Source organism: Fibrobacter sp., from assembly GCF_017551775.1.
GTDB lineage: Bacteria > Fibrobacterota > Fibrobacteria > Fibrobacterales > Fibrobacteraceae > Fibrobacter.
Window position 1 is genome coordinate 1 of sequence record NZ_JAFZKX010000091.1, and the last position, 57671, is coordinate 57671.

At 55.9% G+C, this 57671-nt stretch carries 43 protein-coding genes, 1 tRNA gene and 2 pseudogenes (1 of these 46 running past the window's edge); 22 read left to right on the plus strand and 24 right to left on the minus strand.

Translation table 11 applies throughout. From position 1 onward, the window contains the following. The 5 genes and pseudogenes from IK012_RS10740 to IK012_RS10760 form a co-directional block, all read left to right on the plus strand. A pseudogene (locus IK012_RS10740) lies at positions 1 to 184 on the plus strand (radical SAM/SPASM domain-containing protein); the annotation flags it as partial. 6 nt (positions 185 to 190) lie between these two features. Beyond that, the gene (locus IK012_RS10745; protein ID WP_290954254.1) at positions 191 to 331 is read left to right on the plus strand and encodes a hypothetical protein; all 141 of its coding nucleotides are present in this window, start codon (positions 191 to 193) and stop codon (positions 329 to 331) included. 17 nt (positions 332 to 348) lie between these two features. After that, entirely contained in the window at positions 349 to 1314 is a 966-nt protein-coding gene (locus IK012_RS10750) for a hypothetical protein (protein WP_290954257.1), read from the plus strand. A gap of 27 nt (positions 1315 to 1341) precedes the next feature. Then, complete coding sequence (locus tag IK012_RS10755) at positions 1342 to 3570, plus strand: NADP-dependent isocitrate dehydrogenase (protein ID WP_290954260.1); 2229 nt, start codon at positions 1342 to 1344, stop codon at positions 3568 to 3570. Positions 3571 to 3739: 169 nt separating this feature from the next. Beyond that, on the plus strand, positions 3740 to 4495 hold the full coding sequence (locus IK012_RS10760) for a hypothetical protein (protein WP_290954263.1): 756 nt from the start codon (positions 3740 to 3742) through the stop codon (positions 4493 to 4495). Here IK012_RS10760 and IK012_RS10765 read toward each other — a convergent pair whose 3' ends face one another. Beyond that, complete coding sequence (locus IK012_RS10765) at positions 4496 to 5062, minus strand: NUDIX hydrolase (RefSeq protein ID WP_290954265.1); 567 nt, start codon at positions 5060 to 5062, stop codon at positions 4496 to 4498. A 242-nt stretch (positions 5063 to 5304) separates the two neighbouring features. Here IK012_RS10765 and IK012_RS10770 point away from each other — a divergent pair, with 242 nt between their 5' ends. Continuing rightward, positions 5305 to 6303, plus strand: a complete 999-nt coding sequence (locus tag IK012_RS10770; RefSeq protein WP_290954268.1) for a GGDEF domain-containing protein — start codon at positions 5305 to 5307, stop codon at positions 6301 to 6303. Positions 6304 to 6312: 9 nt separating this feature from the next. On the opposite strand, the gene IK012_RS10775 is transcribed toward IK012_RS10770, so the two are convergent. Both IK012_RS10775 and IK012_RS10780 read right to left on the minus strand, forming a co-directional pair. Beyond that, positions 6313 to 7506 carry an MFS transporter gene (locus IK012_RS10775; protein ID WP_290954271.1) on the minus strand — a complete coding sequence of 398 codons (1194 nt, stop codon included), beginning with the start codon at positions 7504 to 7506 and terminating at the stop codon, positions 6313 to 6315. Positions 7507 to 7557: 51 nt separating this feature from the next. After that, entirely contained in the window at positions 7558 to 8718 is a 1161-nt protein-coding gene (locus tag IK012_RS10780; RefSeq protein ID WP_290954274.1) for a class I SAM-dependent RNA methyltransferase, read from the minus strand. Between the two features lie 147 nt (positions 8719 to 8865). Between IK012_RS10780 and IK012_RS10785 the strand changes: the two genes are divergently transcribed. The 7 genes from IK012_RS10785 (at position 8866) to IK012_RS10815 (ending at position 26668) form a co-directional block, all read left to right on the plus strand. Continuing rightward, complete coding sequence (locus tag IK012_RS10785; protein WP_290954277.1) at positions 8866 to 10077, plus strand: alpha/beta hydrolase; 1212 nt, start codon at positions 8866 to 8868, stop codon at positions 10075 to 10077. A 160-nt stretch (positions 10078 to 10237) separates the two neighbouring features. Then, on the plus strand, positions 10238 to 13693 hold the full coding sequence (locus IK012_RS10790) for a glycoside hydrolase family 2 TIM barrel-domain containing protein (protein ID WP_290954279.1): 3456 nt from the start codon (positions 10238 to 10240) through the stop codon (positions 13691 to 13693). Positions 13694 to 13864: 171 nt separating this feature from the next. Next, positions 13865 to 16534: a beta-L-arabinofuranosidase domain-containing protein gene (locus IK012_RS10795; RefSeq protein WP_290954281.1), complete on the plus strand. Its 2670-nt coding sequence runs from the start codon at positions 13865 to 13867 to the stop codon at positions 16532 to 16534. Positions 16535 to 16724: 190 nt separating this feature from the next. Next, positions 16725 to 19304 carry a carbohydrate-binding protein gene (locus tag IK012_RS10800; protein ID WP_290954284.1) on the plus strand — a complete coding sequence of 860 codons (2580 nt, stop codon included), beginning with the start codon at positions 16725 to 16727 and terminating at the stop codon, positions 19302 to 19304. 16 nt (positions 19305 to 19320) lie between these two features. Beyond that, complete coding sequence (locus IK012_RS10805; RefSeq protein WP_290954287.1) at positions 19321 to 22290, plus strand: glycoside hydrolase N-terminal domain-containing protein; 2970 nt, start codon at positions 19321 to 19323, stop codon at positions 22288 to 22290. A 167-nt stretch (positions 22291 to 22457) separates the two neighbouring features. Beyond that, a complete protein-coding gene (locus tag IK012_RS10810) occupies positions 22458 to 24560 on the plus strand; it encodes a family 43 glycosylhydrolase (RefSeq protein ID WP_290954290.1) in 2103 nt (700 codons plus the stop codon). Between the two features lie 236 nt (positions 24561 to 24796). After that, positions 24797 to 26668, plus strand: coding sequence for a glycoside hydrolase family 9 protein (locus IK012_RS10815; protein ID WP_290954292.1), 1872 nt, complete (start codon positions 24797 to 24799; stop codon positions 26666 to 26668). A 1-nt stretch (position 26669) separates the two neighbouring features. On the opposite strand, the gene coaE is transcribed toward IK012_RS10815, so the two are convergent. Then, positions 26670 to 27275 (minus strand): dephospho-CoA kinase, encoded by a 606-nt coding sequence (coaE, locus tag IK012_RS10820; protein WP_290954295.1) that lies wholly within the window; start codon positions 27273 to 27275, stop codon positions 26670 to 26672. 39 nt (positions 27276 to 27314) lie between these two features. After that, complete coding sequence (locus tag IK012_RS10825; RefSeq protein WP_290954298.1) at positions 27315 to 28187, minus strand: EamA family transporter; 873 nt, start codon at positions 28185 to 28187, stop codon at positions 27315 to 27317. 84 nt (positions 28188 to 28271) lie between these two features. Here IK012_RS10825 and mscL point away from each other — a divergent pair, with 84 nt between their 5' ends. Beyond that, positions 28272 to 28712, plus strand: coding sequence for a large-conductance mechanosensitive channel protein MscL (mscL, locus tag IK012_RS10830; protein WP_290954301.1), 441 nt, complete (start codon positions 28272 to 28274; stop codon positions 28710 to 28712). Between the two features lie 112 nt (positions 28713 to 28824). On the opposite strand, the gene IK012_RS10835 is transcribed toward mscL, so the two are convergent. Genes IK012_RS10835 through IK012_RS10850 form a run of 4 tightly spaced genes read right to left on the minus strand, consistent with a single transcriptional unit; the run spans position 28825 to position 33345 of the window. Further along, a complete protein-coding gene (locus IK012_RS10835) occupies positions 28825 to 30003 on the minus strand; it encodes a DNA replication/repair protein RecF (RefSeq protein WP_290954304.1) in 1179 nt (392 codons plus the stop codon). Then, complete coding sequence (locus IK012_RS10840; protein ID WP_290954307.1) at positions 30000 to 31076, minus strand: hypothetical protein; 1077 nt, start codon at positions 31074 to 31076, stop codon at positions 30000 to 30002. The genes IK012_RS10835 and IK012_RS10840 overlap by 4 nt, the downstream gene beginning before the upstream one ends. After that, positions 31076 to 32707, minus strand: coding sequence for a hypothetical protein (locus IK012_RS10845; protein WP_290954309.1), 1632 nt, complete (start codon positions 32705 to 32707; stop codon positions 31076 to 31078). The genes IK012_RS10840 and IK012_RS10845 overlap by 1 nt, the downstream gene beginning before the upstream one ends. A 2-nt stretch (positions 32708 to 32709) precedes the next feature. Then, entirely contained in the window at positions 32710 to 33345 is a 636-nt protein-coding gene (locus tag IK012_RS10850) for an outer membrane lipoprotein carrier protein LolA (RefSeq protein ID WP_290954312.1), read from the minus strand. Positions 33346 to 33452: 107 nt separating this feature from the next. On the opposite strand from IK012_RS10850, the gene IK012_RS10855 reads away from it, so the two are divergent. Next, positions 33453 to 34574: a hypothetical protein gene (locus IK012_RS10855; protein WP_290954314.1), complete on the plus strand. Its 1122-nt coding sequence runs from the start codon at positions 33453 to 33455 to the stop codon at positions 34572 to 34574. A gap of 32 nt (positions 34575 to 34606) precedes the next feature. Next, complete coding sequence (opgC, locus tag IK012_RS10860; protein WP_290954316.1) at positions 34607 to 35671, plus strand: OpgC domain-containing protein; 1065 nt, start codon at positions 34607 to 34609, stop codon at positions 35669 to 35671. 191 nt (positions 35672 to 35862) lie between these two features. Here opgC and IK012_RS10865 read toward each other — a convergent pair whose 3' ends face one another. Continuing rightward, entirely contained in the window at positions 35863 to 36924 is a 1062-nt protein-coding gene (locus IK012_RS10865) for a hypothetical protein (RefSeq protein ID WP_290954318.1), read from the minus strand. 145 nt (positions 36925 to 37069) lie between these two features. On the opposite strand from IK012_RS10865, the gene IK012_RS10870 reads away from it, so the two are divergent. Together IK012_RS10870 and IK012_RS10875 are read left to right on the plus strand one after the other, a co-directional pair. After that, positions 37070 to 38500, plus strand: a complete 1431-nt coding sequence (locus IK012_RS10870) for a glycogen synthase (RefSeq protein ID WP_290954321.1) — start codon at positions 37070 to 37072, stop codon at positions 38498 to 38500. Continuing rightward, positions 38491 to 38564: transfer RNA gene (locus IK012_RS10875), tRNA-Ile, on the plus strand. Before IK012_RS10870 ends, IK012_RS10875 begins: the two co-directional genes overlap by 10 nt. A gap of 89 nt (positions 38565 to 38653) precedes the next feature. Here the strand turns inward: IK012_RS10875 and IK012_RS10880 are convergent. Next, the gene (locus IK012_RS10880) at positions 38654 to 39583 is read right to left on the minus strand and encodes a cation diffusion facilitator family transporter (RefSeq protein WP_173378669.1); all 930 of its coding nucleotides are present in this window, start codon (positions 39581 to 39583) and stop codon (positions 38654 to 38656) included. A gap of 107 nt (positions 39584 to 39690) precedes the next feature. On the opposite strand from IK012_RS10880, the gene IK012_RS10885 reads away from it, so the two are divergent. After that, positions 39691 to 41034, plus strand: coding sequence for an efflux RND transporter periplasmic adaptor subunit (locus IK012_RS10885; RefSeq protein ID WP_290954323.1), 1344 nt, complete (start codon positions 39691 to 39693; stop codon positions 41032 to 41034). A gap of 30 nt (positions 41035 to 41064) precedes the next feature. Here the strand turns inward: IK012_RS10885 and IK012_RS13630 are convergent, their stop codons facing one another. Both IK012_RS13630 and IK012_RS13635 read right to left on the minus strand, forming a co-directional pair. Further along, complete coding sequence (locus IK012_RS13630) at positions 41065 to 41934, minus strand: TolB family protein (RefSeq protein ID WP_367273789.1); 870 nt, start codon at positions 41932 to 41934, stop codon at positions 41065 to 41067. Between the two features lie 669 nt (positions 41935 to 42603). Further along, positions 42604 to 42960 (minus strand): annotated as a pseudogene (locus IK012_RS13635) (Gfo/Idh/MocA family protein); the annotation flags it as partial. A gap of 109 nt (positions 42961 to 43069) precedes the next feature. On the opposite strand from IK012_RS13635, the gene IK012_RS10895 reads away from it, so the two are divergent. Further along, positions 43070 to 44536 carry a segregation/condensation protein A gene (locus IK012_RS10895; RefSeq protein WP_290954328.1) on the plus strand — a complete coding sequence of 489 codons (1467 nt, stop codon included), beginning with the start codon at positions 43070 to 43072 and terminating at the stop codon, positions 44534 to 44536. Between the two features lie 15 nt (positions 44537 to 44551). On the opposite strand, the gene IK012_RS10900 is transcribed toward IK012_RS10895, so the two are convergent. The 11 genes from IK012_RS10900 to IK012_RS10950 form a co-directional block, all read right to left on the minus strand. After that, positions 44552 to 44836: a hypothetical protein gene (locus IK012_RS10900; RefSeq protein WP_290954330.1), complete on the minus strand. Its 285-nt coding sequence runs from the start codon at positions 44834 to 44836 to the stop codon at positions 44552 to 44554. A 9-nt stretch (positions 44837 to 44845) separates the two neighbouring features. After that, positions 44846 to 45538: a zinc metallopeptidase gene (locus tag IK012_RS10905; RefSeq protein WP_290954332.1), complete on the minus strand. Its 693-nt coding sequence runs from the start codon at positions 45536 to 45538 to the stop codon at positions 44846 to 44848. A 126-nt stretch (positions 45539 to 45664) separates the two neighbouring features. Further along, positions 45665 to 46846 carry an ABC transporter permease gene (locus tag IK012_RS10910; RefSeq protein ID WP_290954335.1) on the minus strand — a complete coding sequence of 394 codons (1182 nt, stop codon included), beginning with the start codon at positions 46844 to 46846 and terminating at the stop codon, positions 45665 to 45667. Continuing rightward, complete coding sequence (locus IK012_RS10915) at positions 46843 to 48006, minus strand: ABC transporter permease (protein WP_290954338.1); 1164 nt, start codon at positions 48004 to 48006, stop codon at positions 46843 to 46845. Before IK012_RS10915 ends, IK012_RS10910 begins: the two co-directional genes overlap by 4 nt. 12 nt (positions 48007 to 48018) lie before the next feature. Further along, positions 48019 to 49017, minus strand: coding sequence for an HlyD family secretion protein (locus IK012_RS10920; RefSeq protein ID WP_173378885.1), 999 nt, complete (start codon positions 49015 to 49017; stop codon positions 48019 to 48021). After that, positions 49017 to 50798 (minus strand): TolC family protein, encoded by a 1782-nt coding sequence (locus IK012_RS10925; protein WP_290954343.1) that lies wholly within the window; start codon positions 50796 to 50798, stop codon positions 49017 to 49019. Before IK012_RS10925 ends, IK012_RS10920 begins: the two co-directional genes overlap by 1 nt. Before the next feature lie 205 nt (positions 50799 to 51003). Continuing rightward, positions 51004 to 52662: a lamin tail domain-containing protein gene (locus tag IK012_RS10930; RefSeq protein WP_290954346.1), complete on the minus strand. Its 1659-nt coding sequence runs from the start codon at positions 52660 to 52662 to the stop codon at positions 51004 to 51006. Between the two features lie 43 nt (positions 52663 to 52705). Then, positions 52706 to 53524, minus strand: coding sequence for a polyphosphate polymerase domain-containing protein (locus tag IK012_RS10935; protein ID WP_290954349.1), 819 nt, complete (start codon positions 53522 to 53524; stop codon positions 52706 to 52708). 1 nt (position 53525) lies between these two features. After that, complete coding sequence (locus tag IK012_RS10940) at positions 53526 to 54905, minus strand: hypothetical protein (protein WP_290954353.1); 1380 nt, start codon at positions 54903 to 54905, stop codon at positions 53526 to 53528. Next, positions 54905 to 56005, minus strand: coding sequence for an HlyD family secretion protein (locus IK012_RS10945; RefSeq protein WP_290954356.1), 1101 nt, complete (start codon positions 56003 to 56005; stop codon positions 54905 to 54907). The genes IK012_RS10940 and IK012_RS10945 overlap by 1 nt, the downstream gene beginning before the upstream one ends. A gap of 9 nt (positions 56006 to 56014) precedes the next feature. Next, on the minus strand, positions 56015 to 56698 hold the full coding sequence (locus IK012_RS10950; protein WP_173378879.1) for a DUF4956 domain-containing protein: 684 nt from the start codon (positions 56696 to 56698) through the stop codon (positions 56015 to 56017). 250 nt (positions 56699 to 56948) lie between these two features. Between IK012_RS10950 and IK012_RS10955 the strand changes: the two genes are divergently transcribed. Both IK012_RS10955 and IK012_RS10960 read left to right on the plus strand, forming a co-directional pair. Beyond that, entirely contained in the window at positions 56949 to 57389 is a 441-nt protein-coding gene (locus tag IK012_RS10955) for a very short patch repair endonuclease (RefSeq protein WP_290954361.1), read from the plus strand. A gap of 42 nt (positions 57390 to 57431) precedes the next feature. Next, positions 57432 to 57671 carry the 5' portion of a porin family protein gene (locus IK012_RS10960; RefSeq protein WP_290954364.1) on the plus strand. The gene runs 474 nt beyond the window's last position, so 240 of the gene's 714 nt are visible here — the first part of the coding sequence; the start codon lies at positions 57432 to 57434; its stop codon lies beyond the right edge, outside the window.

The window sequence follows — 57671 nt, forward strand, 5'->3', positions numbered from 1 at the left end:
CCTGTGGGATGTATGGCAGAACCGCTACCAGGTGATGCGCGACCGCAGCTGGGCAAAAATTGGCGACTGCAAGACTTGCAAGTACTGGCGCTACTGCGAAGGCTCCAGTCTTCATTTACGTGACGAGAAAACCAAGGAACTAGCCTATTGTCATGTAGCGAGATTAGAGGACGCTGGAGCGTGATGACAAATGCGTAAGGCGAGCGTCGCGACCAAGTCTCGCTTGGGCATGACCGAGCCTAGCATTTGGTACTTGAGCGAAGCGAAAGTACAAAAGACCAAGGAATTGGCCTACTGCCACGTAAAGCGTTTGGAAGACGCGGGGGCATAATAAAAAGGAGGGTTGGTTTGAATATTCGTAAGCATTGGAAAAAGATATTGCTGTCTTCGGCGGCTCTCTTCTGGGCTAGTTGTGGCGGAGACAGCGAAAGTACACCGATTGCCGGCCCTTGTGGCGATTGCGGTGAATTCCCGTCAAGCAGTTCCGAGGCTCTTCCCGAAAGTAGTTCGGACGACGCTGTGTCTAGTAGTTCCGAAGAGGCGTCGAGCAGCTCGGAGGCAATATCTTCGTCTTCCATGAACATGCCTTACAGGCTGGCAAGCGATACCACCATTGCATGTTCCGCAGCTATGCTTTCGGCCGGAAACGGGTGTCTTGATCCCGTGGAAGTTGCAAAAGTAGATTCTCCGGAAGAAATCATGCGCAAGTTGCAGGAGAACCGGAGCCTTACGCTGGAAGAACTTTCCCAGTTGGAAGACGACCTTTTGGGCGAACGGTTAGATGTTCCCCTCTATGGTGTGAGCCCCTATACTTGCGTCCATCATGCGATGACTTTTACTTATACATGTTCCGATGGGAAAAAGTATATCGCTCAGGAAGGGAGTCCGGCCTACATCGTGAAAGATAGCTTGCTTTACACTATGGAGGAATACGAGGCAAAATTCCCCGAATCAAGTAGCTCCAGCGAAGCCGTGTCCAGCAGCAGCGAGGAAGTTGGCGAACCTCCGTCTCCCTTGTGCCAGAAGAGCGATTTTATTGACCGCTCCGAATTAGAGGAAAAGTTTACGGCTGACAAGGATGCCATCATCGATAGCGTGAAGACTGCCGAAGGGGATCCCCAGCTTGAAGAAAAGCTAGAATGCTTGAAATATATTTACGAGGATTCTTCGGCACTCAATTTTAGCGGATATGTCGCCAAGACGCAGACCTGCGACGGCGAATCCGTGGTAAATCCGCGCTATCAGACGAAACTCGATAACAATCGGGACTATGTCGTGAGACAGATTAACCGGTGCCTGAACCCGCCGGAGTAAATTCCGTTTTTCTATCTTTGTATTCGTATGAGTACAAAGATTTTTTATACCCTGACCGACGAGTCGCCGTTCTTGGCGACGCAATCCCTCCTCCCGATCGTAACCGCTTTCGCGAAGACTGCGGACATTGACGTGGAGACAAAGAACATTTCGCTCCCGGCGCGCATTCTGGCGGCATTTGCCGACACGCTCCCGGCTGGCACTACGTTTGCGGGGAGTCCCGTGAGCGACGACCTCGCTTTTTTGGGCGCGCTTACGCTCAAGCCTGAGGCGAACATCATCAAGCTCCCGAACATCTCGGCATCCGTGCCGCAGCTCAAGGCCGCCATTGCTGAACTCCAGCAGAACGGCTACGCGCTCCCGGATTACCCGGATGCGCCCGCGACCGACGAGGAGAAGGCCATCCGCGCCCGCTACGACAAGGTGAAGGGTTCCGCGGTGAACCCGGTGCTCCGTCAGGGCAACTCCGACCGTCGCGCCCCGAATGCGGTGAAGAACTTTGCCCGCAACAACCCGCACAGCAACGGCACGTGGAATACTTCCGTGAAGACCCGCGTGGCGAGCATGGATGCGGATGACTTCTACGGGAACGAAAAGTCCATCACGCTTGCCGATGCCGACACGTTCAAGATTGAATTCGTGGATGCAAGCGGCGCCGTTACCGAACTGCGTGCCGCAAAGCCGCTCCTGAAGGGCGAAATCCTCGACGCGACGGTGCTCCGCATGGCGTCTCTCGAAAAGTTTATCGCCGCCCAGATGGCCGAAGCGAAGGCTCAGGGCCTGCTGTTCTCGGTGCACCTGAAGGCGACCATGATGAAGGTCTCTGACCCGGTGCTGTTTGGTGCTTTTGTGCGCGTGTTCTTCAAGGACGTGTTCACCAAGTATGCCGACCTGTTCAAGGAACTCGGTATCGATGCGAACAACGGCCTAGGCGATTTGTACAAGCGCCTTGAAGGCAATGCCAAGGAAGCCGAAGTGAAGGCCGCGATTGACGCCGCGCTTGCTGCCGGTCCGGATTTGGCGATGGTCGATTCCGCGAAGGGTATTACCAACCTGCATGTGCCCAGCGACGTGATTATCGATGCCTCGATGCCTGCGATGATTCGCAATTCCGGTTGCATGTGGAACAAGGAAGGCAAGCTGCAAGAAGTTGTCGCTTGCATTCCGGACCGCTGCTACGCCGGCATCTACGACGAGACGGTCAAGTTCTGCAAGGAAAACGGTGCGTTCGACCCGAAGACGATGGGAACCGTTCCGAACGTGGGCCTCATGGCCCAGGGCGCCGAAGAATACGGCAGCCACGACAAGACTTTTGTTGCCAAGGGCAAGGGCGTTATCCGTGCCGTGAATGGCAAGGGCGAAGTGCTCTTGCAGCAGGACGTGGAAGTGGGTGACATTTTCCGCATGTGCCAGGCCAAGGACGCTCCGGTACGCGACTGGGTGAAGCTCGCCGTGACCCGCGCCCGCGCCTCCAGCACGCCGGCTATTTTCTGGCTCGACCCGGAACGCGCGCATGACCGCGAAATCCAGAAGAAGGTCGAGGCCTACCTGCCGGAACACGACCTGAACGGCCTCGATATCAAGATCATGAGTCCGCGCAAGGCTATCGTCGAGACGATGAAGCGCGCGAAGGCCGGCCTCGATACCATCGGCGTTACGGGCAACGTGATGCGCGATTATCTCACCGACCTGTTCCCGATTCTTGAGGTTGGAACTTCGGCGAAGATGCTCTCCATCGTGCCTTTGATGGCCGGTGGTGGCCTCTTCGAGACCGGCGCGGGCGGCTCTGCCCCCAAGCAGGTGCAGCAGTTCCTCGCCGAAAACTACCTGCGTTGGGATTCCCTCGGTGAATACTTCGCGCTGGTGCCGTCGTTCGAGCAGGTCGCTACGCAGACCGGCAACAAGAAGGCCCAGGTTCTGGCCGATACTCTCGATGCCGCGAACGGAAAGATTTTGCAGTTCAACCGCACGCCTGCCCGCAAGATTGGCGAACTCGATAACCGCGGTTCTCATTTCTACCTCGCGATGTACTGGGCCCGCGCCCTTGCCGACCAGAAGGCCGATGCGGAACTCGCCGCGAAGTTTGCCCCGGTGGCTGCCGCCCTCGAAGCGAAGGAAAGCGAGATTGTCGCTGCCCTCGCCGCAGAACAGGGCAAGCCGGCAGACATCGGCGGTTACTACATCCCGAAGGCGGATCTGTTGAAGAAGTGGATGCGCCCGGTGGAGGCGTTCAACGCCGTCATCGACGCGATTTAGTTGTAATATTCCAATTTGGAATGAAATTAGGGGCCTTTTAGGCCCCTTTTTGTGTGCATAGGAACACAAATGAAAGAAGTTGCGCCGCAATCCGTGTTGCTTTTTATATGAAAATAATTATTTTCGTGTAGACGATCCAAATTTCGTAACAAACGAAAGGAGTGCCGTTATGACATGGATGATGAAAAAGTTCTGTTTTTTCGCGATGGCTTTGCCCATGGTGTTTTTTGCTGCATGTACGACGGATGGCCCGACGCAAATCATTATGTCGAATGGCGATATCTATAGCGAAGAGGAATATAACGATCTTGTCAAGAAGGGCGAAATTGACGAAAACGGAAATTATGTCGTGAAGGAATCTGAAGCCAAGTCCTCGAGCTCATCGAATGTGTCTTCCAGCTCGGCGAAATCGAGTTCCAGTTCCGAAAAGGTCAGCTCCAGCTCCGAGAAAAAATCTTCTTCTTCGGACAAAGTTGAGTCCAGCTCCAGCGAAGAAAAGTCCTCCAGCTCAGAAAAAGTGGAATCGAGTTCGTCTGCACCTGAGTCGAGCGCGGTTGCTGGCAAGGAAACTATTGTGGATGAAGATGAGGGCGAGTTCTCTATCGGTACGGACGATATGGAGGAACTGCCCGAGAACGAACAGTCTGAACTCGACAGCCTGAAGGAACTTCTGGATAACGGGGAAACCGTAGATGGGTTCGAAAAAACTGATTCGTCATTTGACGAGGAATCTTTGCTGTACGAGGATTTTGACGAGAATGATTTCTTCTGCTTCACTGACGAAGGCCAGTGGCTGCAGATTACTAGGGAAAAACTTGGCGAATACATTCCGCACTACAAGAACGGACAGGCTTGGGGCAATTTCCGACAATTTGACGTGAAATTTATGGACGCCTGCGAATCTGTCTATATCAAACGCAAATGATTAACGGGTAGCCAGCTTCCACTTGTAATATCCGGCGATTTGCAGTGGATGGCAGAATGTTCCGTTAGCCATTTTGGTTTGCAGTTCTTCATCGGAAAGTTCGCTGGACTCGATATCTTCGGTGCTGTCGAAATGCGTTCCACCCGCTTTTGAGACACCATCGATGAAGACGATGTGAAATTTGCCGCGGTGCCGGTCCGGATTTACCGGAAGGGACCCGAGATACTTTGTGTGTAGCGCGTGGCAATCGCTGGATGGCGCCTCGCAGGGTCTGTACCCGCATTCTTCTTGCAGTTCGCGGAGTGCAGCTTGTTTTGGCGTTTCGTCCTTGTTGATTATGCCCGCGGGAAACTCAAGTTCGATGGTCTGGCTGCCGTGGCGGTACTGTTCTGTCATGACCCAGCGGCCTGTAGCCGTGCGGGCGAGAATCAGTACCCAGTCGGGTTGCCATAGCGTGTAGAAGTCGTCGATGACCTTGCCGTTCGGAAGTTCGCATTTTTCCTTTGCGACTTTGAGCCAAGGCGCATCGACCAGGTATTTTGTTTCGAGTAGTTTCCAGGGTTTCATATATTGTAATTTAGAAATTTTTGCCAAAAAGTGACCTTGCACACATTGAAAGATACGGATTGTTGTTTTTTTGAACATTTGTACTAAATGAAAGTATTTTTTTCAGCATGAGCGTTTTTGTCTTTTATACATATGTCAGCCTTGGATGCGCATGCGTCCTGTTGCTCCTCCTGTATAGCATAAAAAGGCTTCCGACCCCACAACTCAAGTTTACGTTGTTCCATAAACTTGTGTTTTGGCATATGGCCTACTTCGTAAGCGATGCCGCCTGGGCGTTGGTGAACGACAACATCATCCCGAAAAACATGTTCACCGTTTTGGCCGTGAACTATTCCAATGCGGTTATTGCGGCGATACTTTTCTACAGCTGCTTTATTTATGCGGAAATGAGCACCCGCCCAGAGATGACGCGTGCGCAGATTGAAAACCTCCAGGTGAAATTGCGTATACCGGTTCTTGTGGAAATGGCGCTGCTGCTCATTTCGTTTGCGATGAGTCCCGATTTCTGGCTCGATAAGGACCTTGAGCCCTGTCCTCTCTATTACTTTATTCTTTCTTTTATCCCGTGTATCTATATCATGACGGTGACGATCCGCTGCTTGTATCGCGGGCTAAAACCTCATAACCGAATGCATTTGAAGACGTACCTGATTGTGATGAGTTATACCCCGGGTTGCTTGGTTGCGGCTGGCGCCCAGATTTTCTTCTCGCTGACGACGCCGATATTCTGCTTCTGGTGCACCCTGATTATCCTCTTTGTCTACCTGAATTCGCAGAATCGCCTGATTTCGACGGACCCGCTGACCGGTCTCAATAACAGGAACCAGTTGCGCCGCTTCTTGCAGCTTAAGCGCGATTTTGAGAATATGTATATAATCATGGTGGATGTGGACCATTTCAAGAAAATCAACGATACCTATGGGCATATCGAAGGCGATAGGGCGCTGATGCTTGTTTCGAGTGCGCTAAAGAAGGCGTGCAGCTTCTTTGATATTTCGATATTCTTGTGCCGCTACGGTGGTGACGAGTTCATGCTGATTGTCCAGACGGAAACTCCGCAGGATGTTATCAAGCAGGTGCGGGAGTGCCTGAAGGAAGAAATCGCGAACCGCGAAGGATCGATGAACTATACGATTGCGGCGAGCATGGGCTATGCGCATTGGGATGGTGACATCACGACCTTCAGGGATTGCGTTGCCATAGCCGACAAGAAAATGTACGAAGCCAAGCACTTGAATTAAGTGCTCGTGCTATCCTTCCAGCTTGTTCTTTAGATAGTGTCGCGCCGTCCAGGTGAAATACAGGATGTCGGCGATTACTAGTGCGATGGCGCAGGTGAAGAATACCTGCTGGTGCATTCCGAAATGTTCCGCCATGGAGCCGCCCGCAAGGATGCCGGCGCCGATGCCGATATCCCAGCCGGAAAGGTAAGTGCTGTTCGCGGTGCCGCGCTGGTCGTGGCGGGCGAGGTTCACGCACATGGTCTGGTAACCCGGGAAGATGAGCCCGAGGCTCGTGCCAATGAGGAATGCTGCACCAAAGAACGTAATGGGCGAATGGCTGAACGCGAGCATGAAATACGCGATGATGTTGAGCGTCATGCCGGTGCCTACGAGGTGGATGAGGTAGCCCCTGTCGATAAGGCGCCCTGTGGTGAGGCGGTTCAGTATGAGCCCTGCCGCGATGAGCGCGTAGAACCAGCCGGAGCCTCCGATGCCGAGTTCTTTTGCGTACAGTGCGATGTAGTTGGTCACGGGCCCGTAGGCGAATCCCACGAAGATGAAGTTCACGAACTGCGGGATGGCGCGCGTGAGGAAGAACCGGTCGAGCGAAAGCGGGGCGTGGGGCTTTTTCTCCTTGGGGGCGACCTTTAGGGTCTGTACCAAGATGAGGCCGATGACGCACAGGATGATGGAAATCGCGAATACGATGGTGTCGCCGAAGGCCTCGTACAGGAACATGCCTGTCATGGGGCCGGTGGCGAACGCGAGGTTCACGCTGACCCCGAAATAGCCGATGCCTTCACCGCGGCGGCTCGAAGGGAGCGCGTCGATGGCGACGGTGTTGCTCGCCGTGGTCGAAATCCCGAAGCATAGCCCGTGCAAAAAGCGGATGACGGCAAGGAGCGGGATGAGCTCGAGCGCCTTGTAGCCGATGAAGCACAGGGTGAACGCGAAAAATGTCCAGAAGTACAGGGGCTTGCGGCTGAGGGTGTCGACCAGGAATCCGGCGAAGGGCCTGCAGGCGAGCGCGCCGATGGTATAGAGCGAAATGATGATGCCCGCGGTCGCGTTGTCGGTCTGGAACTTCTCGATGATGAACATCGGGAGGATTGGCAGCAACTGGTAGAAACTGAAGAACAGCAAAAAGTTCGCCGCCGCGCATGTGGTGAAGTTGCGCGTCCAGAGGGCTGGCTTTTGTGCAGTTGTAACTTCTGCTGGCATTAAACTACCTCAATGGGGAATGTGAGATGGTTTCATCCCGCATTTCGCATTTTATTTTCTTTCTAATGCAACGATGGTTTCCAAGTGCGGGGTGCCGGGGAACAGGTCGAGCGGCTGCACTTCCTTGACGCGGTAGCCGTAGCGTTCCCATTCCTTGATGGAAGCGGGAATCTCGTCGGTGCCGCAGAACACGTGGCATACGCGCACGGGCTTGCGCATGGCGAGTGCGTGGATGACTCCGGGTTCACAGCCCTTGCGGGGCGGGTCAAGCAGGATTTTTTCGGGTTCGCCGGGAACGGGGCGCGGGAGCCTCGTCTGTACGAAGTTCTCGTCGATCTTGCCCGCGACAAAGCGGTAATCCTTTTTGAGGTAGCGTGCGGAAGCCTTCGCGCAGTCGATGGAAGGGCCTTCCATTTCGACACCGAGCACGGATTTCGCGGCTTCGCCCAGCGCGAAGCTGAACAGCCCGTAACCGCAGTACAGGTCGAGGAAGTGGTCTTCGCGGGTGAGCGAAAGCATGCGGCTTGCCGCCTTGATGAGGTTGTGGATCTGGCTCTCGTTCACCTGGCTGAAGCCGGTGGCGGGGTACTTGAGGCTGAAATGCCCGAGGTTCAGGCTCAGTTCGCGCGGTCCAAAAAGCTGTTTGAAGCCGAGAGTATCGGTCGGCCGCTTGGCCTCGAGGTAGTAATCGGACTCCGTCGTATCGATGTAGGCGTGCGCTGCCGTCACGTGATATGGCGATTTTTGCAGAATTTCGGCAATTTGCTTCAATTTGCGGACAATGGCGGCATCAATCTTCTTGATGTTGAATATGACGACCCGGTACTTGTACGTGCCGCGGATGATAATCCAGTTGAGCGCGTAGGCGAGGGGCTTGTACGGGGGCGTGATGAGTTTTTCGAACAGCAGGCGGTATATGGCGTTGTGCTCTTCGGGCTCCAGGATGCTGTCGTATTCGTTGAAACGCAGGTCGCCGGGCTGCATGTCGACGCGCCTTTTGCTGGTGGTGCGGTAATTGCGGGGCATGGGGCTCGCGGTTACCGGCTGCGGGTTGCGGGGGAGGCGGTTTACGTCCCAGAATTCGCGAATGGCCTCGTTTTTGACCTTGAGTTCCTCCTTATAATCAAGAGGGGCAAGGGTTTCGCCGTAGGCGGAATCGGATTCTTTCGTGTAATTGGGGAGCTGGTGGGCTATGGCTTGTTCGAATAGCATGCCCAAAATGTAGAAATTTGTGCGGTTTCTTTGTAGGGGGGTGTCTGCCTATGGATTTTTTGTCCAAGAAATCTGTTTTTGGGCGTGTAATGAAAAGGGGGCCAATATGTAGTTTAAAAGCACAATCATCTAGGAAAAGGAGTACACATGAAATCCATGGTGTTTAAGGGTTTGGTTCTGGTGAGTGCTCTTGCGCTCGTAAACTGCGATGACAGTAGCGTTTCCGCTCCAGGATCAGAAGGTGGTGCTGAAGGTCCAGTTCCGACTAGCAGCGCGGTTGCCAATCCAGAATCCGATTCGGGTATTGCCCCGCAGTCCAGCACATCCGTCAATCCGGGATCTAGTACGGTTGCAGGTGGCGACGATGCCTGTTTGTCGTCCAGTTTGCCAGATGCTTGCGGTCCTGGGACCAATCCGGCAGTAAATCCGACGAGCAGCACGACTGTCAATCCGGAATCTAGCGCTGTCGTTCCGACCTCGAGTTCTAGCGACGTGACTAAGCCGCAGTCCTCTTCCAGCGAGCAGCAGGTCGAATCCAGCTCCAGCGAAGAAGTCAAGCCGACCGGCATCTTCCTGACCGAAGGTACCGACGAAGACAAGGACTACTTGGAAGTCGAATATTTCAAAAATTCTGCCGATAACGGTGGCGGCGTGCTCTGCTACCCGAAGAAGCTTTCTGATACTCAGAAGCACGGCGTTATCTTGTGGGGCCCGGGCGGCGATACCGACCCCAATAGCTACAGTGGCATTATCAAGCGTCTCGCTTCGCACGGCTTCGTGGTGGTCGCTACAAGCGTCTCTCCCGACGGCACGGACCGCGGCATTCCCGCCCTCAACTGGCTTGATAACAAGAATAAGACTCCGGGCGATCCGCTGTATGGCAAGCTTGACATGACCAAGGTCGGCGCTTCTGGCCACTCTATGGGCGGCCTCCAGTCCGAAAAGATGCTTATCAAGGACAATCGCGTGATTACCGCCGTTCTCAACAACAGTGGCGCATTCAACCATGCGGAACTGGCTAATGCCCCTGCCGGCAAGACAGCAGCAATCGTTTACGGTGAAGGCGGTATGGAACGCCCGAACGCCGAAGGCGACTACAACAACAATAACGTCAAGATTCCGGCTTGCCTCATCAAGATGACGGGTGGCCAGGGTAACGAATGTCAGAACGGCGAATGCGGCTGGGGCCACGGTTCCGGACCTTGGGGCGGCATGGCTGCCACGGTCGCCTGGATGCGTTGGCACCTCGGTGGCGAAGACTGGCGCAAGAAGGACTTCGTCGGTACCAGCGGCAAGTACATCGATGGCGCTATTGTCGGTCAGCCTGGCAAGTGGAAAGGCCAGTGCAAGAACTTCTAAACATCACAATCCCACACACCCAAAAAAATGTCTCGGAAATTCCGGGGCATTTTTTTTGTTCCCCTTTGACAAAACATCCATGATAATTGTATACGGATTGTTGAATCTCCCCCGAAAAGGGGGTATTTTTATACCAGGTGTTTAAAATAAAGAGGATGTTATGAACAAAGTTGTTACTACGGTGGGCCTTGTTGGCCTTTTCGCCTGTGCACTTTCATTTGCGCAGAGCGGCCCAAACGACGAATGGAATGGCAAGCCGCGTGTTTTCGGGGTGAACGTGCTTACTCCGCACGTGACTTCGATGCCTTACACGACTGTTGAAGAGGCGGTGAAGGGAGACCGCCATGCGTCTGAATGGTACCAGACACTTTCGGGCAAGTGGAAATTCTTCCATGTCGAAAAGCCGGGCCAGCGCAACAACGATTTCTACAAAGACAACTACGACGTTTCCGGCTGGGACGAAATCCCGGTGCCGTCTTCTTGGCAGTTGCTCGGTTACGACCATCCGATTTACACGAACGTTGTTTACCCGTGGGCGCAGAACAACAGGGTTTCTGCTCCGGGCGCTCCGACTGATTTTAACCCGGTGGGCCATTACCGCCGCACGTTTACCGTTCCCGAAAAGTGGGCCGGCAAGCGCATCCGCCTGCATTTCGAAGGCGTTGAATCCGCTTACTACGTCTGGGTGAACGGCAACTACGTGGGATATTCCGAAGACTCCTTCACGGGTCACGAGTTCGACATCAACAAGTACCTGCGCAAGGGCGAGAACAACATCTCCGTGCAGGTGTTCCGCTGGTGTGACGGTTCTTGGCTCGAAGACCAGGACTTCATCCGCCTTTCGGGCATTATGCGTGACGTGTACATTTACGCTGTCCCCGAAGTCCACATTCAGGATTTCCAGATTGACGCGACGCTCACGAATAACTATACCGACGGTCTCCTGAAGACTACCGCGTGGATATACAACTCTACCTCGAGTGCTTCCGGCGACTACACTGTGGAACTCTCGCTCTACAACGACAAGGGGACTGAAGTGATTGCCCCGAGCGCGCAGAGGGTTTCGGGCATCAGCGCGGGTGGCGAGAAAAGCGTGCATTTTGAACTCCCGCTTACCAAACCGGATCGCTGGTCTGCCGAAACGCCGAACCTCTACTCCGCAGTGCTTGTTATCAAGGACGGCAGCGGCAAGGTAATCCAGGTCGAAAGCAACAAGATCGGTTTCCGCAAGGTTGAAATCAAGAAGGAAAACGGTGCGCCGCGCCTGCTGGTGAATGGCATGCCGGTCAAATTCCACGGCGTGAACCGTCACGAGCTCGACCCGGATAACGGTCGTGCGGTGAACTATGACCGCATGGAACAGGACATCATCCTGATGAAGAAGTTCAATATCAATGCGCTCCGTACGTCGCACTACCCGAATAATCCGTATATGTACGAACTTTGCGACAAGTACGGCATTTACGTGATTGACGAGGCGAATGTGGAAAGCCACGGTGCCAATAATGAACTTCCGAAGAATAGCGATGACTGGCGCGCTCCGGCGGTGGATCGCCTGACCACCATGGTGCAGCGCGACAAGAACCACCCCTCCATTATCCTTTGGTCGCTCGGCAACGAAGCCGGTAACGGAAACGTCTTTGCTTCCGAACGCGAACGCGCCCACCAGATTGACTCCACCCGCTACGTGCATTACGAAGGCGACAACAACAACGCCGACGTGATGAGCCAGATGTACTGGGGCTACGACTACATCAACGGTTACAACGATGCCAACAAGCCCGTGATGCTCTGCGAATATGAACACGCCATGGGTAACTCCGTGGGCGACCTGCAGGAATACATGGACGCCTTCTACCGTAACCCGCGCGCCTTCGGCGGCTTCATCTGGGACTTCATCGACCAGGGCCTGCACCACAAGGGTACTCCGTACTGGGAATTCGGTGGCATGTGGGGCGACTGGCAGAACGATGACAACTTCTGCGCGAACGGCCTCGTGTTCCCCGACCGAGCCATCCAGCCGGAAATGTGGGAAGTCAAGTATCAGTATAGCCAGCTGCGCGTGAAGAATGTAGATGCGGCAAAGGGCAAGATTGAAATCGAGAGCCGTTATCTGTTCAAGAATCTCGGCGACTTCCTCGATGCCTTCTGGGAAATCCGCGAAAACGGCAAGGTAATCAAGAGCGGCAAGCTGGATGGTTCGCAGATGAATATCGGCCCCCTCCAGAAAAAGGAAGTTACCATCGACATGCCGAAAATCGAGACGACGATTGGTGCCGAATACCACTTGGATATCGATTTCCGCCTGAAGAAGGATGAACTTTGGGCGAAGGCGGGCCACAGCGTGGGTCACGAACAGTTCGGTATCGATTTGGGCCAGCTCTGGTCTACCGAAGTGGATGTCAGCACCATGGAAGGTGCCAGGGTTTCCCGTGTCAGCGGCGTTGTCATCGAAGGTACAGACTTCAAGATTACTTTCGACGAAAGGAACGGTACGCTTGCGAGCTACGTGCTTGATGGTGATACCATCATCAAGAACGGTGGTATTCCGAACTTCTGGCGCGCTCCGACCGATAACGACAAGGGCTTCAACATGGAACGCGGTCACGGCGAATGGCGCAGTGCGAGCAAGAAGCGCAACGTGACTTCCGAAGTCAAGGAAGTTTCTGCCCAGGAAACGCAGGTGACCTTCAACTTCAGCTTCCCGGATGTGGGCAGCTCCAAGATGAAATTGACCTACTATGTGTACGGCAGTGGCGATATCGTTGTGGATTACACGTTCAATCCGGATGGCTCCAAGAGCTATGTCCCGAATGTGGGTACGCTCTTCACGGTTCCTGAAGGTTACGAAAAGGTCCGCTGGTTTGGCCGCGGCCCCGACGAGAACTACATGGGCCGCAATCGCGGAAGTTTCATGGGCCTCTATTCTACGCTTGCCGACTCCATGACGGTCAAGTACATGGAAATTGGCGAAACGGGCCAGCGCACCGACGTGAAGTGGGCAACGCTTACGAATAAGGATGGCAAGGGCCTCATGATCGTGGGTAACCCGCGCATGGAATTCAGCGCACAGCACTACACTCCGGAACAACTTACCGATGTGAAGCTTCCGTGGGAACTCAAGCGCGACAAGGATATCACGCTCCGCGTGGACTTGCACCAGATGGGTCTCGGCGGTATCAACTCTTGGGGTGCTGAACCGCTCGACGCCTACCTCCTGAAGGCGAACCGCGAATACTCTCATAAGTTCCGCATCGCTCCGGTGCGCAAGCAACTGAACGACCCGACGGAATACTCGCTTCTCGGTTTCAAGAACTTCGGCTGGAACGATTTGCCGCCTGCACCGTATGGCCAGAAGGAAATCAATGAAATTTACGAGAACCAGCCCGATACCGATGTAACTCTTCCGGTAAAGGAAACCCTGCCTCTCGTGTTCAGGATTCCTGAAATGGGAAGCGACTACAGCGTGTTCGACATGCAGGGACGCTTTGTGGCGAAGTTTATTACGCAGGGCGTAGAAGACCTGCATATGCTCACCAAGCGCAACGTGAAGCATGCGGGCACTTACCTGGTGCGCTCCAAGGCCGGGCGGACGTTCCGCATAAGCGTCAAGTAAAAAATTTCCACACATCCAACATCGGACGTTCCGGGTACCCTCCCGGAGCGTCTTTTTATTTATGGACAACCTGTCCAAAGGAATGCGTGTCGGTGGTGTTCTTGTTTGCCATGAGGAAGGGTATATTTATCGGTGGGCCTCGTGGTGGTTGTTTGGGAAATCGAGGTGCATATGAAAAAATTGGTGTATGCTTTGGTGTGCGGGGCTATTGCCGTAGCTTCCGCGCAGGATGTTCTATACCCGGACATGTTCGCTCTGAGTGACGTGCAATTGCTTGGCGGGCCCCTGAAGGAACGTCAGGACTTGAACGTAGAAACGCTTCTCTCCTACGATACGGATAAATTAATAGCGCCGTTCTACGAAGAAGCGGGAATGAGGCCGAAGGCCGCGAAGTTCTCGAACTGGGCAGGCCTTGACGGACACGTGCTGGGCCATTACCTGAGTGCCTTGGCCATGCATTACGCGGCCAGCGGCGATGAACTCATCAAGGAACGCCTGGAATACGTGTTGAGCGAACTCAAGACGATTCAGGACCAGAATTCCAAGGACGCGAATTTCAAGGGCTATATCAGCGGCGTGCCCAACGGCAAGTCGATGTGGCTCAAGTTCAAGAACGGCGATGCGGGTGCGCAGAACGGCTATTGGGTGCCGTGGTACAACATCCACAAACTTTATGCGGGCCTGCGCGATGCCTACATCTATGCGGGTTACGATCAGGCGAAGACGATGTTCTTGGCGCTTTGCGATTGGGGACTCACGATTACGGGCGGGCTGAACGACTCCAAGATGGAATCGATGCTCGGCACGGAACACGGCGGCATGGCGGAAGTCTATGCCGATGCCTATGCGATGACCAAGGAAAAGAAGTACCTGGACGAGGCCAAGCGTTGGTCGCACAAGTGGCTTTTGAATGCGATGGCGGCGAGCAACGACAACCTCACGAACGTGCACGCGAATACGCAGGTCCCGAAGGTGGTGGGCTTCGCGCGCATTGCGGAACTCACCGGCGACCAGACTTACGTGAAGGGCTCCGAGTACTTCTGGGACCGTGTCGTGAACAAGCGTAGCATTGCGATTGGCGGCAACAGCATCTCGGAACATTTCCCGTCTTTCGATAACCACAAGAAGTACGTGGAAGAACGCGAAGGACCGGAATCGTGCAATACTTACAACATGCTCAAGCTTACGGAGCGCCTGTTCAATATGGATCATAGCGCCAAGCAGGCGGATTTTTACGAGCGCGCCCTCTTTAACCACATCCTTTCGACAATACACCCGGAACACGGCGGCTATGTGTATTTTACGCCCGCGAGGCCGCGCCATTACCGCGTCTACTCGAAGGTGAATGCCGCCATGTGGTGCTGCGTGGGCTCGGGCATGGAAAACCCCGCGAAGTACTCGCAGTTCATCTACACGAAGGACGGGGACAATCTCTATGTGAACCTGTTTGCGGCATCGAACCTGAATTGGAAAGGCAAGGGCGTGAAAATCAAACAGGAAACGGCCTTCCCGAAGGGCGAAAGCGCGAAGTTCACCGTTACGGGAAGCGGCAGTTTCGATATGAAAATCCGCCATCCTTACTGGGTGAAGGAATCGGATTTCAAGGTCATCGTGAACGGCGATACCATCGTGAAAAAATCGGACCCGTCGAGCTATGTGTCTGCGGGTAAGTCCTGGAAATCCGGCGACGTGATTGAGGTGCTGTTCCCGATGTACACGCATGTGGAAGAACTCCCGAACGTTTCGGATTACGTGGCGCTTCTGCATGGCCCTATCGTGCTTTCCGCGAAGACGGGTACGGATGGCCTGACCGGCCTTGTCGCCGATGACGGACGCTGGAGCCATATCGCTTCGGGAGCGCTACAGTCTCTGGATCAGGCCCCGATGCTTGCGAGCAAGAAGGAAGATATTCCCTCGAAGGTCACACCCGTGAAGGGCGAGCCGATGCATTTCAAGGCTCCTTACCTGTTTGCAAACCAGAGGGATGCGAACTTGTTGCTGGAGCCCTTCTACGAGGTGCATGATGCGCGCTACATGATGTACTGGATGGTGCTTACCGACCCCTCTGTTCTGGAACGCTTGCAGAAGGAACAGGAAGAGGCTCTGGCGCTCGACAACAAGACTGTAGATAAAGTAGCGCCCGGCGAGCAGCAGCCCGAAGCGGATCACCAGATGAAAGTTGAAAATTCTAGTACGGGGACGCATCAGGGTGAATTCTATCGCGATGCGGGCCAGTGTTCCGGCGGGGATGGCGGCTCCATCAGCTACCTGCTCGAAACCAACAGCGAGGATTCCCTGAGCCTCATGGTGCGCTACTGGGGCAACGAGGGCTGTACCCGCGAATTCGACATCATGATTGATGATGCCAAGCTCGTAACTGAAAACATCTCCAACAAGTGGAAAAAGGACGAGTTCGTGAATGTGGTTTATCCGATTGACGACAAGATGGTGAAGGGCAAAAAAGAAATCCGCGTGACGTTCAAGGCCTCGAGCGGCATGGTCGGCGGTATATTTGGGGTGCGCCTGTTGCGCAACAAGCCCAAGCCTGAGACGCCTCCGGATGCGATAGCCTCGAAGCCTGCGGTCGCGATTCCGGATTTGCGCATACGTGCGCAGTACGATGTATTGCATATTGAATCGGGCCTGCCGCTCACTGGCAACCTGACCGTCAAAATCTACTCCCTGAATGGTCGCCTGCAGAAGTCCCAGTTGCTCCCTTCGGGCCGGAGCTCCTTCGAAATAGGCATTGCCGACTTGAAGAAGGGCAATTACATCCTCAGCGTGCAAAAAGATGGCGTAAAATGGATAAATACGCTCTTCTCGAGGACCGGTGGGTTGTGATTTTCTGAATAATTTCGTAAGAAAAACAGCACTTCGACATTGACAACTTATCCATGAGGATTTATGCGCTCCCCGTGCATTTTAGATGCATGGGGAGTATTTTTTATGGTGGGAAAACTCCCTTTGGTGTAAAAATAATGGGAACGAGGATCATATGAGAACGAAGCCGTTACTCTCCTTATGTTTGGTTATGTCTGGCATGGCTCTTGCCGCGACTCAAGCTACCTTCTATGTCGCCCCCTCGGGCAACGATTCGAACAAGGGAACCGAACAGGAACCCTTCAAGACGATTACGCAGGCACAGAAGGCCGTACGTGCAATCAACGGCTCCATGACGGGCGATATCGAAGTCATTCTCCGCGAGGGTACCTACGCTCTGCCCGGAACTATCGGGTTCGATGAACGCGATGGCGGTAAGGATGGCCATTACGTGCGTTACAAAGCCTACGATGGCGAAAAGCCGCTTATTACCGGCGGTATGGCGATTACCGGTTGGACCATTCACGATGAGGCGAATGGTATCTGGAAGGCCGAAGGCGTCGAAGGCCGTTTCCGCCAGTTGTACGTGAACGGGAAGAAGGCCGTTCGCGCTTGCTTCCCCAACGCAATAGCTGCAGATGAGAAGGGTGCTGGCAGCTTTGATCACGATTTCGTGCGCCTTACGAAGGTAGACTCTTCGGGCCGCGCCTTTGACGTTTCTGCGGACTACGTCAAGAATATCAAGAATATCGAGGATGTTGAAATCCACCTGATGATCGCTTGGTCCGAAAACATCTTGCGATTGGAAAAGGTTCAGGTGAACGGTGGTACTGCAAAACTCATCCCCAAGGATCCTGAACGTACCAAGCTGTTCCATCGCGCATACCCGATGCTCGGCACGGCTTTCCAGAGCAACCCGCCCAAGCAGCAGGTTTTCTACTTGGAAAACTCCTACGATTTGCTAGACGCTGCGGGTGAATGGTACCTGGACGAAAAGGAACATGTGCTTTACTACAAGCCCCGTTCCGGCGAAAACATGGCTACGGCCAATGTGGTTGCCCCCCGCTTCAATACGTTGTTTAGCGTCTTAGGCAAGGATACCAAGAATAAAGTGGGCTACATGTCTTTTGAAGGCCTGACCTTTGCCCATTCCAACTATACCCGCCCCAGCGAAGAAGGTTTCTTGGATTTGCAGGCAGGTAACTTCAATGTGGACGTTCTTGCAGATCCGAGCCGTGGAAACTGGGAAAAGTTGAACAGTAACAAGTTCTTGCTGTGGCGCCCCGATGCCGGCTTCCGCGTCGAAAATGCGCACCACATGCTGGTCAAAAATTGCACCTTCACGCAGATGGCGGCAACTGGCCTTGACTTTGTGTCGGGCACCAACGACGACGTGATTGAAGGCAACGTGTTCTACGAAATTGGTGCTGCCGGCATTATGCTCGGCAAGTTCTATCAGGACTCTACGACTGAAATCCATATTCCGTATAACCCGAGCGACAAGGACGAAATCAGCACGCGCGATACCATTCGTAACAACCTCGTGACTAACGTGACAAACGAACACCAGGGTGCCGTGGGCATTGGCGCTGGCTACCCGCGCTATGTCGTCATCGAAAACAACGAAATATCTTACACGTACTATTCCGGCATTTCGGTGGGCTTTGGCTGGACCAAGAGCGAAACCGCCATGACCAACAACCATATCAACAAGAACAACATTCACCACATTTCTCGTTTGCTTTGCGACTCTGGCCCGATTTATACGCTTTCGAATCAGGGAACCGGCAGTGAAATCAAGGAAAACTACCTCCATGATTACGGTGCCTCCAAGTGGTCTGATTACTGGGTGTTGCCGATTTACCTCGATGAAGGTTCTAGCGGCTTTACCGTCGAAAACAACTCCTACAGGAATTCTCCGAGTGGCGTTGGCCAGAACCAGCCGGGTCAATTTACCCAGAGGAATAATGGTGGCTATATCGAATCCGTTGCGCAGGCTGCCGGTCTCCAGGGTGAATACAAGAACATCGCGGACCGCATCAATAACATCCCGCTTCCCGACTTCAGCAATACTGTCACGCAGGCCGCTTTCAAGGTCGTAGCGACCCTTCCGGGTATCATCCAGGCCGAAGACTACGATGTGGGCGGGCAGAGCGTTTCGTTCAGCGATAAGGATTTCGTGAATGAAGGCAATGTTTACCGCGAAGATGGCGTGGACGTGGTTGGCCTCGGCTGCTCCGATTCCGCCATGACAAAGGATTGCAATGGTTATGCTATCGGTTACACGCAGAGCGGTGAATGGCTCGAATACTCTGTGAACGTGATTGTCGCAAGCAAGTTCGTGTTCCGCGCCAACGTGGCAAGCGGTCTCGACGTCGGTAGTTTTAGACTCTTTATCGATGGCAAGGCCGTTACCGATACCATCGCGGTGCCGCAGGGCGAAGACTGGAATACCTACGGCTATGTGGAAGGCGAAACCGCCGAAATCGCAAAGGGCGAACACGTGCTGCGCATTCAGTTCACGGGCACCTACGTGAACCTTGACTGGATCCAGTTCGCGCTCACTCCCGAAGAACTTCCCATCCCTCAAAAGAGAGGCGTGCAGCTCAATCTCGGTGAACGCGGTTATGACGTGTTCGGAATGGATGGCCGCTTTGTATGCCGCATTGAGGGCATGTCTGCCATGGGTGGCTTCAAGGCAGCCTTGATGGCGAAGGGCGTGAAGCCCGGCATGTATGTGGTTCGTGGTCTTGAAAGCCGCAAGAGCATCAGGATCAATACGGTCAAGTAAGTATAGGGGGTGCTTTATGAAATCGCTTGGTGTAATGTTTGGAACACTGGCCTGCGCTGCGGTTCTCTCCTTCGCGGCTGCGGATAATCCGCTTACCCTCTGGTACAACAGTGACGCGGGTACGGAATTTACGGCTGCGCTCCCCATCGGGAACGGCTACATGGGCGGCATCATTTATGGTGGCGTCACGAAGGATGTCATCGGGCTCAACGAGAGCACGGTTTGGTCGGGCGGCCCGGGCGATAACAACAAGCAGGGTGCGGCGAACTACCTGAAAGATGCCCGCGATGCGCTTTTCCGCGGGGACTACCGTTCGGCGGAATCCATCGTGAGCGACCGCATGATTGGCCCCGGCCCGGCGAGTTTCCAGCCGGTGGGCGACCTCGTGATTACAACCTCCCATTCGGGTGCCACGAACTACCGTCGTGAACTGGACCTCAAGACGGCTATGGCCAAGACGACCTATTCCGCGGGTGGCGTGAACTACACGCGCGAATATTTCGCGAGTTATCCGGACCATGTGATTGTCATCCGTCTGTCGGCAAGCGAGAAGGGGAAGGTCTCCTTCGGGGCGACGATGACGACTCCGCACCGCAACAACAGCATGTCCAGTAGCGGGAATACGCTCATTTACGACGTGACGGTGAACTCCATCAAGTTCCAGAATCGCCTGAACGTAGTCGCCGACGGGGGCACGGTTTCTGTCGCGAACGGGAACATCTCGGTGAACGGCGCGAACGAGGCGATGCTCGTGCTCACGATTGCGACGAACTTCAAGTCGGCTTCCGACGTTTCGGGGAATCCGGGTTCGCTCGCTTCCGCCGTGATGGAAGCGGTGAAGGGTAAGAGCTTCGACGATTTGAAGGCGGCACACCTGAAGGATTACCAGGCGATTTTCAACCGCGTGAAACTGGACTTGGGTGCAGCGCATTCGAGCGCCGGTGATGTTACCGCGACACGAGTGAAGAACTTCAATTCTACGAACGACCCCTCCTTCGTGGAACTCTACTACCAGTTTGGTCGCTACCTGCTCATCTCGAGTTCCCGCAAGGGCGGGCAGCCCGCGAACCTGCAGGGCATCTGGAACAAGGATACGAGCCCGATGTGGGGGAGCAAGTACACCACCAACATCAACCTGGAAATGAACTACTGGCCGGTCGAGACGGCGAACCTCGCGGAATGCGCGTGGCCGCTCATCGACAAGATCAAGGGCATGGTGCCGCAGGGCGAAAAGACTGCGAAGGTGCACTGGGGCGTTGACGAAGGCTGGGTGGAACACCACAATACCGACCTCTGGAACCGTTCCGCTCCGATTGATGGTGCCTGGGGCCTGTGGCCGACGGGTTCCGGCTGGCTTTCTACGCACCTGTGGGAACACTTCCTGTTCAACCCGACGGACAAGGCCTTCCTCGAAGATGTCTATCCGACTATGAAGGGTGCCGCGGTGTTCTACCTGAACAGCATGGTGGAAGAACCGGTGAGCGGCAACAAGTATCTGGTGACTGCCCCGAGCGCATCGCCCGAGAACGCGCATGGCGGCTACAACGTGTGCTTTGGCCCCACGATGGATAACCAGATTATTCGCGACGTATTCAACTATACGATTGAAGCTTCCAAGGTCTTGGGCAAGGACGAAGATTTCCGTGCCCGCATGGAGGCCGCTGTCAAGCGCCTGCCGCCCACGAGGACGGGCAAGTACGGCCAGATTATGGAATGGTTCGAGGACTGGGACAATCCCAACGACAAGCACCGTCATGTGTCGCACCTGTACGGGCTTTTCCCGAGCCACCAGATTACGCCGGAAGAGACTCCCGACTTGGTGAAGGGCGCGAAGACGACTCTCGAACAGCGCGGTGACGATGCGACGGGCTGGTCGCTCGCATGGAAAATCAACTTCTGGGCCCGCCTGCACGATGGCGACCATGCGTACAAGCTTGTGCGTATGCTGCTCACTCCGGATCGCACGTACAACAACCTTTTCGATGCGCATCCGCCGTTCCAGATTGATGGAAACTTCGGTGCGGTTTCGGGCATCAACGAGATGCTCATCCAGAGCCATGGCGGAAAGATTCAGGTTCTGCCCGCGCTTCCCTCGCAGTGGAAAGACGGCAGTGTGAAGGGCATCCGTGCCCGCGGTGGTTTCGAGATTGATTCCATGGCATGGAAGGGCGGCAAGCTCACCTATATCGCCATCAAGTCCGATGTGGGGCAGAAACTCGATGTGGTTTATGGCGGTAACGAGCAGACCTACAATACGGTCCCTGGTTCCGTGTATGAATTCGACGGCAATCTCAAGCTGACGAACCAGCCGTTCGAACCGGTGACGATTCCGGGCAAGATTCAGGCCGAAAGCTATGTGGCGATGGATGGCGTGCAGATTGAACCCGACGAATCGGGAGAGCCGAATCTCGGATGGATCAACGATGGCGATTACAGCTCGTACTTGATAAACGTGCCGGCTGCGGGAACCTACACGCTTACGGCCCGCGTGGCGTCTGCTGCGGAGGATGCTTCTACCGTTACGGTGGTGAATGGCCAAGGCAAAGCGGTGGCGCAGTTCACGGTTGATCCTGCGAAAACGAAAGGCTGGAATGACTGGTACGAGACTTCGACTACGATAGAACTGGACAAGGGCGAACAGACCATCAAGTTCGACTACTCCGGAACGAGCGACTTCCTGTTGAATTTCGACTGGTTCAGCATAGGGAAGGGAACGGATGCAGTTCCTGAGGCATCTAGAGTGGCGGTGAATTTGAGTGTCCGCGCCGTGCCCATGGCGAGCGCCCCTGTCGCCTTGATGGTGGAGTCTTCGGGCGATTTCGAGGTGCGCCTCTATACCCTAAACGGGAACATGGTGGGTTTCCGCCGCGGTGCGGGCAGCACGCTTGTGGAATTCGGCCTGGACGGAAGCGTTGCTCGGGGGAACTATGTCGCGGTCGTCACGAGCGGAAGCTTGAAAAAAACGCTCAAAATCAGTGCTTTTTGATGCCGGTGATGGCTTCCCCGCATAAGCGGGGAACTCATTTTTTACTTGCTTCTTATTGACAACTTATCCATGCGAATGAGCCTTTCGCATGGCTTTTTTTTGTTTTTTTGGGGTAGTTTTACAATGGTGAGTTATAAAAAACGCCTTTGGGGCGAAAGGGATGTAAAATGAAGTTCGCAAAAACTGCAAAAATTGCCGCAGTCATTGGTCTTGGGCTCAGCACCGCAGCCATGGCCGAAAACCCGATTATCCAGACATACTACTCTCCGGACCCGGCTCCGGTTGTATTCGGCGACACGGTTTGCGTGTACACCGGTAACGACGAGGGCGGTCACTTCTTCACGATGCACGGCTGGCGCGTCTCTTGCACTACCGACATGGTGAACTGGACCGATAAGGGCACGCTTATCCTTTCGAACGAGAGTTTTGGCGGTAACGCCAAGAAGAATGGCGACTGGGCTGCCCAGGTTGTACGCCGCAATGGCAAATACTACTACTATGTGACCGTGGAATCGACCCGCGGTGGACGCGCCATCAACGTGGCCGTGGCCGACAAGCCCGAAGGCCCGTTCAAGGACGCCCGCAACGGCCAGCACCTCGCCGGCCCGAACTGGGACTACATCGACCCGACGGTTTGGATTGACGATGATGGCCAGGCATGGCTCTACTGGGGCAACCCGAAGCTCTATTACGCGAAGCTCAAGGAAAACATGATTGAATTCGACGGTGAAATCAAGGTGTTCGACATGAGCCGCGGTTTCTCGCCGGGCGGAAATTCTGTCTATACCGAAGGTCCGTGGATCCACAAGCGCAACAACAAGTATTACATGCTTTACGCATCTCATGGCACCGGCAACGGCGGCGAACGTATTTCGTACTCTACGAGCGATTCCCCGACGGGTCCGTGGACTTGGGGTGGCCTCATCATGGAACCGGGTAACGGTGCCGCCTTTACGAACCACTGCGGTATCATCGATTTCAAGGGCCGTAGCTTCTTCTTCTATCACAACCAGAAGAACGTGAGCGGTGGTGGCTACAGCCGTTCTACCGCTATCGAAGAATTCACCTGGAACGCGGACGGCACGATTCCGACCATCAAGCCGACCAACAACGGCGTCGTGAAGCCAATCAAGAACCTTGACCCGTTTGACCGCGTTGAGGCCGAGACCAAGTCTTGGGTGGGTGGCATGACGGTAGATAAGCCCCGTGACCCCGAAGGTGGCAACTATACCATCATCAACCATGTGGCTTCGGAAAATGGTGCGGTTTACCTCACCAACATGGGCAGCAACTTCTACACGAAGGTGCGTTCCGTGGACATGGGCGATGGTGCCAAACAGATTGTCGTTTGCACCAAGGGCAACGGTGGCAAGCTCGAACTCCATGCGGGTTCCGAATCTGGCGCTTTGCTTGCGAGCATGACTATTCCGTCCAGCTCCAAGTGGCAAGAAAATATGTTTGATTTGAACGATGCCTCCGGCGTCGAGGACCTCTTCTTCGTCGTCAAGCAGGGCGGTTTCGATTTCGACTACTGGTACATGGAAGGTGCCGTGCCTCCGGTTCCGCAGACGGCCTACAACGACAAGCCGGCAACTATTCCGGGCAAGGTCGAGGCCGAAAACTATGACGTGGGTGGTCACAACAAGGCTTTCTACGACATGGACCGTGAAAACCAGGGCAAGGCCTACCGCGAAGACGAAGTGGACATCGTGGCGATTGACGATTCCAAGTGCGGCGAAACTGCATGCACGGGTTACGCCATCGGTTACACGCAAGAAGACGAATGGGTGGAATACACCATCAACGTCACTGCTGATGCCAAGTACGATATTACGGCGAACATCGCGACCGCTTTCGAAACTGCCGGTATGCAGTTGTTTGTCGACGACAAGGCCATTACGGATGCGATTACGTTCGAAAAAGTGGATTCCGTTTTCACTACCTACAAGGTTGTCGATATCGGTTCCGTGGAACTCAAGAAGGGTGAACACGTTCTCAAGCTGCTCATTACGGGCGCTTACCTGAATGTGGACTGGTTGCAGTTCACCGACCCGAATGCGGGACCGATTTCTATCGCGAAGAATGTACGTCTCGACGTGCATGCGCAAAATACATTCGATGTCTACGGGCTTTCGGGCCAGCATCTGGGGCGTGTTGAACTTCAGGGCGAAACAGTCGCGAAGGCGCTTGCCCGCGATGGATTTGCCCGCGGAATCTACATGGTGCGCGACCTCGGCCATACGAAGGCTTTCCGTGTGCATGTAAAGTAAAAAAAGATTTCTCCATCAAGAACGCTAACATATATAATGTAAGAACCGGCCGCGAGGTCGGTTCTTTACGTTGAAAAGTGAAAAGAATCGCAATTTTTGAAATTTTTCGGACACGCTGGTAAACAAAAAGGGGTTCTGTTTTCAGCAGGAAACACTTTTGTTGTCTTTGGATATCCTTGCCGGAACTTCGGGAGTTTAAATTTTTAGCAGAACAAGGTGTAAAAGGGAAGGTTCCTATGATAACGAAAAACGCCACAATTCTTTCTGTCCTCGCCGTCTCGGCGACGATAGCAGCAACGTCCTACCAGAATCAGGTGGGGTTCATCTCCAGCGCGCCCAAGCAGATTGCCGTTGTGGGTGCTGCCGGCGAAGATGTCGTGTTCAAGGACGCCGAAGGCAATGCCGTGCTTACGGTCAAGGCTCCCGAAGCCGTCATGTGGGCTCCCGCGAACGAGGAGGCATCACTTGTCGATTTCAGCGAGCTCACCACGCCGGGTACATACTACGCCTTTGTCGGAGACGATTCCATAGGCCACCCCATCAACATATCGGATAACGCGCTTGAAGGCGTGACGAAGGCTTCCTTGAAGTTCTTCTACTTCCAGCGTTCTTCGACCGAACTTACCGAGGAATATGCCGGCAAGTACGCCCGCCCCATGGGCCACCCGGATACTGCCGTGATGTACCACGAATCTACCGGCAAGCTTGACCTTACCGGTACTTTCAACGGGTCGAAGGGCTGGTACGATGCCGGCGACTACGGCAAGTATGTCGTGAACTCCGGTATTACCACCTACACGTTGCTGCAACTGTACCAGCAGAACAAGGCGTATTTCGATACGCTCAACCTGAACATTCCCGAAAGCAATAACGATGTGCCCGATATTCTCGATGAAATCCGCTGGAATATCGAATGGATGCTCACGATGCAGGACGAAGACGGTGGCGTGTTCCACAAGCTTACCACCAAGCAGTTCGCGGGCATGGTTTTGCCCGATAAGGCGAACAAGCAGCGTTACGCTATCGGCAAGAGCACTCCCGCTACTTGGGACTTCGTGGGCGTTACGGCCCTCGCAGCCGATATCTACAAGCGTTTCGATCCCGAATTTGCTGAAAAGTGTGCGGTGGCGGCCGGAAAGGCTCGCTGGTGGGCGACCCTCAATCCGCATGAATTCTTCTCGCAGCCCAGGGACGTGGGCACGGGTACCTACACCGATGGTAACGCCGTTGACGAAAGAATGTGGGGCGCCGCGGAACTCTACCGCATTACCGGCCAGCCCTCGGCTCTTGAAGATTTGCACATATTCACTCTGATCCAGAATCGTCGCAAGCTGCAGAGTTGGCAGACCGTGTATGCCCTTGCCGCATTTACCATGGCCACGAATCCGCAGATTTTTGAGCAGGAAGATGTCGACTCCGCCAAGATGCTCATTTTCACTCTCGCCGACAGCTATATCGAGGATCTCAATAACGGCTTTGGCCTTGCCATCGGCAATGGAGACTTCTACTGGGGTTCCAACAGCGTCGTGGCGAACAAGGGTATGATCCTTATTCATGCCTATATCCTGAGCGACGACAAGAAGTATCTCAATGCGGCTCAGGGAATCCTGGATTACCTGCTGGGTAGAAACCCGCTCGATATTTCGTACCTTACCGGCTGGGGCGTAAACCAGGTCATGAACCCGCATCACCGCCCGAGTGAGGGCGACACAGTCGTGGCGCCAGTCCCGGGAATGCTCGTGGGCGGCCCGAACTCTACCGCCGATGATTGCGCCAAAAAGTTTATCGACGCGGATGCACCCGCCAAGTCCTACTACGATAATTCCTGCAGCTATGCCACGAACGAAGTCGCCATCAACTGGAATGCTCCATTTGCCTACCTTGCCGGCTCCTTGCAGGCCATCTATGCGACCGGCAAGAAGTACGAAGTGGGAAGCGACACGCCGGCGAAATATGATGTCACCGCGGTTCCCGCTGCAAAAACCGCTTTGAAGACCCGCGCCGCTGGCGACAGGCTTATCTTCAAGGACAATTCCGTGCGCTTGGAAAGGACGCTCCGTGACGGGACGAAGGCCTACTTCGACCTTCGCGGCAAGGCAATCCGCTAGTTTACTCCGCAAGCAGGGAATCCAGTTGCTGTTCCAGGTTCTGGATTCCTTCTTTGTTTTCTATGGTGCGCAGATTCTTTCCCGGAAAAAGCGCGATATCGCATACGCCGGCCTGGTCAAGGATCCGGCGTTTTGCGTCTTCCGCATCCATCCCGCGCGCAATCAGGCGCTGCAACCGGGTCGCTTCGGGGGCGTCAACCACCCAGATTTCGTCGAGCATCCCGACAATTTCGGGAACGCGCGAAAGGATGGCCGCTTCCAGGAATCGCGGTTTCGCACTTGCGGTGTCACCTGAATTCCCGTCAAAGAAGTCGCGGACGGCCTGCGTCAAGTACGGATAGACGATTCCCTCCAGGCGCTTGCGTGCATTTGCATCGCCAAAAATCAATCCGGCGAAGAACTTGCGGTTCACGCCCTCTTCGGTAAGGCATTCCTGCCCGAATGCGGCAGAAAGCTCCGCACGCAGTTCCTTGCAGTTCCGGTATAGCTCGTGAACCTGGCTGTCGGCATCGAGAACGTCGTGCCCGCGTTCCCGCAGGAGCGACGAGGCGAGCGATTTGCCCGCGCCGATTGTACCCGTGATGCCGATTTTCTTCATGCCTTTCATTATAGCAAAATTTCGGGGCGCAGGCGCAAGGCCCGCATGTTACCCCTTGCCGAGCGAAATGAGGCAGAGCCCCAGCACCACGCCCAGCAGGGCGATAAACTTGAGCTTGCTCTTGCGTTCGCGGAAAATGATGATTCCCGCGAGGAAGCTGATGAACACGCTCGAGCGCCTGAGCACCGTGATAATCGATATGAGCGCGTCAGGGTTTCCCACCGCCAAAAAGTAGCAGCGGTCCGCGATGATGAGCAGGGCGGCGACCGCGATAAAACTCCAGCGGAACTGGAACGGCGTCGTCTTCTTGCGTGTCGGGAACCACGTGAACGCCGTCGTGATGAACTGCACCGCGAGCATGTAGATGCTGAACCACACCTGCACCGTCATCGGCTCGAAATTCATGCGCTGCAAAATAAACTTGTCGTAAATGCCGCTGCAGCTCGCGAGGATTGTCCCGATGAGCATGGACACCACCCAGCCGTTGCTGAAGAAGTGCCCCATCTCCTTGCGGCCCGCCATGCTGAGCCCGATGTACGAACACACGCAGATGGCTATACCCACCCACTGCAGCGCGAAGGGACGTTCTCCCATGAACCCGACCGCTATCATGATGGTGAACAGCGGGGCGAGCGCGCGGATGGTCGTAGAAATACTGAGCGGCATGTGCGCGATGGCGTTGTAGGTGAATAGCCAGCTTAAGCCCACAATGACCGCCTTTACCATCAAAAGCAGGTGGTCGTGCAGCGAAAGCGGCTCGCAGTGCCCCGTCAGCAGGATGGGAAGCATGAATAGTGCATAGAAGGCGCTGCACAGACAAAGTACCGGACGGACGGCGTTATCCTGGACCGACTTTTTCTTGGCCAGGTCGTAAAAACCGAGAAAAACCGCCGAAGCAAAAGCTAGAATCAACCATGACATAGCGCGCCAAATTTAGAAAAATGGCTTGCCAAAACATGCCACAATACTATTTTTCTTGTAGCAACAATCAACAAAGGAGCCCACATGGGTATCAAAGGCAAAGCAGCTTCCCTTCTCGAAGAGTTCAAGTCCTTCGCGTTCAAGGGCAACATCGTCGATATGGCCATCGGTGTTATCATCGGTGGTGCTTTCGGTAAAATCGTCACATCCTTCGTGAACGACATCGTGATGCCGTCCGTCACTGCCATCATCGCTATGGGCGGTGGCAAGGATGCGGGTGAAGGCCTCAAGGCGTTGTCCTACACGTCTCCTGATGGCGTGGTCATTCCTTACGGCAACTTCATCGGTGGCGTTGTCGACTTCCTGATTGTGGCCTTCGTGGTCTTCCTCGTGATGAAGAAGTTCCTCGGCTTCATGCAGAACATGCGCAAGAAGGAAGAAGCCCCGGCCGCTCCTCCGGCTCCTCCTGAGCCGAGCGCCGAAGAAAAGCTCCTCACCGAAATCCGTGACTTGCTGAAGAAATAATTGGGAGGGGGAGGTATCCCCCTGGCTCGCACTGCGTTGCTCGCCACCCCCACTGCGGGGAGGCCCCCGCAACGCCCCCTTGTCATCCCCGCCACAAGCGGGGATTTCTTTTTTACGATGCGCTGAGGCTGATTTCCGAGTCCGCCTTGAACGGCAGTTCCTCGACCTGCGGGGTGGCGATGAGCACTTGGCAGTTCTTTTCGCGCACGAGCGATGCGACCGCGTCGCGGCGGTTCACGTCCAGCTCGGCGAAGATGTCGTCGAGCAACAGGATGGGCTTGCCTACATGCTGCGACGCGATGTCGACGGCGGCGAAGCGCATGGCGATGGCCGCCGAGCGGCACTGTCCCTGCGACCCGACCGAACGCATCTCGTAGCCCGAGGCGCACAGCGCGAGGTCGTCCCGATGCGGGCCCGCCATGGTGACTCCCTGCATCTTTTCCACGAGTTCGAGTCCGGCGAGCTTGTCGGCGAAGGCGTTCCGCAGCATTTCTTCGGTCACGCCGCCGGCATTGTATTCTTCGGAGCTCTCGGCCACCATGGAGTCGATTTCTTCGTCCCCCATGAAGTCCGCTGCGTCAAGCGCGTCCAATTCCTTCAGGATGGAACTCCTGTAGTCGCAGGTGATTTCATCCACGCCGCCGGAGAGCCTGCGGTAGTAGCCGGTAATCACCGGGGATATTTCGGCGGAGAGGTTGATGCGGGCGAGCCAGAGCTTGGCCCCGAGATCCACGAGCTGGCGGGAGAGTACCTGGAACAGGTCTTCGCCTCCCAGGGCGCTGCCTTCCTTTTTGAACTGCCGGAGCCACTGGTTCCTTTGCTGGAGCACGCGCTTGTAGTTCCGGAGCACGCCGGCGTTCGCCGCCGAGCGAAAGCACAATATCTCGTCGAGCCAGTGCCGGCGGATTTCGGGTGCACCGCGCAGCAGTTCGATATCGGAGGGCTGCATGATTACCGCGGGCGATTTTCCGAAGAACGCGGAAACAGAGCGCACTGCCGTCCCGTTTTCCTTTGCGGTGACTTTCCGGCGGCCTACCTGCAGCGCTCGGGAAAGCGCCATGCCGTCGCAGTCGAACGCGCCCCGCAGAATCAGTTCGTCCGCATTCCAGCAGACAAGTTCCTTCAGGTCCTTCGCCCTGAACGAGAATCCCTGCGCAAGCAGGTGCACGGATTCGAGAACCGTAGTCTTTCCGCAACCGTTCGGCCCGTGAATCACGTTGATGCCCGGAGTAAACGAGAACTCCTGGGCGTCAAGGCTGCGCACGTGGCCGACCGAAAGCGATTCTATCACGGGATGAAACCCCTCACGCCGACGCTCAGCGGGTTGAATAGTCCCGCGGTGGATTCATAAGTCAGGGCGTAGTTCACGTCGAACAGGTACTTCTTCTTGCCGATGCGCACGTAGAACTTGTAGCCGAGCCCGAACATCGCGTCGAGACCGTCCATGCCTATGCGTATGGTGCCGTCGGGAATGATTTCGCATTCAAAACCTACGCGGCCCGTCCACACGTGGTGCTGCGGGTCGAACACGAGAAGCGTGTCGGCGATCTGGTAGTCGAGCGCTTCCATCCAGGCGTATACGGGCTTGCCGAACACTCTCGAGCGGTAGCCGAGCCCAATCTGCAACACCTTCGGGCGCACGCCTTCGGTAACGGCGACGCTGTTGTCGGTACTCGGGGTGCGAGTCCAGCGTGCCGAAAGGTTCCTGCTGAAACTGATGTTCCTGATGACCACGGACGAAGACCATTTCTCGTTCCACTGGCGCAGCCAGCCGAAGTTGAGCGCGACCGGGCTTGTGAATCCGTCGACCAGTTCCACGCCTTCGTAATATTCGGCGATGTCCATGTTGTCGTAGCCGAGCGAAAGCGAAATGCCGAAGGCGTCGCGGCGTGTCGCCCTGTACGAAAACCCGAGATACATCATGGAGAAGAACGGGGTGGCCGTACCGAGCGTCTGGTCGTCTTCGTTGATGACGTCGAAATCGATATCGCCGCGGTAGAGCATGGCGAAGCCGATGCCCATGCGGTTGCCGACGGAAGTCTCGAGGCCGAGGGAACCGCCCATGCGGTCGAGGCTGCGGCGTTCGGCATTGAGCGTGTAGTTGAAGTTCTGGCGGAACCCGAGGATGGCGGGGTTCCAGTAGGCGCCCGGCATGGCGGATGTGTCCGCGGAACCGGTGTTGCCGCGTCCGAGTTCGCGCGTGCCTGCGCCCATGCGTTCGACGAACCCGTCGTAACCGCCCAGGGCCGACTTCTTGTCGACGACGCCTGCAAATGCGGATGCCGCCGTCAGGAGCGAAAGGGCAATCGCGAGTCCAGCGATTCTCGGTTTCGGACAAATGGAATGCTTATCGAATCTAAACATTATCTACCCCCTCCGAGCGTCATGACCTTGCCCCAGCCGACGTGGCCGTGGTTGTCCTTTACGCGAACGTAGTACACGCCCATCGTGCAGGGGTTGCCCTGTTCGTCAAGGCCGTCCCATACGTCTTCCTTGGCGTTCGTACTGCGCAGCTTGTCCGCGAAGCGCGGGGCCGATTTTACGATTTTGCGAACCCTCCGCATGTCGTAGCTGAATACTTCGATGGTGATGTTGGCGTCCTTGCTGACCTTATAGGAAACAAGCGATTCGCTGCCTGCGGTGATGACGGAAGGAACCATGCGGACGGTACCGAGGTCGTCGCCCAGCTTGGCACGGTTGAGTATCGGGGTCCATGTCTTGCCGGTGTCCGCCGATACGGAAATTCCGTTGCCGTAGGTCGCAACGGCGAGGCCCGTGATGTCCTTGGTGAGCGGGAACGATGTCATGGACCAGATGATGGCGTCGCGGTTGGTCACGCCCATGTTGAAGCCGTAGAGCCAGCCGCTTTCTTCGTCCTCGTTCTCGAAGGCGCGAACGCCCAGGGAATCGAGCTTCAGGAACCCGCTTTCCGAACTGCCCACCGCACGTACGGCCACGAACGTCTGCTTGCCGACGAAGGCTACGTTGCTTACGGTATAGTCGGCGTTGTCGTACAGGTCCTTCTTCTGGGCCTTGCCGTCGAGCCCGATGAAGGGAACCTTCGCGAAGTCCTTGGATGAGTCTGCGTATTTGCGCCAGAGGTGCCCCGTGACGGATTCGCTGCCTTGTGTCGATGTTTCGGCGATAACCTGCAGGGGAGTGCCGCCGACCCAGACGCCCGTCACGCGCATGGTGTCGATCGCCTTGGACGCATTTGTGAGTTTGCCGCTGTTGTCGAGAGTCCACAAGCCTTTCGCGGTCGCAAGCCAGAGGGTCTCGGAATCCTTGTCGAAGGCCACGTCGAAAATCTCGGTGTATTTCTTCAGGTTCTTGGAGGCGTTCAGCTTGAGCGTGTCGAGGCTCTTTTCGGCGCGGTTGAAAATGAGGTGGTATTCGCGCGGGTCGAGAATGCCTTTCGAGATGTTGTAGCCCGTAAGGCCGAGCGCGCCCTGCGCAATCCAGAGGGTGGCCTTCGCGGAATCGTAGGCGAAACCGCTTACGGCGTAAGTCATCGCGGAGTCGAGATCGTTTGCCGCCGTCGGGATCTCAAGCGGCGTCTCGTACGTGCTGGTCAAGTTCCTGAGCGAGAAGAAACCTTCGGGCTTGAGGTAGTTCCCGCTGTCGTCGAGCCCGAACATCGGGAGGACCGCTCCGAGTTTGCCCGCGGTCGCCACGGGAATGCGGCGCTGTTCCGCATATACGTCGGTGAACCTCCAGATGCCGTCGTGTACCGCGGTCATCGAATCGGCGACGGCGTCTTGCTCGGTCTTGTCGACCTGCACCTGGCCCGATGCCGAAACCTTCAGGTTCAAGAGCGTCACGCCGCTGTTCAGTTCCCCGCGGGAAAATACCCAGAGGGCGCCGTCCGAACCTGCGGGTGCTACGGAAAAAGCCCAGTTGCTGAATAGCGTCTCGGTCGCCGCGAAGGCGCATCCGGCAGAAATAGCCGCGATGCCCAGAGCACGGATTGTCCTGTTCTTAAAACTCGGAATCATCACTACCTCATGTCGATTTCGTCGACACCTTTACGGGATTTGAACTTGAAGTCTTCGGGCGAGACCTTTTTCACGACTTTCAAGTTTATGATGTTGTACCACGAGGAATTTCCCGTGGGGTCTACGGTGAAGAGCCTCACCGGCGAAAAGTCCTTCTGCGATAGCCATACTTCCATCTGGTCGAACTGGCCCGCGTATTTCGAGGCGTCGAGCTTCAGCACCCACAGTTTCTGCTTGTTGAATTCGCCTTCCTTCAGTTCCTTGGCCTTGCATCCCAGGTACTTGAAAAGCATTTCGGAGGGGTGGAACGCCGAAGAGAGGTCTTCGACCGCCTTGATGAGCACCTGGTTCTGTTCGGGATTGTACTGCCAGAGGCTTTCCCCGTCGCTCGTGAACTCGATGCCCGCGACCTTCAGTTTGAACCTGTCCGCGTCCGCTACCAGGAGCGTGCCCTTTTGGCTTACGATGTCCGGGGAGTCCGAATAGAACACCTGCACCTGGAAATCGAGGCTCCATGCCTTGCCCGACTTGAACCAGGCCTGCGACTTGGCCAGCGCCTCGTCCGCGGTGAGCGCGAAAGCTTGGATGGCCATGGACGCCACGGCCAACAATACAATAAAGATACTACGATTTTTCATAACGCTCCTGAATATGCACAAAAATACAAAACGCGAGCCCCGTAGACGTTGGGTTTTTTGAAGATATATTTCTATCTTTTGTCAAAGAACTTTTTTGGAAGGATTTTATGCGCAAACTCATTTTGCCTATCGCCCTCGTTTCCGCTTCTTTCTCGTTCGCTTTGGACGTTGAACTGCACGGGGATGTAAACTTTGACTACGGTAGCTATTTCGACAGCGATTTTAGCCCGACAAACGCGGCCAACCAGGATATCGATCTTTCTGCGAAGGCCAAACTCGACGAGAACGTGTCCGTCACCGTGAAGGCGAACACCCATACCTCGTATGTCGACAGCTCTGATGGCCTCGTGAAGGCCTCCGAAACCCGCCGCCACTACTTTGCGCATTCCACTGCCATGGGCAATGGAGGCAAGTACACCGATTTCAACTTCGACGGAGTGGAACTCCGCTGGGACGTCGCCCATTCCATCAGCCTCGTCTTCGGTGACCTTACCTATTCTGCAGGTGCGTTCAACTACTACTACTGGCGCGATCCGGCCCGTTATGCCGTGATTGTCCGTGAACAGAACATGCGCGGTGCCGGTGTCGAAGTCGGCAACGAGAAGTACGGTTCCGGTAAGGTCTACATAGGCGCTTCCGAGAACAACGAACATTCCATGGTCCTTTTCGGTACCTATTCGTACCCTGTATTGAACCACGTGGACGAACACCTCGTGCTCACCCCGAGCGTGGACTGGCTGTTCGGCAAGGATATCGGCCGTAGCCACACCTACGTCTTCGGCCTTGAAGTCGATTACACCAAGAGCCTCGAGAAGATGAACTACGGCGTCTACGCCGTGTGGGGCATCCACCCGTACAAGGGCAAGGGCGTCCACTCCTTCCTCGTGGAACCGAGCTTCAATTACGATTTCTTCAACTTCTCGGCTAACTTCTTCTACGCCATTGTCGACGAAGAATATGACGCCGAAGTCCAGATCCTGACCGAAGACCAGATGATGTTCGCCGTCGAACCGAGCTTCAATCTCCACAAGAAGTTCGCGCTGGGCGTGGGTTATGAATACCATGACCACGACACCAACAAGGATGACGACAGCTACCACTTCCTCGGCCTGAACGCCTACCTGTACCCGACTCTGAAGACCGAACTCGTGTTCTGGTGCGGTTACAACTTCAGCGACAAGATCGAAACGGACTTCGCCATGGGTGTCAGCGCGAAGGCTAGCTTCTAGCCCGCGCCCGCAAGGCCTGTCTAGGGAAACCCGTGAGAATCAGGGCTCTAGATTCCATCCGGGGGTTGTTGCTTCTGATAATGACCCTGGACCATTTCGGAAAGCCCATATCGTATTACTTATACCAGTGCTTCGGCTTCTTCAGTGCGGCCGAAGGCTTTTTTTTCTTGTCCGGCTTCGTCGGGATGCTCGCCGCCACGAGCAAGGGAGTCAAGGACCCGAAGCAGACGTGGATGCGTTCCCGCGCGTTCAAGACGTGGCGCTACCACATGGTGACGCTTGTCGTGCTCTGCGTTGCGGCCTGGTGCTTCATGCCGCGGGTGACGCATTTCTTCGATTCCCTCTACGCTCATCCCGTTGTCGGGGGCGTGTATAGCCTTGTCCTCGTGAACACGCCCGAATGGCTCGACGTGCTCCCGCTGTACGTGATATTCCTGCTTGCGGGTTCATTCGTGTTCCCGCTGTTCGTGAAGGCGGCGCGCAAGCGTACGGTGCTGCTCTTGTGGCTGCCTTCGTTCTGCGTATGGGTCGCCGCCCAGTTCGGGTTCCGCGACGCCTGCAATTCCATTTTCCCCGCTTGGATTTACCACGGGTTCTTCGACCCCTTCGGCTGGCAGTTCGTGTACTTCTCGGGTGCCGCTACCGCTTCCTGGTGGCGCATCGCCAAACCGGGCAAGGCGGGGGAGGTCGTCAGGTCGCTCACGCCTGCGCTTGTCGTGGTCGCGGTCTTCTGCTTCCTCTGGTCGCACCAGTTTATCCCGCTCGGGTTGCCTTCCGAATTCTTCGTGAGCAAGGACCACGTGGGCCCGCTCCGTTTCGCGAACTTCTTCACGTTCATGCTGGTCATCTGCTGGATTGTCCGGCGCTTTCCCGACCTGCTGGACTTCCGCATGACGAACACGATGGGCAGGCATAGCCTCGACGTCTATACCGCGCAAATCGTGCTTGTCTACATCTGGATGGCCCTGCCCGGTTCCATCCGCTACCACGGGCCGTGGAACGTCCTTGTCCCGCTGGTTTCTTGCGTGTTGCTCTGGGCGCTCGCGAAGTTCCGCGAACCGCGCGTCAGTACCCGCGAGCCCCGCGCGGGCAAGTAATGAACCGCAGGTGACAAACCGCGGGAAAGCGTTCCCATATCAATCTCTCTGTTGTATATAACGTAATGTTTTGCGGGCTAACTCCTTTGTACTGAAACAGTTAGCTTGCGCTGGTCGTGTTGCCGTTGCCGGCATGCAAAAAAGCCCCGGCGCATTGCCGAGGCTCTTTACAAATTCCGTCGTGTTTACAATTACTGACCGAGGAACTTCTTGCCGATACCGAATTCATCCTTGTACTGGATGTAGTCGGGAACGAAGCTCTTGTCGAAGTTGAACGTGACGTTCAAGCCGCACTGGAATTCGTTCATCAGCTTGCCCTTTTCGCCAGCCTTCAGGTTCTGGCGCTTCTTTTCGATCTTTTCGTCGCCCTTCTTGCCCACGAGCACTTCGGCTTCGCACCAGCCGGTGCCGGCCTTGGCGTTCACGGACTTGCCGTCGGTGGAGACGAGGGTGATGTTTGCCGGGTCAAGAACGGTGTTGTTGCCGGTCGATGCCCAGAACTGGAGTTCGCCCACGAGAGAGGTGGCGGTCAGCTTGAGGGTCGGAAGAGCCATCACGTAGCCCCACTTGTCCACGCGGTTCTTGCCGGACGGATCGGGGATGTTTTCACCGAAGATGAGGAAGTAACCGCGGGTGCCCTTGCGGCTCTTGTTGAGCGCGGCCTTCACGTCGGCGTTTTCCGGAGCGATTTCGGCGATGCGGAGCAGGTAGTATTCGCAGACCACCGGGTCGGTTTCGTCGTTGGCTTCGGCGAGAGCGGCCGGAACGTAGAGGTTTTCGGCTTCGGTACGGAGGGTCTTCACGGCGGCTTCACCGGCGTTCATTCTCTTCGCGATGGAGAGGGCGGTGTCGATCTTGGCGAATGCCTGGAGGGTGGAACCGTAGTCCAGACCCTGCTGGGCGGCCTGCTGCTTACCGATGGTGGCGTAGCTCGTCACGAATTCTTCGATGACTTCGGGCTTCTGCACCTTGGAAATGTTGGAAGCTGCCTTGTCGAAATAGCCACTGATGAGGTCGCTGTTCAGGTTGCTCTTTGCTTCGACATTGGCACCGCGAACGAGAGCGAGCGTGAAATTGTCGTAAAATTCGTCAGAAACCTTGCCCTTTTTGAGAGCGTCCAGGTAGGAGTTGATGGCGTTCCTGTAGCGCTGATTCTCCAGGTGTTCGTCGCCACGCTTTTCGTTGGCGCCCTTGCAGCCGGTAAGCGCGAAGGCCACCGACATGGCTAAAGTGGCAAGAAAAATTTTCTTCATTGGTTTAATCCTCGAGGATGAAGTTCAAAATAACCTAAAAACCCATGTGAAATGGGTCGAAGGTTTTCCACATGATAATTTAAATAAATAAATTTGTCTTATATCACACATATAGGTAAATTTTTTTTTGGAGTGTGTGTAGGGAATGGATATTCTTGTTGTCAGCCCGGAAGCGGGTAATTGGCAGATACCGAGCCCGCTGACCACGGCGGTCAACCGGTTGACTGATGCGTTCGCCCAGGCCGGGGTGAATGTTATGACCTGTTCCCCGTTCTACAAGAACCATTTACAGAATCTGGAAAGTTACAAGTGCGTGTTCCGCGGAGAGGAACGCATGCACCGTAAGCCCTACGAGGTCTGGGTCTCTGAGTCCGACCCTCTGCACACCTATATCTATAACGAAGATTATTTCGGTCGCCCCTATGTCTACGGCCCGCCCAAGAGCATGCCGTATGGCGACAACCACCTGAGGTTTGCCTTCCTTGCGTCGGCATGCCTGAGCTATGCCATCGATACCGGGACCCATTACCAGGCGATTCTCGGGCATGAATGGGGTGGCGCCCTGGCAGGCGCGCTCGCTCACAATACGTACAAAGATGAATTCGGCGACGTCCCGTTCTTCTTCACCGTCCACAACATTACATACGACTTCCACGTGAGGTCCGACGAAATCGAAAGGATCGGGCTTCCGCGCGACCGCTACAACATGGACGGATACGAGTTCTGGGGCAAGGTGAGCCTCCTCAAGGCGGGCATCTGTTTTGCCGAAAAGGTGCTTTTCCCGTCGCCCGGTTACCGCGATGCGATGCTCAATACGAACCTGCCGGGCGGCCTGAGTGGCTTTTTGAACCACAATGCGGACAAACTTATCGGCGTGCAGTTCGGCGTGAGTTACAAGGTCTGGGACTTCAATCGCGACGAGCACCTCCCCATCAAGGAGGCGAAGCGCCGGGCCAGGCTCCACCTGCAGGAATCCTTCCACGTGGACTTCGGGTCGAAGCTCGTCCTCTACGTGCATCTCGACGACGAAGCGGGCAACACTTCCGAGACGCTTGCGACCATCCTCACCGACATTACCAAGCAGGACGTGTTCATCATCGTGGGCATTTCGCCCGAAGATCCGGAATGGAACTTCTACCAGGACGTGTCGAAGCAGTATCCGGACATCATGCACGTGCAGCCTCTCGACAAGGAAACCGAGAACGTGAAGCCGTTGAAGGAAGTCCTTGCCGGTTCTGATATTTTGTTCGCAGCGAACCTGCGTGAGCCGTCCACCTCGATTATCCTCAAGGCGCTCGCCTGCGGAACGCTCCCGCTCACGGGAATCAATGTCGGCGTGGCGAGCATGCTGAGCGACTACGCCCCGGAGACGGCCGGCTGCGCGAACGCGTTCCTCGTCGAAGACGAAAATGCTCCGCACCAGATGTTGCGCCGCTTAAAGGATGCGCTCCACGTGTACAGGAACGAAGTCGCCGATTGGGACAAGGCGGTAGTGAACGCGTACAGCGGTTTTCATTATGAATGGGCCCGCACAATTTCAAAATATTTGCTAATATTGGGCGAACTGGGACTTTAGCTCAATTGGTTAGAGCAGCGGACTCATAACCCGCGGGTTCCGGGTTCAAGTCCCGGAGGTCCCACGAAAGGCTTGCAACTGTAACGGTTGCGAGCCTTTTTGTTTGTTCGGATTTTGTTAAGTCGACTGCAATGCAGGGGTGCCGGTCCGACCTCAGCGACTGATGGTCTTGATCTCGCCGCGCCTTACGCGCTCTTCGCTGTAGGGGTCGATGTGCACCAAAGCGTCGACGACATTCTCGCCGGCGTCGATAAGCCTGCGTTCTACTTCTTCGGCGAGGTCGTGCGCTGCAAGGAGCGACATCTCGGCCGGAACCACCACGTGCAGGTCCACGTGCAGGTCCGAGCCCACGTAACGCGAGCGGAACCCGTGGATGCTGATGACGTTCGGGCAGGCGAGTGCAACCTCTTTCAGTTTTCGGGCCACGTCTTCGGATGCGCCGACGTCAGCCACCTGGTGTATTCCGGGCCATGCGATTTCGAAGCCCGAATGCAGGATGAACGCCGAGACGATGATGGCGCCTACCGAGTCCGCGAACCAGAACTGCGGCATGGCGATCCCGAAGACGACGGCAATCAGTACCGGGATGGAACTGTAGGCGTCGCTCCTGTGGTGCCACGCGTTGGCCTCGAGCGCCTGGCTCCGGATGGCGCGGCCCTTGGCGCGCGTGTAGCGGAAAAGCGCTTCCTTGATGACGATGGAAAGTGCCGCCATGACGGCCGCGATCCATTCGGGCCTCGACTGCACTCCGTCCTTGAGCGATATGATGGCGTTATAACCGAGCCCTATACCCACGGCGCATACCGCAAGCCCGATGCCCACCGTGATGAGCGTCTCGAAGCGCCGGTGCCCGTAGGGGTGTTCCGCATCCGGAGGCGAGTTCCAGAATTTCGACCCCACGATAATCGCGATGTCGGTAATGAAGTCCGATGCGCTGTGGATAGCGTCGGCGACAAGCGCCTGCGACCCGCCGAAATAGCCCGCAAAGAACTTGCCCACCGAGAGCGCGGCATTCCAGCCGAGCCCTATCCAGGTCACTTTGCGGACATCGCCGCCATTGTCCTTTTTGCGAACGCGAGTCATTGCCCCTCAAACTAGCAAAAAAGCCTATCCGGTGCAACCATGCGGCAAAGCCGTGCATCTAAAGAGTATAAAAACAGTTTGGCACTTTCTATTTTTAGGTCGCACTTATGAAGAAGTTCTTGAAAAAGTTTTTGAAATTGCTTGTCGTCGTGGCCGTCCTCGGTGGCGCCGCCTACGGCGTGAAATTCTTCTTCTTTACGGAGAAGGTGAGCGATGCCGCGGGCCCGCTCGTGAGCGCCAAGGTGACGCTCGCCACGATTTCCACCACCATATCGGCTACGGGTACGCTCGAACCGGTCGACCAGGTGGAAGTGGGTACGCAGGTCTCGGGCGATATCAGCAAGATTTTCGTGGATTTCAATTCCAAGGTAAAGAAGGGCCAGGTCATCGCGGAACTGGACAAGTCCAAGCTCAAGGCGACGCTCACGCAGGCCGAAATCGCCTACAGGTCCGCGGAAAACGACTACAAGTACAAGGAATCCACCTACAACCGCGTGAAGAAACTTTCCGAGAGCAACGCCGCGAGCGCGGTGGATCTCGAGACGGCGGAATACAACATGAACGCCGCGAAACTTTCCATGGAGCGCAGCAAGAACGAGGTCGCGCAGGCCAGGTTGAACCTGAGCTATGCGACTATCAAGAGCCCGATTGAAGGCGTGGTTTTGAAGCGCGCCGTAGAAGTGGGCCAGACGGTGGCCGCCTCCATGAGCACCCCGACATTGTTCGTCATCGCGAGGGACCTGAGCCAGATGAAGGTGATGGCCGACGTGGACGAAGCCGATATCGGCCAGGTGAAGGCCGGACAGAAGGTCACGTTTACGGTCGACGCCTTTCAGGGCGAAACGTTCAACGGCTCCGTGCAGGAGGTTCGCCTGAACCCGACGACCACGAGCAACGTGGTGACCTACACGGTGGTGATTACTGCCGACAATCCTGAACAGAAGCTCCTGCCCGGAATGACGGCCACATGCACGATCGTCACGAAGGAAGTGGTCGATGCGATTGCCATTCCCGTGAAGGCTCTCAAGTTCAGCCCCGCCGAAGGCACGCCGATGCTAAACCCGAAGGATTTCCCGCGCCCGCCGATGGGTGAACGCCCGAAGTTCGACAAGGACGGCGATTTCCCGCCTCCGCCTCCCGATATGGGTGCAGGTGGCCCTCCGGGCGGTCCGGGCGGATTCGGCCCGCCGGGTGGCAAGGGCTCGAAGAAGAAGGGCCATCGCCCGAAACTCACGGGCAATCACGTGTGGGTCAGCATCGACGGCAAGGCGGCCCCGCGTCCGGTCAAGATCGGTATCAGCGATGGCGTGAACGTCGAAATCTTGAAGGGCCTCAGCGTGGGCGATTCCGTCGTGGTGAGCCAGGAAACCATAAGCTCGGGTTCGAACACCGAGAAGTCGAAGGCCTCGAGCCCGTTTATGCCCAGCCGACCGGGAAAGAAAAAGAGATAGCATTGGATCGCGGGTCTATACCCGCGATTTTCATTTTTTAGCGTACCGCACGAAGGCGAACCGCTTGCTGTCGGGGGCCCAGGAATTCACGTTGATGGTTCCTTGGCCGCCGAAGATTTTTAGGATGGTGCGCGGTTGGCTCCAGCCGGTTTCGTCGCTGCCGGTCATCAGGCGTAATTCCACGTTCTTGTTGGGCACGTGTTCGCCGGGGCGCACGTCGCGCTCGTGGTAGGCGAGCATCACGACTTTCGTGCGGTCGGGCGAAATGTGCGGGAACCAGGTGTTCCAATGAGCGTCGAACGTCATCTGCGTCTGCTCGGAACCGTCGGCCCTCATGCGCCAAGCCTGCATGCGGCCCGTGCGCACCGAGTTGAACCAGATGTATTCTCCGTCGCAGTCGTATTCCGGGCCGTCATTCAATCCGAATGCGGTCGTAAGCTGCTTCTCGTTTCCGCCTACGGCGGGGATGGTGTAGATGTCGTATTCGCCGTTGCGTTCGGCGCAGTACGCGAGCGTCATGCCGTCTGCCGTGATGCCGTGTAGGTAGCTTGGGGCGAGCGGCGTTATGAGTTCCGGCATGCGGCCGTCGAAGAAAATCTTGTAGATGCGCGAAAGCCCGTCTTCCCTGGTGTGGTGGCTTACATAGAGTCCCGAACCGTCCGGGTCGAGAACGTGGTCGTTGTTGCAGTTGTCGACGAAGTGGCTTGGCACTTCGGTTACCGCGCCTGTCGCGATTTCGATTTTGTAGATGCGGCCTTCGCTATTGTAAGTGAGGAACTTCCCGTCGTCACTCCAGTTGGGCGCCTCGATGACCTTGTCGAATTCCTTGAGCAGTTTTGATTCGCCGGTCTCGATGTCGAAAATTTCGAGGAACGACTTGTCGCCGGAGCGGTCCCACACCTGGGCGGGGGAGAGTTCAAAGGGATAACTCACGCCCCATGCGGCCCGGAGGCCATCCATCTGCGTCATTATCTGCATGGTCTTCGCGTGCGGCATTTCGGGGCATTCCTTGAGTCCCTTTTCGAGAGCGGCCTTGCAGCCGAGTACCTCGTATTCGTAGCAGTTCTCGATGCGGGGCGGCTTCACGGATTCCACGAGCGTTCCGGCGACATCGAACAGCTGGATTTCCACCATGTCGTTGAGGTTCTGCACGCGGATAAAGCCCTCGGTTCCGTAGATTACGCCTTCGTTCTTGAGCGGGGCCACCATCGAGGTCTTGAGGTGAGCGACTTGCCCGTTGGCATACTCCAAATCGATCCAGTCCGTCGCATCCACGCCCGTATGGAACTTGACGCACCTGGTATTCGTCTGCACTATGTGATTCGCAATGCCGCCGATTTCTTCGTCCGTCAAGAAGATGTCCGCGAACGTCAGGCTGTAAATTCCCAGGTCGAGCAGCGCGCCGCCCGCAAGGGCGGGGTTCTTCAAGCGTTCGATATGCGAAAGCGGCATGGAAAAGTCCGCCTCCACGCTTTCGACCATGCCGATTTTCCCGTCGGCAATCCAGTTCTTCACCATCTGCACCGCAGGCAAGAACCGGGTCCACATCGCCTCGCACAAGAAAACGCCCTTCTCTTCGGCGAGGGCAATCACTTCCGATGCCATCAGCGCGTTTGCGGTGAAAGCCTTTTCTACGAGCAGGTTCTTGTTGTACTTTAGACAAAGTAATGTGTTGCTGTAGTGTTCGGAATGCGGAGTCGCGATGTAGATCAAGTCTACATCCGGGTCTTGCGCGAGTTCCTCGTAACTGCCGTATGCGCGGCTGAACCCGTATTCGGCGGCGAACTTCTGCGCCTTCTCGAGCGAGCGTGACGCGACCGCGTACGCCTCTACGCCCATGCCGTTCCTTTCAAGTTTTTTGACTGCGGCGGCCATCTTCGTTGCGATGTGGCCACACCCGAGAATTGCGAACTTTAAAACCTTCATTTCTGGTTCCTTTTTTTTCAAAACTAGTCTTTTTTTGGGCGCGTTGGCGGTATCTCCTCCATATAATTGGACTCCTGCGTAAACAGTTTATTTCTACATTTCGGTTCGGATGACTGATATCGAAGAGTTGGAAGACTACGAGGTACGCATTGGTTCGTTCAATGGACCGATGGATTTGCTCGTGTACTTGGTCCAGAAGAAGGAAATGTCTTTGGACCAGATTCCCATTGCGGAAATCGCCGACGACTTCCTCGCCTGGGTCAACAAGATCGGGGTGACCGACCTTTCGAAGGCGGGCGACTTCCTCTATATGGCGAGCCGCCTGATGGCCCTCAAGGTGCAGGAACTTCTCCCGGCCGAGGAACGCGATCCCGAACTCGTCGAAGAATACAATGCCGACCGCGAAAAACTCATGCAGGAAATGCTCGAGTACCAGCGCTACAAGCAGGTCGCGGGCGGTTTGCAGGAAATGGAAGGCAAGAACTTCGGTACCTACAGCCGAGGCCGCCTCGAAAAGACGCAGACCGACGAGGATACCCTCGCCGATGCGAACATCTGGCAGCTTTTCCGTGCCTACCAGAAGAGCCTCAAGACTAAGATTTCGGATACGGTCCACCATATCGAACTCGATTACGTGACCATCCAGGACCGCCAACAGGCGATAAACAACTACCTGAGCGTGAACGGACGTGCGCTGTTCGAGGACTTGCTCGACAACGACAGCCACCCGATTGTCGCCGCCGTGACGTTCATGGCCCTTCTGGAAATGATAAAGACCGACGACGTGGTGTTCCGCCAGAGCGAACTGTTCGGCCCCATCTGGATTTACCGCAAGAAGAACAATGCGGAATATGCCGACGAGATGGCGCGCGAGACGGTGTTCTTCTCGAAGGACCCGGATGTGAAACCCGGCCTCGTGGAAGAAATCCGCAATATGGCTTTGGCCCGCTCGCAGGCGGGCAGCGTGGGCGATATCGCCGCCGTGATGAAGGAAGCCGTGCTCTGGACTACGCGCGGCAGGGACGTTACCGAAGACGACCTGCAGGCCATGCTCGAAGGCCGCGAAGACTTGAGCGAAGTCCAGGAGAATCCGTTCGCCGAGATGATGCGCGAAGACGAAGCCGCCGAAGCAGCGATGTCGAACGCCCCGGCCGAGGCGGTACCTGGCGAAACCGCGCCGGCAGAATCGGCTGTGCCTGAATCCGCTCCGATGGAGTCTGCGCCGGTTGAAGCTCCGGCAGAAGCTGCCGCAGTTGCTGCTGAAACTGCTCCGGCAGAAAATGCGCAGCCCGAAGAGGCCGTGCCTGAAGCGGTTCCCGTCGAGGAACCCGCCGTTGAAGAGCCTGCTCCTGCCGAAGAACCTGCTCCTGTTGAGGAATCTGTTTCTGATGAGAAATCTGTTCCAGCCGCAGAAAAGCAGATGAGCGACGAGGAGTTCGAAGAATTCATGAAGAAGGCCCAGGCGTTCTACTCTGGCCAGGCCGAGGAAGATTCCTCAAAAGAAAACATCGCCGAAGATTCCGGCGATGATGATGACGATTTCCCGTCTTTGGAAGTCCATTCCGGCGACGACTAGGTCGCCCGAAACAAGCTAATCCCAGTTGATGCTTGGCGGAGGATCTTTCAGGTCCTTGTTTTGCTTTGCCGCCTCGAATTTCTTTTCCAGAAGTTCCGCGCGGTTTTTCTGCGCTTCCTTCGCTGCTGCGAACTTCGCATCCAGATCGGAGGAACGGGATTTCTGTTCTTTCAGGAAGTCGTCGAACGACTTGACTTCCTTCTTGTATTCCTTGTGCGAAAGGACTTCGCCGGTATCGGCGTCCACCACAATTTCGCCCTTGCACATGGGGCATTCAATGGTAAGTGTCCTGACGGCCATGTGAACCTCCTAGTCCCTGCGCCCGCCGATAAGGCCTGCGCGGTAAGCCCAGTAAAGCAACTGCAGTATCGAGCTGATGGCGGCGGCCACGTAGGTAAGGCCTGCGGCAAACAGCACGCCCGAAACGGTATTGTATTCGCGACCCTGCGCCACCACGTCCATGCGGGCGAGCGCCTTCTTCGCACGGCTGGAGGCGTCGAATTCAACGGGAACGGTCACGAGGGTGAAAATCGTAGTGAGGGCGAACAGGAACACGCCGATGATGGCGACAGGCTGGCCGATAGCCTTCCCGAGGCCCATGAGCATGATGCCGATAATCACGAGCCACGGCCCGAGCGTGCTGCCCACGTTGGCTGCGGGAACAATCATCGAACGCAGCCACATCGGGAAGTATCCCTGCGCGTGCTGGATGGCATGCCCCACTTCGTGCGCGGCGACACCCGCGGCGCTCGCGTTGCGCCCGTAGTAGACTTCCTTCGAGAGGTTGAGCGTCTTGTTCAGCGGGTTGTAGTGGTCCGAGAGGAATCCCTGGTGCATCAGGACCTTCACGTCGGTAATGCCCGCGTCCATGAGGATTGCCTTAGCCACGTCGGCTCCGGTGAGGCCGCTCGAAATGTTCACTTTCTGCCCGGCGTTGAAGCGGGTCTTGACGAGCAGGGAAACGCCACCCGAGAGGGCGAGCGTCACAATGAGAATCATCATGTATAAGGGATCAAAGTACATCTGTATTTCCTCGATAATATATTTTACATCATAAATGTATAAAAACAAAGCCGGAAAGGAAAGCATCCTATCCGGCGTATTCGCATTCCGTCACGAAATGCCTAGTTACATGTCGCCCATGTCAATCTTCGCCTTGTCGCGAATGCGAGTCAGCAAGAGGCCCAGAACCAGGTATACGATAGCCTGGACGGCGAGCTTGTATAGCTTGGGCGCTACGTCGTAGATGTCGGCGCCCATCTGCTCGATGGAAAGCCAGGCGGGAACCGCGAACGTGCTCGGGAGTATGTACGAAATCGCCTCCATCCAGCGGGGCATCAGGTAGGTGGGCCAGCTGAAGTTCGCGAGGAACAATACCGGGATGGACAAGTACAGGAACAACTGCATGCTTGTTTCGCGACGCAGGAATATCTGCGAGATGACCATACCGAAGTTGATGACGGAGGCGAGGAATACGATCGAGAAAACGACCATGGGCAAAAGCTCGCCACGACGCGGGAAGTCGAATATGTTATAGACGATGCAGTGGTAGAACAGGATAAAGGTGCAGTAGTGGACGAAGAAGGCCAGCGAACGACCGAAATAGCGGTATTCCGCAGTCTCGTTCTCGACGGGGCTATCGCGGAACTTCTTGCGGAAGCGCCTGTGGGCACGCGAACCGCCCAGCACGCAGATGCCGATGATGAGCGACTGCTGCAAGATTACGACAAGTACGCTCGGCACCACATAGTTGGCGTAGCCACCGGTACTGTTGAATAGCGTCTGGATGCTGATGGGGATGGGGTCGCGCATGGCAATCGCCTTTGCCGACGGGACCTTCTTTTCTAGGGCTATCTGCTTGACTTTGTTTGTTGCTCCCACTGTCAGCGCGCAAGTGGAGAACGCGGTGCCGATTGCGCCATGGAACATCACGTAGGCGCCGTGCGTAAAGATGTTCACCGTCACCTGGTGCTTGCCGCGGATATTCTTCTCCATGTCTTCGGGAATGACCATGAATCCGTAAATCTCGTCGCGGGCCATCGCCGCCTCGGCCTCTTGCATGTCGGTGTAGATGGATTTCACCTCGATCTGCTGCGCTGCCGACGCCATGCGGGTAAGGTCGCGGGACATGGCCGTATTGTCGAGGTCGACAACCGCCACGGGCACCTTGGTTACCGTCTGGTGGATGTAAGGAACCGGATAGTAGAACGCGTAGATGACACCAGCCACCACGAGCAGGAGCACTGCGGCAGGGTCCGTGTAGATGAGCTTCCATTCGGCGAAGGCTACTTTCAAGAGGCGCTTTATCATGCTTGTGCCTCCAGTTTTGCGGCTTCTTCGCGCTTGGTTTCCAGGCGCACGTGCTGCTTCCAGCGCATCGACATGAGGAACGCTCCGAGAATGTTCCAGAATATCGCCATCGCTATAAGGATTTCCATGCTATGCCATGTAGATGCCATATCCACATCGCCAAGCATCATTGTCGACTGGATCATGAGCACGTGGGTGAGCGGCAAGATAAACGCGAAGCAACGTACGGCAAAGGGCATCGCCATCACGGGGAAGGTCTGACCGGCAAACGCGAAGGCAGGGCTTCCGATAATGCCCGCAGCACCGGTCGCCATTCTCATCAGGCCGAATATGCCCACAAATACGATACCCGCACCGGAGCACGCCGCGATCATGAACAATTGCGCTGCGGCCGTCATCACGAATTCTTCGAAAGAAAGCGGGGCTAGCAACCTGTGGCAGTAGGCGTAGCAGCCGAGGGATTCAAGCCAGAGGATGATGTTCATCGGGAACACGCTTGCAAACCAGAGCGTAAATCTGGAACCGCCCGCATAGCCGATCATCTCTTTTACGCGGTGGTCGCGAAGCGGGTAAGATGCCACATACGCACCGACAATCATCGCCGCAAGGTGGAAAATCGCCGTCACGAGCCCGAGAACGAGGAATCCTTGGTAATTGCTCTTCTGGTTTCCGACCGAATGGATCTGCACCTTCACGGGGTCTTCCATCTGGGCGGTAAACATCTCGCTACCCACCGCAGCCAGCACGGAACGAATTTCCTTGGTCGCGAACATATTGGTGAGGTAGTTCTGCCCGCTGGAATACACGGGAATTACAGGAGCTTCCAGACGGAGCGCGCGCCGTTCCATATCGTTGGGGAACACGATAAACGCCTGGATTTCGCCCCGGATGACGGCATGCTCGCATTCGCCCATGTCGGCACACGCCATCTTTATATTGAGCACGGGGCTTGAACGCAGTTTCGATTCGAGCTTGTCGGCAAGCTGGCTGTTGTCCTGCTTGACAACCCCGATGGGCACGTGCTGCACGATTTCCGAGGAGAACATCCCCATCGTGAAAAGGGATACGCTGATAGGCAACACCGTAAGAATCATCCACAGCACGACGTTGTGGCTGAAGTAGATTTTACGGACGGTTTTTAAAAGGCCATTCAAAACCATGGCGCGACCGGGTTACTTGATGGAATCGACGGACAACAGGACGCTCATGCCGGGCCTGAGATTTTCGACCTTCTGCGAGGGGCGCAGGCGAACTTCGAATGTCTTGAGGTCGAAACCGCCGCTTTCCTTGCTGCTGCGCCAGGTGGCATAGTCGCCCACGGAGGCGATGTAGCTTACTTCCATTTCGACATCCTTGTCGAGCGCAGGAATGTGCATCGTAAACTTCTTGCCCTTGGAAACATTCTTGAGCATGTCTTCGCGCAGGTGGAACACCGCCCAGGCATCGTTCAGGTCGGTCACTGCGATTACCGGCATGCCGGAACCGACGACTTCGCCTTCTTCGGCGAGCTTCAGGGAGACTTCGCCGCTGATGGGGCTACGGATCTTGGTTTCTTCGAGGTAGGCGTCCACTTCGGCGGTGGCGCCCTTGGCCTGGAGCACGAGGGCGTTTGCCGCTGCCTTGTCTTCGCTGCGGGCGCCGGCGACGGCCTGGTTGTACTGGGCCTTCGCCGCATCGGCGGCGGACTGGCTGGCCTTCATCTGAGTTTCGGCTTCGTCGCGCTTCTGGAGCGGGAGCACGCCTTCGTTAAAGAGTTTCTGCACGCGGTCGTAGGTGTTCTTCGCGAGCGTCGCTGCATCCTGAGCGCGATCGGCCATCGCCTTGAGGGCGGTAATGTCTTCGCTGCGGGCTCCGTTGCGGGCCTTGCTTGCCTGGGCGCGTGCTGCACCGAGGGCGCCCTGGGCCTGCATCTTCTTGGCTTCAATTTCCGGGCTGCTGATGATGGCGACGATGGAATCCTTCATTACCATGTCGCCCTCGTGCACGAACAGGCGTTCGATGCGGCCGGGGACCTTCCCGGCCACGAGCACGCGCCGTGCTTCCATTTGGCCTTGCAAGAACTGCTCGCGGGGCGCCGTTGCGAACTTTTGCAACTCCATCACGCCCAAAATGACGAGCGCGACCAGCCCTGCGACAATGATAATTTTACCGAGTGTCTTAAGCACGTTCATTACTTTGCCTCCGTTTTTTCAGCCGAAGTTTCTTTTTGTGCGGAATCCGCGGTTTTTGCCGCATCCGTCTGGTTTGCCGGTTCCTGCGCCGGCGCTTCTGTCGCTACCTGCTGTTCGGCAGGGGTAGCCGTATTTCCGTTTGCCGTGCTGTCGGCGGGTGTCGCTGCTGCGCTATCGGCCGGGACGGCGGTCTCGACTGTATTTTCGGTAGCTGCGGGCGCTTCGACGGGCTTTGCCTTGCCCATCAGGGAACCGGCGGATTCGATTTCACCGGCGGCTTCCAGCAGGCCGAGCCATGCGACAACGGCGTCGTAATGTGCCTTCAGGTCGGCAACTTGCAGGCGAGAAAGGGAAAGTTCTGCGTCCACCACGTCGAGGCCGGTCGCAAGGCCCGCTTCGTATGCGCGGGTCTGGCTGCGGAGCGCTTCGTCGGCGAGTTCGCGCGTCTTCACGAGGCTCGTGAGGCGGCTTTTGGCGTGTTCCATTTCGCGCCAGCGCTTTTCCACGAGCAGGTTGATGTTGTCGAGAGTCTGTTCTTCCTTGCTGACGAGGGAGCGTTCCATCGCCTTTGCGGAAGTTACCTTTGCGCGGGATTCCGCACCGCCTAAAATCGGGAGGTCCCATTGCGCTTTTGCGCCGACGGCCCATTCGGGCTCGAGAATGGTCAAGTCTTTCGTATAGAGTTCGCGGTAGCCGAACAATGCGACGGTCGGGAACCAGTCGGCACGCGCTGCGCGCACGGCGTCGTGGCTGCGCTTGCGTTCCGTACGGAGCTGCCTGAGCCCTGGGTGCTTTTCGCGGGCCATCTGCTTGAATTCTTCCAGGCTGCGATCGAGTTCGGGCGCTTCCACCGGGGTCGTTGCCGAAATGCTCGTGTCGGTGTGGAGCAGGCTTGCGAGCGCCATGCGGGCAAGCGACTGGTCACGCAGGGCGTCTTCGAGGGCGTTTTGCGCCTCGGCCAGCGCGACTTCGGCACGCAGGCGTTCCGCCTTGCTGATCTGGCCGCCTTCTTCCAACTTTTTGGAACGTTCCAGGTGGCCTTCCAGGTTCTTCATCGTCGTTTCGCGCAGCACCGTGAGTTCTTCGGCCAGGCGCAGCATGAAGTATTTCGTGGTGACATCCATCAGGATGGCGTTTTGCGCCATGTCGAATTCAGCCTTGCGGGCGTTCACATTCTCTTTTGCCGCATCGTAGGCGGAATAAATCTTGAGGCCGGTGAAAATGGGCCAAACGACGGTTACGCGAGCGTTGAAGAACACGTCGTCCTGCACCTTCATGCCGAAATCGCTTTCATCGATCTTCTTTTTGGCGGCATCGCTATAGATATCCGCGGACTGCTGGGCAAACGTTTCGGGAGAACCAGTCCCCAACTTTTCCTTAAGGGCGTTTTCGGCATAAGCCTTGGCCATCTCGTCGCTACCAGTCTGGGCCAAAGCCCCTTCGTACGCTTGTTTATAGCCAGCCGACGCTTTGTTGTAGGCGTTAATGTACGCCTTGGAATAGGCGGATGCACCGGCGATTTCGCTCAGCGGTTCCTGTAGGCTGCTCAAGTCGATGGTGATGGGGTCGTTGATCTTCGTGACGCTTGCCGAAAGGGAAACTTTGGGTAAAAAGCGCGAACGCGCTTCGATACGGCCGCTTTCGGCCATTTCGACTTTAGCCTTTTCGGCTTTAATCTGGGAATTGTTGGATTTCGCCATGTCGATGGCTTCCTGCAGAGTCAGCGGGGAGGCCACGGCCAAAGCGCCCAACGAAACAATGTAAAGCAAGCACTTTTTCATAGCAATAAAAAGATACAATTTTTGTAAAGTTCGGGCAATGCCGTTCATCCTGCTGTTTGTGCAAATTATCCGTTTCCCTGTATACAGACAAAAGTGTGCGCCAGTGAACTGGCGCTTTCGGGGCTTGGCGACTGTGAGCGTGTATACAAAAAGGAACCCGTTTGCGCGGGTTCCTTCCAATGCTATGAAAAGCTTGCGGCTGCGATTAAATCTTGCCCGGAGTCGGAAGAGCGACCTCCCAGGCCTTGGCTTCGTAGCCCATGGTGGTCTTGTCTACGCGGTGCAGGCTGAAACCGAAACCGTCCGCCTCGGTGAGACCGTTCCAGTTGTCGGAATAGAGCGTCGCGTCGTGCCAGACGTAGAAGTATTTGGTAATTCCGCCTTCCGTTTCCTTGGAGAAGGGTTCCTTGACCGCAATCGTTTCACCGCGGTTCGAAAGCTTGCCCTTGTAGGTCACGATCTGTACGTCGGCAGGAATCGAGTAAGTGCTGCGGACGAAATCGGCGTTCCAGGTGGTAATTCCGAATGCCTGCATGTCCACATCTTCGAGCGTTTCGGGAATCAGGAGCAAAAGGCCCTTCGCGGGGATGGTCATGCTCGAAAATTCCATGTTGATACCTTCGACCTTCCATCCCTTCTGCACGGAGGCGCTGTAGAGGGTGACGGCGGCGTCCGAACCGTTCACGATTTCCATGAATTCGAACGGGACCGTGGTATTGGCTGTAGCCGGATGGTAGTTGATTTCGTTGATGTAGAGGGAGCCTACCAGGAGGGCGGAGTTCTTTTCGCCGGGGGTCGCCGTGGCCAGCGGGCCCTGGGCGGTGGAACCATCACTCAGGTCAATGACACCGCTCGTCGCGGTCGTTGCGGGCACCCAGATGCTCGATTCGTCGCCTTCCTGCGGGCCGCGCAGATAGAATTCACCGCCATCGGGAGCGACAATCAGTTCATCGTCAAATGCCGTATTGGCATCGAGAACGAGGTAGCCCTTCGCAGGCACGGTTCCGCTCTTGATGCTGAGCGTCTGGTTACGGCGCTTGATTTCGACCAGCCAGCCCGTAATGTCGACAGGCTGATTACCTGCGTTGTAGACTTCGATCCAGGAATCTTCGCCGGCCTTGTACGGCTTGATTTCGTTGATGCGGACGTTCGTCGGGGCAACCCACTGGTCACCGCCTACGCCCGGAGTGCCGCCGTCGGCCTTGCTTGCCGCCCAGGAATTGGGCTGGGCAGCGTTGCCGCCCACGTACACGAGGGAACGGCCCTTGCCGTCGGCCAGGCTCGGCCAAGGAGGTTCGTTACTGAAGGCGCAGCTCACGTCACCTTCACCCTGGACCTTCACGTTGACCACGTCGCCTTCGTTGAAGAGCTTTACGTTCTGGGCATCATCCCACGGTCCAAAGAGCCTTCCGGCAAATGTCGGGTAGGCTTTCTTGAATTCGGTGGGGTCGTTTGTGACGACCACGTATTCACCCTTCTTGAGGGGCTCTGCCGGGAATGTGTAATCGACGGCGCCGCTCAAGTGAAGGAAGAAGTTCTGCATGTTGTCCATGTCCATGCCGCCCGCGATGTAGATTTCAATCCATTCGAGCTTGGAATCCTTCGCGTGGTACATGATTTCGGAGCAGGCCATCTGCGGAGGAGCGTCGTTGGACAAGGAAGAACTGGACTTCGGCAAGGAAGCGCTGCTTCCGGGAAGGCCATCACTGCTTCCGGGGATGCTTCCGCTGCTTCCGGGATCTCCCGCGCTGTTCGGCACAGAGGCGGAACTATCGGGATCTGTGGAAGAACCATTATCGCATGCGGAGAATGCTCCGAGCATCGAGATTAAGGTTCCGGTCAAAAGCCACTTTTTCATGTCCATAAGGGCCATCCTTTTTGAGGTTTTACGCTCGGTATTAGAAATCCTAGAAGTTCCCGGCCAATTTCGTCCAGTAGGGGGACTTGAATCGGCGAGGGTTCTCGTAAACACGTTTCCATTCGGCTGCCGCATTTCCGAATTTAGAAAATGCGGAATGCTTGAGGTTCAAAAATCTTATCAGGTCGAACATCCAGTAAGGAACCTGTGAGCAGGGGCACTTCAATTCGAGCACGGCGTCCATTCCCGGCTGGAAGAAGCGGGGAAGGCCTGTCGAATGCATGTAGTGCGGGTCCACCGTGTAGTCGAAACCGTTCTCTTCGCGGAAGCGCATGCCCGTATCGATTGTCACGCGGGAATATTCCTCGCGGAGCCCGAACCAGGCGCGACGCTTGTACTGCGTCAAAAGGCGCGGATGAGCCCCGTGGAGTTCCGTCTTGTACAGGAAATCCTTGAGGTACATGCGGTCCTTGTCTGTTTTGCAGGGCCATTCCTCGGGCTTCATGTGCCAGACTTCGCCCGGGTTGATTCCCTTGATGGTGGCGCGGCTCTTGTAACAGATGCTCCTGATTTTGCGCTTCACCTCGAAATGGAACGTACCGTCCTGTGCGGGGTGTTCCCCGTAGGTACGGATGCGCATGTTGAAACGGTCCAGAAGCTGTTTCTTTTTCCAGCCCAGGAACGTCCACTTCGGGGAGTCCAGGTACAGGTTCGTAATCCAGTAGAAACCGCCCGGAGTAATCTTGGAATAGTAGTCCTCTTCGCAGTACGGGGCAAGGAAAGCACCGATCCGGTCCGCCCATTCGACGGGGATGTGGTACTTGAGCTCGAAACGTTCGAGAAGACTAAAACCGCGGGCTTCCGCCATATTACTTCAGCCCCTCGCGAAGATGGTTCACGACGCCTTCGCGTGCAAGAATGCCAGCATAGTTCAGCAGTTCGAGATAGCGGGCGAAAATATCGTATTCGAGTTTCACCGCCTTCATGTCGCTTTCAAGCGCGCTTTCTTTTGCGCGCAGGAGGAGCAGCGGGTCGGAACCGGCGTTACGTGCGAACTGTTCCATGAACCCGCTCGCGTTCACCTGTTCCACGAATTCCTTCTGGACCTTCCACTGGCCGATCAAGGCGAGCACTTCTTCGGTAAGGCGTGCCACCTTCTGGTTGATATCGCGCACGTCGCTCAGGTAGTCGCTTTCGGCATCGAGCTTGGCCACCTGGAGCTTCAGGTCGGAATCCTTGCCGCTGTCGAAGAACGGCAGGCGGAAGGCGAGGTTCACGAAGAACTTGTCGGCCGTCTTGCGGTTGTCCTTGTCCGGGACGAGCACGTTGGCAAGGCCCGTGCAGTTAAGCGCGGTCTCGCACCCCGTCTGTTTCTTGAACTCGTCTACGTAATCCGCGTAGGCACCCGTACCAAAGACATCCGTTGCGTCCAGGTCCTTGTACTTTTCCATCCGGGATTCGATCTGCAGGGAGTAGCCGATGCCGATATGCGAGATGTAGTCGCGGCCCTTGCTCACGTCCTGCTTGGCCTGCGCCACTTCGCTGTCGCGCTTGCCCTTGGCCATCGCCACCAGCGGGAAGTTCTCGTCCACTTCGACGCCGTTAGAGAGGTTCTGTTCGAGTTCTTCCATCGTCGGGAGGAACGAGGAATCCAGATCGACACCATCGAAATCGGGTACCCAGATCTTCATCTTGAGTTCCGCATCGCGGAGGGCGGTGCTGTCCGAAAGCAAGTCTGCGCGGATGCTCGCACCCTTTTCGAGAGTGCTCATCAGGTCTTCGGCATTGAACGTGGCCGAGCCGGACTTGAGGTGCAGAACCTCGACGCGGTCGGTGTTCACCTGCAAAAGCTGCTTGTTGATGTCATTGATTTTCTTGCGCATTACGAAGCGCACGCCGCGTTCGTAGCGGTCGTAGAGCAACAGCGAGCGTTCCACGCCAAAGCGGGCCTTTTCGTAGTTCTTTACTGCTTCGTAGCGTTCACGGTCGGCGCTGCTTTCACCGAACGTCTTGGGGCTCATGCGGAGCTCAAAATCATGCTTTGCAAAGCTGAAACCGTCCAGCTGGTAACGGAGTTCCAGCTTGTCCCAGAGTTTCGTGCTTCTGCCGGAGGCCGTAGCCTCGGAACGCTTTTGTGCCGCCTCGTAACGGGGGTCGCTCTGTGCGGACTGGACGAGCCTGTCCCAAGTGAGCGGGCCTGCGAATACTGCCACCGAAAGGATGGCAGGGATGGCTGCGATACGCTTCATTATTTGTTACCGTTTTTCTTGAGGTGTTTAACGCTTGTCTCGGTGATGGTCACCATCTCGCCCAGGAGGAACGGGTTCGCTTCGGGAATCTTGATGGTCACTTCGCGGCCGTAGACGGGCAGTTCGGGCATCTTCCACATACGGGTCGGGAAGGGGACGATGCGGCTAGAGAGACCGACGACTTCACCGACAACGGCCTTGCCCGTACCGGCGAGCGTGGTCACCTTCACGGCTTCGCCCACGTCCATGTTCTGGTAAATCTGTTCGTTGATGTAACCGCGCACCAGGGTCGGGCTCTTGTGCGTGAGGGTCACGATCGGGGCGAAGCTCGAAACCTTTTCGCCGTCGCGCACGTTCACGTCACCCACCACCCAGTTTTCTTTTGCAATCTGGATGAGTTCCTGCTGCTGCTTCTTGAGTTCTTCGAGTTCCTTCTTCAGGTTCTCGGCTTCGCTCTTGCCGGTGGTCTTCTGGAGCCTGCCGCTGCCGCGGAGCAGCGCAATCTGTTCGTTCGCGCTCTTGGTCGCAAGCGCAAGTTCGTTCTTGAGGCTCTTGATGCGCATGGCCATCGCGTCGTTGCCGTCACCACCGGAATTGGAGTTCGAGAGGCTCTTGAGCTTGGCGGAAATGGCCTTGTTGCTGTTGTATTCCGTTTCGAGGTTGCGGATTTCGGCGGAGAGGGCCAGGCGGCGGGTCTCGAGGTTCGCCTTGACTTCGGCCACCTTCTGGTCGATTTCGGCGGAGCTCAGGTTGCTGCGGCCTTCGAGGGCGTCAAGTTCGCGGGTCACTTCGGAGATGCGGAGCGTAAGGTCGGGGCGGTTGATTTCGACAATCGTGTCGCCCACCTGGATTTCCTGGCCGGGAACCACGTGCACCTTCACAATTTCGGTAGCGGAAGGCACGCTGATGATGGTTTCACTAGCTTCGGCGATACCGCGGAACATGGCGGCCTTGCCCTGGTACATAAAGCCAAGCACAATCGCCATGATAAGGCAAATAATCCAAGCGAGAGAGAGCTTGTGACTGTAGACGTATGCCACGCCGGCGTTGTTCTTGTGGGTATTCCAGAAATTATCGAGCAAATCTTCAATCTTGTTCATCTTTGCCCCCTACATTTCCGTCGTCGCGTCCTGCATCATGAACTGCACGTCCGAGATGCCTTCGATTTTGGAGAGCTCGGTCAAGATTTCGGCGGCGGGCTTTGTCGCACGGAGCCTTACCTGGTACGCGACATCGAGACGGGCACCGCCGTCGACTTCGCGCATCGTGATAAGGATGAACGTCTTGAGGCTGCTCTTCATGAGGTCTTCGATCTGGCCGCGGACCTTGGGTTCGTTGGGGAGTGCAAAGCGGAGCATGCCGTCAAAGAAGTGCTTGGTACCGAGACCGGTGCGGGAGAGGAGGAAGGCGACGCAGCAGAAGGCTACCGTACCGCCGGCAGCGGCACCCCAGGCATACACGCCACAGCCGATACCCGCGCCTAGCGAGGCAAATATGAACATGATATCTCGCGGGTCCTTGAAGCTCGTACGGAAGCGGACCACCGAGAGTGCGCCCATCATGCCGAGGCCGCGGCCAACGTTATCGCCGATGGCCTGCATAATCATTGCTGCGGCAACCGAGCTCAGGACGATGCCCTGGACGAAGTTGCGGGAGTAAGAGAGACCGAGGAAGGTCTTTTCGTATGTCCACCCGATCATGGATGAGAGGATGAATGCCAATGTCAGTGTGTAGATCAGCGTGATGATCGTTGCATTGGTCGTACTAGATTGGACCGCGAGAAGGTCTAGCATAGTATCTCCATAATTTATGTCGTTTGTTTTGCGTTCCCATAATCTACTTAAAATAGCCTAATTTTAGAGCCGTTTTCTGTAAATTTGGGTCAACAAAAACATGTTAATTTCCTTAAAAAAGGCGTTAAGTGATGTTTTCACCCGAAAAATAGATAAATGTCTCTGTAAACTCACGTAAAGAAGAGTTTATATAACGATTTCCGTTGTAAACGGGTACACCAAAAACGGCCGAATTCTTATTTTTTTTTACATGAAACGGAAATGCAAAAGGCGTACGCCCATGACCCGTTCGCAGATGATGCGGGCGGTCCGTTCGGAGGATACCGTTCCCGAACTGCGGGTACGGAAGGCGCTTTTCCGCGACGGGTTCCGCTATCGCCTCCATTGCCATGACTTACCCGGTTCTCCGGACCTTTTCGTCTTGAAATACGGGGTGGTGGTGTTCGTGAACGGGTGCTTTTGGCACCAGCACGGTTGCAAGTTCACGGGCCGCCCCAAGAGCAATCCCGTTTTTTGGAACGATAAATTTACAAACAACGTTGTTAGGGACATAAAGACGGGCTGGAAACTTTCTCTGCTCGGTTTCCGCACGGCGACCGTATGGGAATGCTCCATCAAGAACGCCTTCGAACGCACCATGGAACTGTTGGAAGCTTTCATTTTGGGCGACGACGAGACCATCGAAATATGATGGTGCCTGAAAAACGTATATTTGATGCCGCTACAAGGAGGAATGATGAATTTTAGCCGAATACTTGCCGCCGGAGCGCTTGCCGCATCGTATGCCTTCGCACAACCGGTGGCTCCGTCGGTGGACCAGCCGGAAGGCCAGCCCGCTAAAAAGGCGGGCCTGAACAGCAAGATGGGGCTTGGGTTCCACGGACAATTTGAATTCACGAACCTGTATGGCCTGGCCCAGGACTGGAACCTGGGGGACGATGAAGAAGCTCCTTCTGGCATAGGCTTTGTCGCC

What these genes read in the sequence shown, in the direction of transcription:
- IK012_RS10825 (WP_290954298.1), bottom strand. Translation starts at nt 28,187, where the DNA reads ATGTCATGGTTGATTCTAGCTTTTGCTTCGGCGGTTTTTCTCGGTTTT.
- IK012_RS10930 (WP_290954346.1), bottom strand. Translation starts at nt 52,662, where the DNA reads ATGGACATGAAAAAGTGGCTTTTGACCGGAACCTTAATCTCGATGCTC.
- IK012_RS10945 (WP_290954356.1), bottom strand. Translation starts at nt 56,005, where the DNA reads ATGAACAAGATTGAAGATTTGCTCGATAATTTCTGGAATACCCACAAG.
- IK012_RS10795 (WP_290954281.1), top strand. Translation starts at nt 13,865, where the DNA reads ATGAAAAAATTGGTGTATGCTTTGGTGTGCGGGGCTATTGCCGTAGCT.
- IK012_RS10775 (WP_290954271.1), bottom strand. Translation starts at nt 7,506, where the DNA reads ATGCCAGCAGAAGTTACAACTGCACAAAAGCCAGCCCTCTGGACGCGC.
- IK012_RS10950 (WP_173378879.1), bottom strand. Translation starts at nt 56,698, where the DNA reads ATGCTAGACCTTCTCGCGGTCCAATCTAGTACGACCAATGCAACGATC.
- IK012_RS10915 (WP_290954338.1), bottom strand. Translation starts at nt 48,006, where the DNA reads ATGGTTTTGAATGGCCTTTTAAAAACCGTCCGTAAAATCTACTTCAGC.
- IK012_RS10900 (WP_290954330.1), bottom strand. Translation starts at nt 44,836, where the DNA reads ATGGCCGTCAGGACACTTACCATTGAATGCCCCATGTGCAAGGGCGAA.
- IK012_RS10895 (WP_290954328.1), top strand. Translation starts at nt 43,070, where the DNA reads ATGACTGATATCGAAGAGTTGGAAGACTACGAGGTACGCATTGGTTCG.
- IK012_RS10940 (WP_290954353.1), bottom strand. Translation starts at nt 54,905, where the DNA reads ATGAAGCGTATCGCAGCCATCCCTGCCATCCTTTCGGTGGCAGTATTC.
- IK012_RS10790 (WP_290954279.1), top strand. Translation starts at nt 10,238, where the DNA reads ATGAACAAAGTTGTTACTACGGTGGGCCTTGTTGGCCTTTTCGCCTGT.
- IK012_RS10855 (WP_290954314.1), top strand. Translation starts at nt 33,453, where the DNA reads ATGCGCAAACTCATTTTGCCTATCGCCCTCGTTTCCGCTTCTTTCTCG.
- IK012_RS10845 (WP_290954309.1), bottom strand. Translation starts at nt 32,707, where the DNA reads ATGATTCCGAGTTTTAAGAACAGGACAATCCGTGCTCTGGGCATCGCG.
- coaE (WP_290954295.1), bottom strand. Translation starts at nt 27,275, where the DNA reads ATGAAAGGCATGAAGAAAATCGGCATCACGGGTACAATCGGCGCGGGC.
- IK012_RS10800 (WP_290954284.1), top strand. Translation starts at nt 16,725, where the DNA reads ATGTCTGGCATGGCTCTTGCCGCGACTCAAGCTACCTTCTATGTCGCC.
- IK012_RS10920 (WP_173378885.1), bottom strand. Translation starts at nt 49,017, where the DNA reads ATGAACGTGCTTAAGACACTCGGTAAAATTATCATTGTCGCAGGGCTG.
- IK012_RS10810 (WP_290954290.1), top strand. Translation starts at nt 22,458, where the DNA reads ATGAAGTTCGCAAAAACTGCAAAAATTGCCGCAGTCATTGGTCTTGGG.
- IK012_RS10905 (WP_290954332.1), bottom strand. Translation starts at nt 45,538, where the DNA reads ATGATGATTCTCATTGTGACGCTCGCCCTCTCGGGTGGCGTTTCCCTG.
- IK012_RS10925 (WP_290954343.1), bottom strand. Translation starts at nt 50,798, where the DNA reads ATGAAAAAGTGCTTGCTTTACATTGTTTCGTTGGGCGCTTTGGCCGTG.
- IK012_RS10840 (WP_290954307.1), bottom strand. Translation starts at nt 31,076, where the DNA reads ATGTTTAGATTCGATAAGCATTCCATTTGTCCGAAACCGAGAATCGCT.
- IK012_RS10865 (WP_290954318.1), bottom strand. Translation starts at nt 36,924, where the DNA reads ATGAAGAAAATTTTTCTTGCCACTTTAGCCATGTCGGTGGCCTTCGCG.
- IK012_RS10870 (WP_290954321.1), top strand. Translation starts at nt 37,070, where the DNA reads ATGGATATTCTTGTTGTCAGCCCGGAAGCGGGTAATTGGCAGATACCG.
- IK012_RS10785 (WP_290954277.1), top strand. Translation starts at nt 8,866, where the DNA reads ATGAAATCCATGGTGTTTAAGGGTTTGGTTCTGGTGAGTGCTCTTGCG.
- IK012_RS10885 (WP_290954323.1), top strand. Translation starts at nt 39,691, where the DNA reads ATGAAGAAGTTCTTGAAAAAGTTTTTGAAATTGCTTGTCGTCGTGGCC.
- mscL (WP_290954301.1), top strand. Translation starts at nt 28,272, where the DNA reads ATGGGTATCAAAGGCAAAGCAGCTTCCCTTCTCGAAGAGTTCAAGTCC.
- IK012_RS10880 (WP_173378669.1), bottom strand. Translation starts at nt 39,583, where the DNA reads ATGACTCGCGTTCGCAAAAAGGACAATGGCGGCGATGTCCGCAAAGTG.
- IK012_RS10770 (WP_290954268.1), top strand. Translation starts at nt 5,305, where the DNA reads ATGGCCTACTTCGTAAGCGATGCCGCCTGGGCGTTGGTGAACGACAAC.
- IK012_RS10805 (WP_290954287.1), top strand. Translation starts at nt 19,321, where the DNA reads ATGAAATCGCTTGGTGTAATGTTTGGAACACTGGCCTGCGCTGCGGTT.
- IK012_RS10955 (WP_290954361.1), top strand. Translation starts at nt 56,949, where the DNA reads ATGAAACGGAAATGCAAAAGGCGTACGCCCATGACCCGTTCGCAGATG.
- IK012_RS10760 (WP_290954263.1), top strand. Translation starts at nt 3,740, where the DNA reads ATGACATGGATGATGAAAAAGTTCTGTTTTTTCGCGATGGCTTTGCCC.
- IK012_RS10910 (WP_290954335.1), bottom strand. Translation starts at nt 46,846, where the DNA reads ATGATAAAGCGCCTCTTGAAAGTAGCCTTCGCCGAATGGAAGCTCATC.
- IK012_RS10850 (WP_290954312.1), bottom strand. Translation starts at nt 33,345, where the DNA reads ATGAAAAATCGTAGTATCTTTATTGTATTGTTGGCCGTGGCGTCCATG.
- IK012_RS10745 (WP_290954254.1), top strand. Translation starts at nt 191, where the DNA reads ATGCGTAAGGCGAGCGTCGCGACCAAGTCTCGCTTGGGCATGACCGAG.
- IK012_RS10765 (WP_290954265.1), bottom strand. Translation starts at nt 5,062, where the DNA reads ATGAAACCCTGGAAACTACTCGAAACAAAATACCTGGTCGATGCGCCT.
- IK012_RS10780 (WP_290954274.1), bottom strand. Translation starts at nt 8,718, where the DNA reads ATGCTATTCGAACAAGCCATAGCCCACCAGCTCCCCAATTACACGAAA.
- IK012_RS10755 (WP_290954260.1), top strand. Translation starts at nt 1,342, where the DNA reads ATGAGTACAAAGATTTTTTATACCCTGACCGACGAGTCGCCGTTCTTG.
- IK012_RS10935 (WP_290954349.1), bottom strand. Translation starts at nt 53,524, where the DNA reads ATGGCGGAAGCCCGCGGTTTTAGTCTTCTCGAACGTTTCGAGCTCAAG.
- IK012_RS10815 (WP_290954292.1), top strand. Translation starts at nt 24,797, where the DNA reads ATGATAACGAAAAACGCCACAATTCTTTCTGTCCTCGCCGTCTCGGCG.